The 57,671-nt window shown below is 69.3% G+C and carries 43 protein-coding genes, 1 tRNA gene and 6 pseudogenes (1 of these 50 running past the window's edge); 31 read left to right on the top strand and 19 right to left on the bottom strand.

Annotated elements, in window-relative coordinates; all coding sequences use genetic code 11:
• Positions 1 to 3,588, bottom strand: partial view of a BTAD domain-containing putative transcriptional regulator gene (locus AB0B40_RS23725; RefSeq protein WP_362265430.1) — the 5' portion only. 9 nt of this gene lie to the left of the window's left edge; 3,588 of the gene's 3,597 nt are visible here — the first part of the coding sequence; the start codon lies at positions 3,586 to 3,588; the stop codon falls past the left edge of the window.
• 544 nt (positions 3,589 to 4,132) lie between these two features.
• Positions 4,133 to 5,026, bottom strand: a complete 894-nt coding sequence (locus tag AB0B40_RS23720; protein ID WP_345053410.1) for a glycosyltransferase — start codon at positions 5,024 to 5,026, stop codon at positions 4,133 to 4,135.
• A 428-nt stretch (positions 5,027 to 5,454) separates the two neighbouring features.
• On the opposite strand from AB0B40_RS23720, the gene AB0B40_RS23715 reads away from it, so the two are divergent.
• Positions 5,455 to 8,493: an NACHT domain-containing protein gene (locus AB0B40_RS23715; protein ID WP_362265428.1), complete on the top strand. Its 3,039-nt coding sequence runs from the start codon at positions 5,455 to 5,457 to the stop codon at positions 8,491 to 8,493.
• Positions 8,494 to 9,114: 621 nt separating this feature from the next.
• Here AB0B40_RS23715 and AB0B40_RS23710 read toward each other — a convergent pair.
• The 5 genes and pseudogenes from AB0B40_RS23710 to AB0B40_RS23690 all read right to left on the bottom strand — a co-directional run bounded on the left by AB0B40_RS23710 (position 9,115) and on the right by AB0B40_RS23690 (position 11,086).
• On the bottom strand, positions 9,115 to 9,981 hold the full coding sequence (locus AB0B40_RS23710; protein WP_362265427.1) for a peptidoglycan-binding domain-containing protein: 867 nt from the start codon (positions 9,979 to 9,981) through the stop codon (positions 9,115 to 9,117).
• 162 nt (positions 9,982 to 10,143) lie between these two features.
• On the bottom strand, positions 10,144 to 10,374 hold the full coding sequence (locus AB0B40_RS23705) for a hypothetical protein (protein WP_362265425.1): 231 nt from the start codon (positions 10,372 to 10,374) through the stop codon (positions 10,144 to 10,146).
• A gap of 236 nt (positions 10,375 to 10,610) precedes the next feature.
• On the bottom strand, positions 10,611 to 10,817 hold the full coding sequence (locus AB0B40_RS23700; RefSeq protein ID WP_345053397.1) for a hypothetical protein: 207 nt from the start codon (positions 10,815 to 10,817) through the stop codon (positions 10,611 to 10,613).
• 14 nt (positions 10,818 to 10,831) lie between these two features.
• Positions 10,832 to 10,882, bottom strand: a pseudogene (locus tag AB0B40_RS23695) (hypothetical protein); the annotation flags it as partial.
• A 33-nt stretch (positions 10,883 to 10,915) separates the two neighbouring features.
• A complete protein-coding gene (locus tag AB0B40_RS23690; protein ID WP_240003682.1) occupies positions 10,916 to 11,086 on the bottom strand; it encodes a hypothetical protein in 171 nt (56 codons plus the stop codon).
• Positions 11,087 to 11,214: 128 nt separating this feature from the next.
• Between AB0B40_RS23690 and AB0B40_RS23685 the strand changes: the two genes are divergently transcribed.
• The 3 genes from AB0B40_RS23685 to AB0B40_RS23675 all read left to right on the top strand — a co-directional run bounded on the left by AB0B40_RS23685 (position 11,215) and on the right by AB0B40_RS23675 (position 13,326).
• Positions 11,215 to 11,853, top strand: coding sequence for a DUF998 domain-containing protein (locus AB0B40_RS23685; RefSeq protein ID WP_099202419.1), 639 nt, complete (start codon positions 11,215 to 11,217; stop codon positions 11,851 to 11,853).
• Positions 11,854 to 12,256: 403 nt separating this feature from the next.
• Positions 12,257 to 12,559: a transposase family protein gene (locus tag AB0B40_RS23680; RefSeq protein ID WP_362265423.1), complete on the top strand. Its 303-nt coding sequence runs from the start codon at positions 12,257 to 12,259 to the stop codon at positions 12,557 to 12,559.
• Positions 12,556 to 13,326, top strand: a complete 771-nt coding sequence (locus tag AB0B40_RS23675; RefSeq protein ID WP_362265421.1) for an ISAs1 family transposase — start codon at positions 12,556 to 12,558, stop codon at positions 13,324 to 13,326. Before AB0B40_RS23680 ends, AB0B40_RS23675 begins: the two co-directional genes overlap by 4 nt.
• Positions 13,327 to 13,467: 141 nt before the next feature.
• Here the strand turns inward: AB0B40_RS23675 and AB0B40_RS23670 are convergent.
• Positions 13,468 to 13,569 (bottom strand): annotated as a pseudogene (locus AB0B40_RS23670) (SUMF1/EgtB/PvdO family nonheme iron enzyme); the annotation flags it as partial.
• A 171-nt stretch (positions 13,570 to 13,740) separates the two neighbouring features.
• Between AB0B40_RS23670 and AB0B40_RS23665 the strand changes: the two are divergent.
• The 6 genes and pseudogenes from AB0B40_RS23665 to AB0B40_RS23640 form a co-directional block, all read left to right on the top strand.
• Positions 13,741 to 14,065: pseudogene (locus AB0B40_RS23665) on the top strand (DNA primase); the annotation flags it as partial.
• A gap of 2 nt (positions 14,066 to 14,067) precedes the next feature.
• Positions 14,068 to 14,448 (top strand): annotated as a pseudogene (locus tag AB0B40_RS23660) (ATP-binding protein); the annotation flags it as partial.
• 168 nt (positions 14,449 to 14,616) lie between these two features.
• Positions 14,617 to 15,793 (top strand): annotated as a pseudogene (locus tag AB0B40_RS23655) (tyrosine-type recombinase/integrase).
• A gap of 757 nt (positions 15,794 to 16,550) precedes the next feature.
• Complete coding sequence (locus AB0B40_RS23650; RefSeq protein ID WP_362265419.1) at positions 16,551 to 17,462, top strand: hypothetical protein; 912 nt, start codon at positions 16,551 to 16,553, stop codon at positions 17,460 to 17,462.
• Positions 17,459 to 18,691 carry a hypothetical protein gene (locus AB0B40_RS23645; protein ID WP_362265417.1) on the top strand — a complete coding sequence of 411 codons (1,233 nt, stop codon included), beginning with the start codon at positions 17,459 to 17,461 and terminating at the stop codon, positions 18,689 to 18,691. Before AB0B40_RS23650 ends, AB0B40_RS23645 begins: the two co-directional genes overlap by 4 nt.
• Positions 18,692 to 19,578: 887 nt before the next feature.
• The gene (locus tag AB0B40_RS23640; protein WP_362265415.1) at positions 19,579 to 20,793 is read left to right on the top strand and encodes an HNH endonuclease signature motif containing protein; all 1,215 of its coding nucleotides are present in this window, start codon (positions 19,579 to 19,581) and stop codon (positions 20,791 to 20,793) included.
• A gap of 336 nt (positions 20,794 to 21,129) precedes the next feature.
• On the opposite strand, the pseudogene AB0B40_RS23635 reads toward AB0B40_RS23640, so the two are convergent.
• Positions 21,130 to 21,216 (bottom strand): annotated as a pseudogene (locus AB0B40_RS23635) (glutamine synthetase); the annotation flags it as partial.
• Between the two features lie 392 nt (positions 21,217 to 21,608).
• Here AB0B40_RS23635 and AB0B40_RS23630 point away from each other — a divergent pair.
• Together AB0B40_RS23630 and AB0B40_RS23625 are read left to right on the top strand one after the other, a co-directional pair.
• A complete protein-coding gene (locus AB0B40_RS23630) occupies positions 21,609 to 22,328 on the top strand; it encodes a hypothetical protein (protein WP_362265414.1) in 720 nt (239 codons plus the stop codon).
• 46 nt (positions 22,329 to 22,374) lie between these two features.
• Positions 22,375 to 25,509, top strand: coding sequence for a DEAD/DEAH box helicase (locus AB0B40_RS23625; RefSeq protein WP_362265412.1), 3,135 nt, complete (start codon positions 22,375 to 22,377; stop codon positions 25,507 to 25,509).
• 145 nt (positions 25,510 to 25,654) lie between these two features.
• Here the strand turns inward: AB0B40_RS23625 and AB0B40_RS23620 are convergent, their stop codons facing one another.
• Positions 25,655 to 26,170, bottom strand: coding sequence for a GNAT family N-acetyltransferase (locus AB0B40_RS23620; RefSeq protein WP_362265411.1), 516 nt, complete (start codon positions 26,168 to 26,170; stop codon positions 25,655 to 25,657).
• 458 nt (positions 26,171 to 26,628) lie between these two features.
• Between AB0B40_RS23620 and AB0B40_RS23615 the strand changes: the two genes are divergently transcribed.
• Entirely contained in the window at positions 26,629 to 27,864 is a 1,236-nt protein-coding gene (locus AB0B40_RS23615) for a helix-turn-helix transcriptional regulator (protein WP_362265409.1), read from the top strand.
• Positions 27,846 to 28,424 (top strand): flavoprotein, encoded by a 579-nt coding sequence (locus AB0B40_RS23610; protein WP_362265407.1) that lies wholly within the window; start codon positions 27,846 to 27,848, stop codon positions 28,422 to 28,424. The genes AB0B40_RS23615 and AB0B40_RS23610 overlap by 19 nt, the downstream gene beginning before the upstream one ends.
• 216 nt (positions 28,425 to 28,640) lie before the next feature.
• Here AB0B40_RS23610 and AB0B40_RS23605 read toward each other — a convergent pair whose 3' ends face one another.
• Positions 28,641 to 29,036, bottom strand: a complete 396-nt coding sequence (locus tag AB0B40_RS23605; RefSeq protein ID WP_362265405.1) for a winged helix-turn-helix domain-containing protein — start codon at positions 29,034 to 29,036, stop codon at positions 28,641 to 28,643.
• Between the two features lie 798 nt (positions 29,037 to 29,834).
• On the opposite strand from AB0B40_RS23605, the gene AB0B40_RS23600 reads away from it, so the two are divergent.
• The 17 genes from AB0B40_RS23600 to AB0B40_RS23520 all read left to right on the top strand — a co-directional run bounded on the left by AB0B40_RS23600 (position 29,835) and on the right by AB0B40_RS23520 (position 43,780).
• Entirely contained in the window at positions 29,835 to 30,002 is a 168-nt protein-coding gene (locus AB0B40_RS23600; protein WP_362265404.1) for a hypothetical protein, read from the top strand.
• 129 nt (positions 30,003 to 30,131) lie between these two features.
• Positions 30,132 to 30,515 (top strand): RNase adapter RapZ, encoded by a 384-nt coding sequence (locus AB0B40_RS23595; RefSeq protein WP_362265402.1) that lies wholly within the window; start codon positions 30,132 to 30,134, stop codon positions 30,513 to 30,515.
• Between the two features lie 151 nt (positions 30,516 to 30,666).
• A complete protein-coding gene (locus AB0B40_RS23590; protein WP_362265400.1) occupies positions 30,667 to 30,960 on the top strand; it encodes a hypothetical protein in 294 nt (97 codons plus the stop codon).
• Positions 30,957 to 31,307: a hypothetical protein gene (locus tag AB0B40_RS23585; RefSeq protein ID WP_362265398.1), complete on the top strand. Its 351-nt coding sequence runs from the start codon at positions 30,957 to 30,959 to the stop codon at positions 31,305 to 31,307. Before AB0B40_RS23590 ends, AB0B40_RS23585 begins: the two co-directional genes overlap by 4 nt.
• The gene (locus tag AB0B40_RS23580; protein WP_362265397.1) at positions 31,307 to 31,675 is read left to right on the top strand and encodes an RRQRL motif-containing zinc-binding protein; all 369 of its coding nucleotides are present in this window, start codon (positions 31,307 to 31,309) and stop codon (positions 31,673 to 31,675) included. Before AB0B40_RS23585 ends, AB0B40_RS23580 begins: the two co-directional genes overlap by 1 nt.
• A 13-nt stretch (positions 31,676 to 31,688) precedes the next feature.
• Positions 31,689 to 32,699 carry a hypothetical protein gene (locus AB0B40_RS23575; protein ID WP_362265395.1) on the top strand — a complete coding sequence of 337 codons (1,011 nt, stop codon included), beginning with the start codon at positions 31,689 to 31,691 and terminating at the stop codon, positions 32,697 to 32,699.
• Positions 32,700 to 32,894: 195 nt separating this feature from the next.
• Complete coding sequence (locus AB0B40_RS23570; protein WP_362265393.1) at positions 32,895 to 33,137, top strand: hypothetical protein; 243 nt, start codon at positions 32,895 to 32,897, stop codon at positions 33,135 to 33,137.
• Positions 33,138 to 33,230: 93 nt separating this feature from the next.
• The gene (locus AB0B40_RS23565) at positions 33,231 to 34,829 is read left to right on the top strand and encodes a hypothetical protein (protein WP_362265391.1); all 1,599 of its coding nucleotides are present in this window, start codon (positions 33,231 to 33,233) and stop codon (positions 34,827 to 34,829) included.
• 1 nt (position 34,830) lies between these two features.
• Positions 34,831 to 36,927 carry a hypothetical protein gene (locus tag AB0B40_RS23560; RefSeq protein WP_362265389.1) on the top strand — a complete coding sequence of 699 codons (2,097 nt, stop codon included), beginning with the start codon at positions 34,831 to 34,833 and terminating at the stop codon, positions 36,925 to 36,927.
• A 227-nt stretch (positions 36,928 to 37,154) separates the two neighbouring features.
• Complete coding sequence (locus AB0B40_RS23555; protein ID WP_362265388.1) at positions 37,155 to 37,346, top strand: hypothetical protein; 192 nt, start codon at positions 37,155 to 37,157, stop codon at positions 37,344 to 37,346.
• Between the two features lie 20 nt (positions 37,347 to 37,366).
• A complete protein-coding gene (locus AB0B40_RS23550; protein WP_362265386.1) occupies positions 37,367 to 37,870 on the top strand; it encodes a hypothetical protein in 504 nt (167 codons plus the stop codon).
• A gap of 29 nt (positions 37,871 to 37,899) precedes the next feature.
• Positions 37,900 to 38,979 (top strand): phosphoadenosine phosphosulfate reductase family protein, encoded by a 1,080-nt coding sequence (locus AB0B40_RS23545; protein WP_362265384.1) that lies wholly within the window; start codon positions 37,900 to 37,902, stop codon positions 38,977 to 38,979.
• Positions 38,980 to 38,999: 20 nt separating this feature from the next.
• Positions 39,000 to 39,446: a single-stranded DNA-binding protein gene (gene ssb / locus AB0B40_RS23540; protein WP_362265382.1), complete on the top strand. Its 447-nt coding sequence runs from the start codon at positions 39,000 to 39,002 to the stop codon at positions 39,444 to 39,446.
• 89 nt (positions 39,447 to 39,535) lie between these two features.
• On the top strand, positions 39,536 to 40,504 hold the full coding sequence (locus AB0B40_RS23535) for a bifunctional DNA primase/polymerase (protein WP_362265381.1): 969 nt from the start codon (positions 39,536 to 39,538) through the stop codon (positions 40,502 to 40,504).
• A gap of 187 nt (positions 40,505 to 40,691) precedes the next feature.
• Entirely contained in the window at positions 40,692 to 41,948 is a 1,257-nt protein-coding gene (locus AB0B40_RS23530) for a DUF3631 domain-containing protein (RefSeq protein WP_362265379.1), read from the top strand.
• Between the two features lie 159 nt (positions 41,949 to 42,107).
• On the top strand, positions 42,108 to 42,308 hold the full coding sequence (locus AB0B40_RS23525; RefSeq protein WP_362265377.1) for a helix-turn-helix domain-containing protein: 201 nt from the start codon (positions 42,108 to 42,110) through the stop codon (positions 42,306 to 42,308).
• Between the two features lie 65 nt (positions 42,309 to 42,373).
• Positions 42,374 to 43,780: a tyrosine-type recombinase/integrase gene (locus tag AB0B40_RS23520; RefSeq protein WP_362265376.1), complete on the top strand. Its 1,407-nt coding sequence runs from the start codon at positions 42,374 to 42,376 to the stop codon at positions 43,778 to 43,780.
• A gap of 42 nt (positions 43,781 to 43,822) precedes the next feature.
• Here AB0B40_RS23520 and AB0B40_RS23515 read toward each other — a convergent pair.
• The 8 genes from AB0B40_RS23515 to AB0B40_RS23480 all read right to left on the bottom strand — a co-directional run bounded on the left by AB0B40_RS23515 (position 43,823) and on the right by AB0B40_RS23480 (position 57,493).
• Positions 43,823 to 43,899 (bottom strand) — tRNA-Thr (locus AB0B40_RS23515).
• 110 nt (positions 43,900 to 44,009) lie between these two features.
• Positions 44,010 to 45,620, bottom strand: coding sequence for an alpha/beta hydrolase (locus tag AB0B40_RS23510; RefSeq protein WP_362265374.1), 1,611 nt, complete (start codon positions 45,618 to 45,620; stop codon positions 44,010 to 44,012).
• 307 nt (positions 45,621 to 45,927) lie between these two features.
• Positions 45,928 to 47,133 carry a DNA polymerase III subunit delta' gene (locus AB0B40_RS23505; RefSeq protein WP_345053392.1) on the bottom strand — a complete coding sequence of 402 codons (1,206 nt, stop codon included), beginning with the start codon at positions 47,131 to 47,133 and terminating at the stop codon, positions 45,928 to 45,930.
• Positions 47,134 to 47,558: 425 nt separating this feature from the next.
• Entirely contained in the window at positions 47,559 to 51,044 is a 3,486-nt protein-coding gene (gene tmk, locus AB0B40_RS23500) for a dTMP kinase (RefSeq protein ID WP_362265372.1), read from the bottom strand.
• Positions 51,045 to 51,163: 119 nt separating this feature from the next.
• A complete protein-coding gene (topA, locus tag AB0B40_RS23495) occupies positions 51,164 to 54,019 on the bottom strand; it encodes a type I DNA topoisomerase (RefSeq protein ID WP_362265370.1) in 2,856 nt (951 codons plus the stop codon).
• A gap of 257 nt (positions 54,020 to 54,276) precedes the next feature.
• Complete coding sequence (locus AB0B40_RS23490; RefSeq protein WP_345053386.1) at positions 54,277 to 54,474, bottom strand: hypothetical protein; 198 nt, start codon at positions 54,472 to 54,474, stop codon at positions 54,277 to 54,279.
• A gap of 699 nt (positions 54,475 to 55,173) precedes the next feature.
• Positions 55,174 to 56,694, bottom strand: coding sequence for a class I SAM-dependent methyltransferase (locus tag AB0B40_RS23485; RefSeq protein ID WP_345053383.1), 1,521 nt, complete (start codon positions 56,692 to 56,694; stop codon positions 55,174 to 55,176).
• A 166-nt stretch (positions 56,695 to 56,860) separates the two neighbouring features.
• Positions 56,861 to 57,493, bottom strand: a complete 633-nt coding sequence (locus AB0B40_RS23480; RefSeq protein ID WP_362265367.1) for a small secreted protein — start codon at positions 57,491 to 57,493, stop codon at positions 56,861 to 56,863.
• Positions 57,494 to 57,671 lie beyond the last annotated feature (178 nt).

Genomic DNA, 57,671 nt, shown 5'->3' with positions numbered 1-57,671 from the left:
GAGAAGCTCGCGCAGCTCCGCCAGGACCGCCAGAACCGCCTGATCGTCCGTGCCGTCCAGCGCCGCCCGCGCCGCGCGCCAGGCGTCGTACGCCTCCGCCCGCCGCCCCTGCTCGCGCAGCAGGAACCCGTGCTGGTGCAGGGCCAGGCCGCCCATGTACCGGTCGGCGCGGTCGTCGGCCCGGCGCAGCAGCTCGGCACACTCGCCGGCCGCCCGCTCGTACTCCCCCAGCTGCCGCAGCGCCCGGACCAGGCCGAGCCGGGTCTGGGACTCGCCGTGCCAGTCGCCGTGGACGCCGAGGATGCGCAGGCTCTCCTCGAAGTGACGGGCGGCCGAGTCCGGTTCGCCGAGGGTGAGATGGGCGTAGCCGATGTTGCAGTGCGCCGAGTGCCGCACGATCACCGCGCCGATCGTGTCCCCGATCGCCAGCGAGCGCCGGTGCTGTTCGATGGCGGCGCGCGGATCGGTGTGCTCGTAGAGGTTGCCGAGGTGGCTGCGGGTGACGGCCTCGCCGTAGGGGTCGTTCAGCAACCGCGAGTAGGCGAGGCTCTGCCGCAGCGCCTCCCCCGACTCCTCGAACCGCCCGAGCCCCTCCAGCAGCAGCCCGCGGTTGTTCAGACAGCGCCGGATCCGGGAGGCCGTGCCCAGCCGCGCCCAGATCTCCAGGGCCCGGTCGGTGAGGGCGAGGGCGTCGTTCTGCCGGCCCGTCAGGAAGTGCAGGGCGGCGAGATCGCCCAGCGCGTACGCCTCGGCGGCCGGGTCCCCGAGCCGTCGCGCCACACCGAGCGCGGCCTGGCCCAGCACCTCCATCTCGGCCACCCGTCCGCTGCGCTGCACGAAGGGGAAGAGCAGCCGTGCGAGCACCGACAGGTGGGCGGCCGTGCGCGGATCGTCGGTGCCCGCGTTCCGCGCCACCAGGGCGACGACGTTCTCCAGCTCGACCTCGCCCCAGGCGAAGGCTTCCTCGGCCGACTCGAACGGCGCCAGCGCGGCCAGTTCCGCCGTGTGCCCGGACAGCTGCGCGGCGGTCGGCCGCCGCCGGTCGTCCTGATCGAGTCCGGGCTCCACGACCGCCGTCAACACGCGCTCGGCAACGGCGGCGTACCAGCGAAGGGCGATGAGGTCGGGGGTGCCGAGGGTCTCGGCAGCACGGGTGGTGCGGTGCGGCCCTACGGCGGGGGCGGGGGCGGGGGCGGCATCGGTGGCGTCTGTGGTGCCGGTGGGGTCTGTGGGGTCTGTGGTGGTGCTGCCACTGGTGCCACTGGTGCCGGTGGGGGCCGGACCGGCCGTGCCGCGTGTGCCGCCCGAGCCGACTGTGCCGTCCGTGCCGCCGCGCGCCTCGGTGGCGTTCGCGGGTGCGGACGGGGCGGCGGTCCGTGGGTCGGTGGCGTCCGCCAGTTCGCGGGCGAAGTCGCGGACCAGGTCGTGGGGTGCGTAGCGGCCGTACGCCGTCTCCTCCAGCAGGGCGACATCGACCAGGCGGTCCAGCGCGGCCTCGGCCCGCCGCTCGTCGGTGCCGGTGAGGCGGGCGATCAGCGGGGCGCCGTAGGTCGGCAGGTCGAGCGCGCCGATGCGGCGCAGGGCGCGGGCAGCGTCCCGGTCGGCCTCGCGCTCGGCGGCGGCCAGCGCGTCGTGGGCCACGGCCAGGGAGCGGCGCACGCTCAGGTCGTCGTACTCCAGATGGCGCAACCGTCCTCCGGTGTCGGCCAGTTGACCGGCCAGCACGTCCGGGGTGAGGGCCCGGCGGGCGGCGAGCCGCGCGGCGACCACGCGCAGCGCCAACGGGAGCCGGCCGGTCAGCTCGACCAGGGCGTGGGTGGCGTCCAGTCCCGGGCGTCCGCTCACCGCGCGGAGCAGGGCCGCGCTGTCCTCGCCGGTCAGCGGCGAGAGCGGGAAGCGGCGGGCGCCGTCGAGCGCGGTGAGCGGCGAGCGGCTGGTGACGATCACCGCGCAGCCGGGCCCGGCCGGCAGCAGGGGCCGTACATGGGCCGCGTTCGCGGCGTCGTCCAGCACCAGCAGGGTGCGGGCGGGCGCGAGCAACGACCGGAACAGCGCGGCCGCCGCATCGGGGTGTTCGGGGATGTTCCGCGGGTCCACGCCGAGGTCGCGCAGTAGCGCGGTGAGCGCCTGCGTGATGGTGAGCGGGGTCATGCCCGGGGTCGCACCGTGCAGGTTGACGTAGAGCTGACCGTCAGTGAAACGTTCCCTCAGCTCATGGGCGACGTGCAGGGCCAGAGCGCTCTTGCCTACGCCGGCCATTCCGCTGATCACCGCGACGGCGGGGGCCGGGGCGCACGGCTCGGTCAACGCCCGTCCCAGCTCGCGGCACACGTCGTCCCGCCCGGTGAAATGGGCGGGCGGTGCCGGCAGCTGAGCCGGACGCGGGGTCTGCCGCGCGGCCGGTACGGCGCCGTCCCGCGGGGTGTCGGGGGTGTCGGGGGACCCCGGAGACCCGGGAGACCCGGGGGTCGCAGCAGAGGGCTCCTGGGCGACAGGGAACGCGGAGGAGCCGGGGGACACGGGGGACCTGGAGCCCGCCGGAATCTGCGGGTCCGCCGGAGCCGTGGGGTTCGTGGGGTTCGTGGCCGTGTCGGTGGGCACCACGCCTTCCGGCTGCGGGTGTCCCGGCCGGCCGGCCGGCTGCCGGTCGCCGTACGCCCCCTGCCGCCACTGACCCCCGCCGCTCCCCCGCAGTACCTCGACGTGCGCCTCGCGGACCGCCGCGCCGGGTTCGATGCCGAGTTCCTCCACCAGGCGGCTGCGCAGGTCACGGTGGACGGCGAGGGCCTCGGCCTGGCGCCCGGTGCGGTGCAGGGCGAGCATCAGCTGACGGTGGTACGCCTCGCGCAGCGGATGCTCGGCGACCAGGGCCGCGAGTTCGGGGACGAGGGCGGCCAAGCGGGCGCCCCCGAGGGAGAGTTCGGCGTCGTAGCGCCACTCCAGCAGAAACAGCCGGGCCTGCTCCAGGCGCTGCACGAGGGCGTAACCGCCGATGTCGGCGGGCAGCCCACTGAGCGGGGTGCCGCGCCACAGCGACAGCGCGGCGGTGCAGGACCGCACCACGCCCGCCCAGTCCCGCCGGGCGTGCGCGGCCCGTGCCCCGGCGACCCGGGCGTCGAAGACGTGCACGTCCAACTCACCGTGGTCGACCCGCAGCACATAGCCGGGCGGTACGGCCCTGAGCCGCTCGGGGTCGTCCAGGAGGCGGCGCAGCCGGGTGACGTGGTTGTGCAGGGAGGCCTGCGCGGAGACGGGCGGCGCGCCGCCCCACAGGGCGTCCTTCAGCGACTCGACCGACACGACCCTGCCGGGCTCCAGCAGCAGCGCGGCGAGCAGGGCGCGGACCTTGGGACTGCCGATGGCCCGGACGTGGTTGTCGGGGTTGCCTGGATTGAGGGGGTCGGCGGGGTCAACGGGGCTGGCGGGGTTGCCGTCGGCCCTCCCGGCGGGGCTGCCGGGAGAGGCATCGCCGTAGGCCCCGGAGGACCCGGAGGACCCGGAGGGGGTGTCGTAGGAGATCCCGTAAGGCGGTCGGTCGTAGAGGACCGGCGGCCCCAGCAGTCCGAAGCGCAGCTCGCACCGGCGCATCACGCCGCTCCACAGCCTTTCCGGGCGGTCGGGGCCGCCCGTGCTCCGCGGCGGGCGTGCGCCCGCCGTTGTCTGGCGGAATCCCGCCCTGTCCACAACGGTTTCCCGCCACCTTCTGTCTGCCGGTACGGCACCGGAATCCGCCCCTCCAACGGGCCGTTGCCGTTACCTCCGGACGACTTCCAGCCAACCGGTTCGCGGCCCACCGACGAACCGTTGGCCACATGTTAGCGATCCGTTGGCGAATCCTGATGTGATCATTCCATCGGATCTGGCTCGACGGCGCGCGCGTATGTCGCGTAACTCGGGGGAGTGTCGCCGTAGGCCGGATCCGGGGACGACAAGGGCCCCGGCCGTCGGAGGTGAACGACCGGGGCCCCCGTCCCGTTTCCGCGTGCCGGCCACTCGCCCGGCGCCCTCGCCGCGCCCGGCCGCGAACCGCTTACCCGGACCCTGAGCGCCCCTGGCCGCATCCCGCCGCCGGAGTTCGGCTCACCCCGCGCTCCGCGACCGCCGGCCCCGCTCGCCGGCCCCGCTCGCCCGCTCAGATCACCGGTGGACGCCCCAGCCGGGTGAGCCGCCACACCGTCCGCCAGCGCATCGGGCGCCGTTCACCGGCCGGCTCCCGCAGCCCCTCCGCGAACCCGCCGAACCACGCCTTGAGCCCCGCCAGGGAGCGGGTGCGGGCGAGGGTGAGGAGCGTCCACACCCCGAGGTGCACCGGGACGAGCGGCAGGGGCAGCCGGCGCCGGACGAGCCAGACGCGGTTGCGGGCGTTGACCCGGTAGTAGATGGCGTGCCGGGCAGGTGAGGTCCGGGGGTGCCGGAGGAGCAGCTCGGGGGCGTAGAGGATCTTCCAGCCGGCGTCGACGGCCCGCCAGGCGAGGTCGGTCTCCTCGTGGGCGAAGAAGAACTCGGCGGGCCAGTCCCCGGTCTCCGCCAGCATCGCCGTCCGAAGGGCGTGCCCGCCACCGAGGAACCCGGTGACGTAACCGCCGCGCAGCGGGTCGGACTTGCCCACCCTGGGCACGTGCCGCTGCTGGGTGTCGCCGTGCTCGTCGGCGATGCGGAAGCCGACGATGCCGAGGCGCGGGTCGGCGGCGTACAGGTCGCGTACCCGGCGCAGCACGTCGGGATCGACGAGCAGGCCGTCGTCGTCCAGCTCCACGACGACGTCCACGTCCCCGAAGTCACGCAGCCGGGAGAGGGCGACATTCCGGCCGCCGGGACAGCCGAGGTTCTCCTCGACGTCGATGGTCGTGACCTCGCCGGGCAGGGAGAGCCGCCGGCCGAACTCGGGCAGCCGGCAGCCGTTGCCGACGATCACGATGCGCGCCGGGGCGAGGTCCTGCTTGGCCACGGACTCCAACAGGGCGTCGACCTCGGCGGGCCGGTTGCCCATCGTCACCACGGCGACGGCGATCCTCGGCTCCACCACGTCCCTCACCCCATCCGGCCGAGTGGCGGCAACGCTCCCTGACCGCGCACTGCCCACCGTTCACCAAGATGTTGCCTCAGGTCCGCTGGTTCCTCTGACGCCCATTCACTTTGCCGGGTCTTTAATCCGGTTTTATGTCCACGTTTCCCGGTCCCGCTCCGACGGACGCTTCAGCCCCCTGCCGGCTGGGACCCGGAGCCGGCCCCCCGAGACCGGAAACGCCCCTCCACGCGACCCGAACGAGCCGCCCGCCGGACCCGTGAGGGCGCCGCCCGGCCCACGCCCGGCACCGGACCGAGAGAACGCCGAAACCCCAGGTCGAATCGCCTCCGACCTGGGGTTCCCTCGTCCTGCCGAGTTACGAGGCGCCGTCCTCCGAAGGAGCCTGCCGCCGGCGCGCGTCCCGCACCGCGGTGTAGGCCCGGAGGGTGACGTCGATCAGCAGGGCCAAGGCCGTGATGGCGTCGGTCAGGGCACTCATACTTTCCACGGTCGTCGTTCCGTCCTCTCTTCGCACCTGCCAAGGCGGTCGCTGCGATCGCCGTGTGACCAATTGGCGTCGATCGGGCGTCGGGAACCCAGCGGGGTGGAAAAGTGGGGACCGGTGGGGACGGCGCGAGACGGGCGTGGACGGACCGGCGTGCACGAGGAGGGGGGGGTGGCGAAGCATGACGGAGGAGTCTCAGGTCGGTCTGCCGCCAGTGGCGGAGTTCGCGGCATGGCTCGTCGAGCTGAAGGTCCGCAGCGGTGATCCCACCCTGGACCAGCTGTCGCGGCTGACCGGCCGGGTACCGCGCGGGCACCCGGTGCCGAAGTCGACGTTGGGTAAGGCGTTCCAGGGCCGGAGCCTCCCGTCACTCGATGTGGCGGTGTCGGTCGCCCAGGCTTGCGTTCTGTACGCGGGTGGAACCACCGAGGCCATGTCCGCCACCCGCGAGGCGTGCGCGGACCGCTGGATACGGGCGAAGTCCTCCGAGCAGGTGGCGAAGATTCGCCGTAAGCCACCGGAGAAGCCGTTGGAGGAGTCCGATCTCGCGGCGATCCGGCAGAGCTCCGAGGCCGAGGAGGCGTTTCTCGCCAAGTACTACCGCTGCATGACGGCATCGCTGGACCGGATGGAACTCTTCGGTGTCACCCTGCGCCAGCAGGACTTCAGCTACCGGATGAGTACCTCGTACATCAGCCTCAACGCGGTGCGGCACGTCTCGACGCCTCCGTACCAGGCTCAGACACCGGCACCGGCCTCGTACGCGGCCGGTGACAGCGGGCCCCTGCGGGTGGAGTACGCCATCGCTCGCTCCCGGCGGGTTCTGATCCGGGGAGACGCGGGGTCGGGCAAGACGACCTTGTTGAAGTGGATCGCCGTAGGTGCCATGCACAGCACGCTGCCGGCCCCCATGGAGATGTGGAACCGGGCTGTGCCGTTCTTCGTCCCGCTGCGGCATTTCGCCAGGGAACTGCCCACGCCGGAGCAGTTCCTGGACTACGCGGCCCGGACCCTGGCCGCGGCCGCGCCGCCGGACTTCGTGCGGAACGCCCTCGACTCCGGTCACGCCATTCTGTTGATCGACGGCGTGGACGAGCTGCCCAGCGGGCGCCGGGGGGAAGTCCGGGACTGGCTTCGCGAACTCACGCACAGCTACGAGAAGTGCCGCTATGTGATCACGTCCCGGCAGGCCGCCATCGGCAGCGGGTGGCTTGCCGATACGGGCTTCCTGTCTCTGGAGCTCACTCCGATGAGCCTCTCCGACCAGAACCTTTTCATCTCGCACTGGCACTCCACCATGCAGTCGGCCGTGGGTGACGAGCAGGAACGGGACCGGCTGCGCGAACACGAGAAAGCCCTCGTGCGGAGCATGGCCGAACGCCGTGAGTTACGCCGGCTCGGAAGCAACCCCCTTCTGTGCGCCCTGCTCTGCGCTCTGCACTGGGACCGGGAGATGCACCTGCCCAACGACCGGCTGAAGCTTTTCGAGGCAGCCCTGGAGATGTTGCTGGTACGACGCGATCAGCAACGGAACATCGCCGGGGACGCCGTCCGCCTCAGCACCGGGGTCCAGGAGCTGATCCTCAGGAAGCTCGCCTACTGGATGATCCGCAACGACCTCACCGAGGTCTCCCTGGAGCAGATGTCGGAGCGGGTGGGGAGCTATCTGGGGGAGACCCTGGACGACACGCTCGACCCAGCCGCCGTGGCTCAGCACCTTCTCGTCCGTACCGGGCTGCTGCGCGCCCCTGCTGTCGGCCGCGTCGACTTCGTGCACCGTACGTTCCAGGAGTATCTGGCCGCGGACCAACTGCTCAACGACGACGACCTCAACTTCCTGATCAAGCACGCACACGAGGACCAGTGGCAGGACGTCGTCGTCATGACCTCCGGGCGGGCGCGCGACTCGGAACGCAACCATCTCGTCAAGGCCCTGCTGAAGCGAGCCCGCAGGGACAGGGCGCATCGCGTGCGGTTGATCGTGCTCGCCGTCGACTGCGCGGGCAACGCACCCTCGCTCGCTGCCGACCTGCGACGGGAGACGCAGACGCGGGCACAGGAACTGATCCCGCCCCAGGACAGGAAGCAGGCGGAGGCGCTTGCCTGTCTGGGCGAGGTGGCACTGGATCAGATGCCCATGCCGACGTCCGGGCTGGGGACACACGAGGTGGAAGCGATCCTGCACACCTGCCGGCTCGTCGGCGGCGTGGCCGCCTTACGGCTTCTGGCGCAGTACGCCAGACATTTCGATCAAGCCATCGAGCGCCAACTGATCGAAATGTGGCCCGACTTCGATCGCGGCGAGTACGCACGCGTCGTACTGTCCGCCCTGTCCGAGATCAGCTGGCTCGCCGTGGACGCGGAACTGTTTCCGTACCTGTCGTGCCTCACCAACCTCGTCCGGCTTCGGATCGACGGTCCGGTGCCGACCTACGGGCCGGTCGAGCAGCTGGAGAGCCTGCGCGAGCTGACGCTGATGGATCCCGCACCCGGACTGAGCGGGCTACGGCCTCCTGCGACGCTGCGGGCCCTCTCCATCACCGGCCGCGTCGAACGTCGCTCATTCCAGCAACTCGTCCTGCCCTTCGTCGAAACGCTGCACGCGGAGGTCCGGTGCCAGAACACCCCCCTCACCTCATGGCAGCTGCTGGGGGAAATGCCCGAGGAGACCCGCCGGTCCATCACCGCGGTGACGACGGACAGCCCCATATCCGGAATCCAGGCGGTATCCCTGCATACGAAGTTTCCCGCGCTCCAGGTACTTTCAGCCCGAGCGGACTACGCAACCGGAATCGATCAGATCGCGTCCCTCCTGAAGAACCTGAAGGCGCGGACAGGGATCACCACGCTCCGCCTTGCGGTCGCCGACGCCGAGAACCTGGGCAGTCAGGTCGCGGAATCCCTCTTCCTCCATTGGCAGACCACCACCGGCATCGATGCTCACGGCAGGTTCGAGGTCACGTTCACCAGGCGCCAGTGACCGTGACAGCCGTGCCGGTCGGACGGCCGGCCGCCATGACCGAGGTGCTCGTACCCCGTGGGACCGTACGCGGAAGGCCGAGGCCGTCACAGGTGCCGGTGCCGGTGCCGGGCAAATGGTCCTTGCGGGACTGAGACTGCGACTGAGACCAGGGCGGATCCCTCGTGTCGAGCCGGGATAGTCCACCGTCGGTCAGCCCAGCTCCACCAGACGCGCCCATCGGCACACCTCCACAGCTATCGACAGGTTCGCCGGCCGTCGTCCGGGCGCTCGGAGAGCACCAGGCCGCCAGACTCCATAGGCTGGCGGAACTCTGAACAGGCCGGGGCTCCGTTGGGCATGAGGCGCACCTTACTCAGGTTGAAGCGGCGATGTCCGGGCTGTGGTGACGGGGTGTGGCCGCGGGTAAAAGTACCGCCCGCGAGCTGGGCGCCACGCGGGGCCAGACCGGTCGTGCGGGTGGCCGGCCGTCGCGGCGGCCGGGTCAATGTCGCCGGTGCGGTGTGCTTCAAGTCCGGCCACCGGCCACGGATGTTCTTCGAGCTGCACGTCCACCGTGGCCGCAAGGGTGAGCCGAAGACCTTCGCCTGGGGTGACTACCGGGACTTCCGATTCAGGACACTAACAGCCATTCCGCTGGAGACAATCAACGACGTCTGCCTGCGCCGCGACGATCTGCTCCAGAAGACGGGCGAGTTGGAACTGCAGCTGTTTCATCGCGTCGGGGTCATTGTCATTGGCAGGCATCCTGTCCAGCAGTTCGTTGATCTTCTGCTGCAGGTCCTTGACCTTGTTTATCTCGTTCGCACATAGCTCCGCACATCGCGTGCCGCTAATCAAACCCTCGATGACGTCGACTATTTCTTGAACGGCATCACGGATCTTCTGCGACAACAATCGCATGCGATCCTTGAGACCCTTCAGCGTCTCCTTGGCTGCCCGCTGCCAGATCGGGTTAGAGGTGATGATGATGAGCAACGCCAGGATGAAGATCAGAACAATGATCAGGGGAACCACTTGCACCGCCCCGAGCAGGGCCAAGCGGATGCGGTCGACCGGGGCGATGAGGTTCGGAACCGGGTTGTCAAAGCGACTGGCGCCTGTAACGCCTTCAGCGGGAGCAAGTGCGGAGAAATCGCTGCGAATGTCATCGAAAACGGCAGCCACGTCGTCCGGCGTTCCAGGAGGCGTCGGCGCAGCCAGAATGGGGAAGCCCTGCTCCTGTGCGATCGTCGCGTAGAGACTGCTGCTGACTTCATCCAGCCGGGTGAAGGTCGGCCCTGTCGGGTCGATCCTGCCATCGACCGGGAGACCGGGATTCTGCTGCTGGAAGTCCGAGATTGCCGCGATGGTCTTGGGGCCGACCAGCCCGTCAACGTCAAGCGGAACGTCCCCTGCTGCGATCTGCAGATCGCTGAGCAGACGCTGGACCGCCATGACGTCGTCTGGACGGTTGATACCGCCTTGTCCGACAGATCCACTGATCACGGTGACCTCCCGGGTGCGGGATGCAAGGAAGTCCATTGTTGGCCGCGAAAGACCACTGGCTCGTACCTATCCGCTATCCAGATCCCGCCAGCACCGCGTCACGCCGACACGAGTTGGCGACCTTCCTTCGTGCCCAGGGAGTCGCCGAGCTCGCGACCTCCATCATTCGGGCTGCCATTGGCCAGGCGTGTCGCGCGCCGCGGCGACATCACCAGCGACCAGTGCAGTTACTACATCTCGCACCTCAGGCGGAATGCCGTGCCGGACGAACTCGTCGAGGAACCGCGGCAACGCACTTGGATCGATACTGAAGTAGCTCACCACTATCAGGGCGCACGCGAGCACCATGCCCAAACCGTAGAAATCATCCTCAAGCACGAGCGTTTCACGCATGTCGCGGGCCGGGTGCTTGAAGCCTGGCGCGGCCCACATCGCCGCGAACCGCTTCTGTTCAGAAGAGCAAGGGCACGAGATCTCCTACGCCTGAGGTGTATCGCACTGCGACAGTACCTACCAAACTCATTCTGCACTTACCCCACATCATTTGCATCTGGGGAGACGGCACCCCAACTCGATCCTGCCTGAACCCCGTGTGCGCGTCTCGGTGGAAGTTCTCAGGGCGGCTTTACTCAGGGTGAACTCGTGGAGTCCGGTGCTCCGATCGCGCCGTAGTCCATGATCAGGCCGGTCGGCGGGAGGCAGCCGTCGATCAGGTGAGGCCGGTACTGGATCTTCAAGTGCCCGAGCGACGGGCCGGCACTCCCCGGAACAGAGGGCTTGTAAAGGCGCTGCCGCGGAGTTCGTACCGCCCTGGCGCCGTCGGAGACGCGAGCCATTCCCACACGTTGCCCACCGTGTCGTAGACCCCGTACGGCGAAACACCGCTGTGATACCGAGACAGGGTCTTTAAGAAGTGATCTTGTGTCCGGGTTCGTCAGGCCAGCCCGAGGGTGGTGAGGGGCCGCTGATAGTCGCGGCCGGTGCGGCGGAAGGCTGCGGCGATGTTGGTGTGTCCGTCCTGGCGGTGGACGCCGATGGCGAGGTTGCGCAGGCTGGCCATGGTGCGGGGCAGATCACACCGGACCGCAGCCAACTCCTCAGCCATCACACCCGACCACGCACTACTAGGGTCTGCCTCACCACCCTTCCGGGGGCCTACCGGAGTGTGTGCAGGGCCGACCGCGTGGTCCGCTGTTCGCACTGATCGCGCGAACAAGAAAAGGCGGACGGTAAGTGAGGGCTCGGATCGGGTACGCCGCGTGGGTCGCGGGAGTTGTGCAGTTCTTCGTGGCCCACGGCACCGTCCAGGCGGCCTGGGCGCAGCCTTACAGCTGGGCTGCCAACAACGTCAGCGACCTCGGCAACGCGCACTGCGCCATGCAGCCCGACCCCACGCCGCGGTACATATGCTCGCCCGAACACGGGCTGATGAATGGCTCCTTCATCGCCTTGGGAACGCTTCTGCTCCTCGGCGTCGCCCTGACCGGCCGCGCCCTGTGGCGCCAGGGCCGGGCCGCTGCCGCGGCGCGGGTACTGCTGGCCGGAGCTGGGGTGGGGTTCGTTCTGGTCGGACTGGCGCCGGCAGACGTCAACGAGAACCTGCACATCCTCGGCGCCCTGCTGATCATGGGTACCGGCAACATCGGTCTGCTCCTGGCGGCATTCGGCCTGGCGGACAACGCCCCCGCGCTCCTGCGCCGGGCCGCGGGTCTGCTGTCCGTCCTCGCGGTCGCGGCCTTCGGGCTGTTCCTGTCCCACCACTACCTCGGCCTCGGCATGGGCGGCATGGAGCGGGTCGCGCTGCTGCCCCTCCTCGCCTGGTCGTTCACCGTCGGCCTCCGCGGCCTGCTGCGCCCGGCCGTCCGTGCCTGACCGCGGCTTCCCGGGCGTCAGCCCGGGAAGCCCCGGGCCAGGGCGGCGATGCCGACAGCGCCGAACGGATCGCGAAGGACAACGCGGATTTCCGTGGCGCTCTACGCGAGGCGCCCTACGAACCCTTCACCCGCCCCAGGGTCTTTGAGAAGTCTCGGGGTGGGCGGTTCGCCTGCTGAGCGATGATGTGACGACTTGTCGGCTCGTGGTGGTGACGGGTCCTGGAAGCATGCAGGCATGGCCGCCTGGTGATCATGTGGGTGTCGAATCCGTATGAGCGCCGAGCGAGTCCATGCCTGCCCGTCCATCTTCCCTCATGCCGTCCTGCCTGGAACGGTTGGGGGACACTCCTGGCCCCGTCGCACCGGAAGCCGTTACTGACCTGCGGCTATACCTGAATGACGTGCCTGACCCGCGAGCCCGTCGCGGTATCCGCCACCCTTGGACGGCCCTGCTGACCGCAGCGGCCGCAGCCGTCCTTGCCGGCGCCACCTCGATGGCCGCGGTTGGCGACTGGGTCACGGACGCGCCGCAGCGCGTCCTGGCCCGGCTCGGGTTCTACCCCGACCCGCTGACAGGCCTCATCCGCCCGCCGCACCCCACGACGATCCGCCTCGTCCTGGCCGCAGTGGACGGCGACGCCCTGGACAGGGCCATCGGCCGCTCCTGCAGAGGCGCAACGGCCCGCCCACGAGCCGACCAGTGATCGCTGTCGACGGGAAGACCCTCCGAGGCTCCCGCGCCAAGGACCAGCCGGCCACTGCACTGATCGCGGCGATGACCCACCAAGGCGACGTCCTCGCCCAGATGCACCTCGATGCCAAGAGCAACGAGATCCCGGCCTTCGCCCCGCTCCTGGACGGCATCGACCTGACGGAAGCCGTGATCACCGCGGATGCCCTGCACACCCAGCATGAGCACGCCGCCTACCTGCACGAACGCGGTGCCCACTACCTGGCCGTCATCAAGAGGAACCACCCCACGCTGCACGAGCGGGTCCGTCGACTGCCCTGGCGCGACATACGCCTGGACCACATCGAGCGCGGCCGAGCCCATCACCGCGACGAGATCCGCCGCTTGAAGACCGCCGCGTTCGCCCACCTCGACTACCCCCACGCCCGCCAGGCCCTCCAAGTCGTCCGCTGGAGGCGGGACCTGGGCTCCGGCAAGCTGACGATCGCACGGCTCCACCTGGTCACCAGCCTGCCGCCCGGCGCGGCCACCGGCGAACAACTCGCCACATGGATCCGCGGTCACTGGAAGATCGAAAACCAGCTCCACCACGTCCGCGACCGCACCTTTCGCGAGGACGCCTCAAAGATCCGCACCCGGCACCTGCCCCGCACCATGGCCAGCCTGCGCAACCTCGCCATCGGCGTCCACCGCCAGGACGGACACACCAACATCGCCGCAGCCCTCCGCCGCACCGGCCGCGACTATCAGCGGCCCCTCACCACCCTCGGGCTGGCCTGACGAACCCGGACACAAGATCACTTCTCAAAGACCCTGGATACCGAGAGACGGACGTCCTGCGCTCCACCCCGGTCTCGCGGACGTTGCATTTTGCGGCAGTCTTCTGGTCGCCCCACGGGGGGGGGGACGGCCGGATGTCCCGCGCGCCGCCTTCTCCCACTGCTCGGCTGTGGGCAGCGATTTCCCTGCCCACGCCGCGTACGCACTCGCGTCTCGCCAAGTCACGTGCACGACGGGACGGTCGTAGAGCTCACGCGGACAATGGCCGTTCTCCTAGAGCTCTGGCACCGGGTGGTGAGTGGCGGCACAGAACCGCGCGTAGTCCGCGTTGGTCGTCGGGAAGGCGTCGATGTGGAATTCGTCCACCCACACCGGTTCATCACCCTCCCCCGCCAGGAAGATCCCTTCCGGAACGTGAAGGAGCCCTCCCCGGCCCGGCCGGCGCCGCACACCCTCACCGCGTCCGCCCCCGGCCGGGGGCGGGGAGTGCCATCACCGCACCCCCACCTACCTGGAGCGTGGCGTCACCATGGCCGAGCAGCGCATCACCGAGGCCCGCGAGGCGGTCAACGCCACCGTCTACCGCATGTTCCTCGCGGTGCTGTCGACGCATGGCCGATGCGGTTGCCTCACCGAGGCTCATTTCTCGCGGCTGTTCACCGCCGCGCAGGCCAAGGGCGAATCCCCGCGGCACTGCACCGACGCGTGGGCCAACGCCCCCACTGCACTGGGGATGTAGCCGTGTCCGAGGAAGAGAAGACCCCGGCCCGCCAGATCATCACCGACTACGCACAAGCGCACTTCAGGTATTTCCGCACTGTCGACGGCACCGTCTACGCGCAGGAGAACGGCCACCCCGTCGCCCGGCCCATCCGCTCCTAGGGCACGACCGGGAGCCACCGGCAGGAACTCATGGTCGGCCTCTCCAAGGACGGGGTCGGCGTGTTCGACGGCACGGCACTCAAGGAGGCGTTGGACTTGATCGAAGCACTCGCCCTGACCGAGGACGTAGAGCCCACCCACATCCGCGTGGCACCTGGGTTCGACGGAGCGATTTGGCTGGACCTGGGCCGCGACGACGGCAAGTCCGTCCGCATCCATCCCACCGGCTGGGACATCCTCACCCCCAGTTGCCTTGAAGTACATCAAGTTGGGCCGCGCTCGGCGAATCCGGCGTGCCGACCTCGAAGCGTACGTGGCCAACCTTGCCCCGCTGCCCAACTGACCCCGAGCACATCACCGAGGCGCCCCGAGCATCCCGCTCGGGGCGCCTCCCGCCTGGAGGAGCGCATGAGCCCCCGCAAGCCCAACATGGAGTTATCCATCTACTTCGGCGCCGACGGCTGGTGGCACGGCCGCGTGACGATGGGCGTCAAGAGTGACGGCGGCCCCGACCGACGCCACCGCCGGGCCCGGACCGAGGCCGAGATCAAGCGCAAGGTGAAGGAGCTGGAGCGCCAACGGGATCAGGGTCGCGCACCCGCAGCAGGCCGCAAGCCAACCGTCGCCGCCTAGATGGAGACCTACCTGACCGACATCACGAGCCTGAAGCTCAAGCCGCGATCGCTGGACGACTACTGGTCGAAGAGCCGGAACGACATCATCCCTGGCGTCGGCAAGCACCGCCTCGACAAGTTGCAACCTGAGTACCTGGAGCGGATGTACCGGGCCATGCTCGACGCGGGCCACGCGCCCTCGCACGTTGTGAAGGTGCACCGCATTCTGTCCCGCGTCCTGAAGATCGCCCATCGCCGCCACATCGTCGGGGAGAACGTCGCCGCGCTTGTCGACCCGCCGAGGCTCGACGAGACCGAGGCCAACCCCTTCACCAAGGAAGAGGCCAAAGCCTTCCTCGAAGCCGCGTCGAAGCGCCCCACCTTCATGCGATGGATCGTTGGTGTCGGCATGGGGTTCCGACAGGGCGAGACACTCGGCCTGCGCTGGTCGTACGTAGACCTGGAAGCGGAGCTGTTCCGTCCCGAGCGGCAGCTACAGCGTCTCACCTGGCGGCACGGCTGCGACAACCCGCACGCCTGCGGAGGGCGCCTGCACCGCTTCGAGCCTTGCCCGCCGGAGAGCTGTGGCAGGAGCACGACGTCGTGTTCTCACGGCTGGACGGCCGACCACTGGATCCGCGCGCCGACTACGAGGAATTCAAGGAGCTGCTCAAGGAAGCCGGGATCGATGACCGCCGCCTGTACGACGGGAGCCGCCACACCGCCGGCACGATCCTGTGGGCGTCGACATGCCCACGATCATGGAGATCCTGCGGCACAAGCAGATCAGCCAGACCCGGCGGTACGTCAAGGGCCGGTCCCACCTGTCCAGGGACGCCATGCGGCGGATGGGCGAGTTCTTCGTGCCTCAGCCGTCGCCCCCGCCGGCCCAGAATCCGGGCCCAACTGAGACCAGGAGTGAGACCGCCGACACCCGCGCAGCACGCTCCCTGCGCCGCCGCATCCGCTGAACGAAAAAGCCCAGCTCAGACAGTGCCTAAGCTGGGCTTCAGCAGAGCCGCTTTCGGGATTCGAACCCGAGACCTACGCATTACGAGTTGTCCGATCCTGTTCTCTGGAGGTCCACGAACGTCTGGCATCACGACCGCTCCCCTAGTCAAGGGGCCTGTCGAGCCGTGGTGGACAAGAGCGGACCACCTCGGACTCGGCCGCAAACGAGACCGCAACTGAGACCGTGTTGCCGGGGGAATTGGACCCCTGAGAACACCCAAAGAGTCCTACGGGCTGCATCGCCGCGCAAGCTACACCCAACCTGGTCGCTGAAGCTGAGAGTTGGCAGGTGAGGGATCAGGCTTGGTCATGCGACGCCGGCATCACCGTCGAACTGGCGGGACCCAACAAGCCTACTCAGACATGAACCTGACGCTGTGGCACTGAGTCTCAGAATGCGATTGACGCACGACCCACTCTCGGAGTAAACCTTTGCCTGCGTCGATCCGCGTCGGCGCGGCTACACGACACTTGGACCTCCGAATCCGAGTGGCCCCAAGGGCACTGCGATCCGAACGGAAGGCACGGGCAAGGGGCCCGGATCGACCAACGGTGAAGGTTCTGTTGTCGACGGACGTGGCAGGCGCCACGGAGCACGCCGTTTCGGACGGTTCCCTTCGTGGGCGGACGACACTGTCTCTCTATTCCGGCGTCGCGCCCTTAAGCCGTCGCAGCAACTCGGCTGCAGCACGGTGGTGTCACGATGGGCAAATCCCTGTGACCGAGCATGACAAACCGCTCTTCGACGAGCCGCAGCACCCGCAGCCCCGCATCGAGCTCCCTGCCCAGCCGGAGCACGACCTGGAGGCGCTGAGCATCACCCGCCGACCCCAGTCGATGCCGGGAGTGCCGGCCACCGCTGCGCTGCGGAAGGTTGCGACGCGGCTGGAGAAGAACCCCCGCACCAACCTCGACGAGCACGCCCGAAAGGCCGCCGCGGCACTCCAGGTCGAGCCCGAGCGGGCTGCCCTGCTGGTCACCGCGCAGCCCAACGGCGTCTCACTCCTCAGCGAGGTAGCCGTCCCCGGCGGCACCTTGGACGTCATTGAGTGCCGGGCCTGGACCCGGATGCTGTTTCCCCTCTACCAGCCGCGCATCGCGGCCATGTCCCTTTCCGTGCCCGCCCCCCGGTTGTTGGACGACCAGGACGAGCACGGCCACCCTCTCGCCCAGGCTCGCTGCGAGTTCTCTTCCCCGAAGGAGCTCGCCGAGCTGGTCCGCGAGACTGTGCGCAGCACCCTGAACACGCCGAAGTCCGACTACTCGGACTCGATCATGCAGCGGGGCGTCTCCGAGCCGCTCTTGGTCATCCTCGTCCGGGTCACCTTCAACGACGGCTCGCCCTCACGGGTGCTACCCATCGTCGTGGACGGCATCTCCAGGCTTTCGTCCGCTGTGAAGACCCGCACCAACCGCACCAACGAGGGCACTGCCGATGCCGTGGTGGAGGACCTCCTCCGCGACCCGAACAGCCTTCGTCGGGCCGTCCGCGATGAGGTCATCACGTACAACGCCGCCCACCAGCGCGGGCTGACCGACCAGGTCGTTCGGGTCGGCCAGGCGGCAACCGTGCCCGTTCGCTTGGTCGTCGGCGCCCACAACGGCAACACCCTGGAGGTCGGCCAGTGACCACGCAGACGTTGGTCGGGGGCGCGAGCGCCCCGACGCCCACCTTCTCGTTCGTGACGATGGTGGAGAACCTCGTCGCCGGCGAGCACCTGGAAAAGAACCCATGGACCCAGGACGCGATGTGGCACAACATCGCCAACCAGGTCATCGACGCCCTCGTCACTCGTGGCGTACTGACCCGGGTCCAGGCCGACATCATCACCGGGGTTACCCCGCTCGCCGACCTTCCCACTCAGATCGGCTGCCCCGACGCCTCCCCCATCTGGCGCGCGGTTTACACCACCCATTGCCTCACCGCGGGTGCCGCCTTTCGCGCGACCAAGGCCGAGATCCGCAACATCATGGCCCGCCGCGCCGTCACCAACAAGCAGTTCTCCTTCATGCTCGGCGTCGTCGTCGACCGCGACGTGCGCCAGGCCAAGAGCCGCAAGGAGAAGGGCAGCCACAAGCCCTCCTCCCTGCAGACTGCCCGCAACGCCTTCGGGGACGGCGGATACCTCACGGACGCCGTGGCCGGGACCGCCTGGATGCCGATCTACAAGACTCCCACCGAGCTCTTGGAGATGGCATTGGCCGGCAACGCTGCGGCCCGAACCACGCTGATGATCGGCGGCGGCTACGCCCTGATCATGGATGGGTACCTCACCCGAGACCGTGAGTCCAAGTTCTATGAGGGCACTACGCCCTACCGCGCCTCCCCGCCGGTGATCCTCACCGACTTGGTCGGCCACGCCTACGGCCTGCGGGTGCTCGCTACCGCTTGGAGCCGGTGGAACCCCGAGATTCCGGCCCACGAGTACAACATCCCGGACATCAAGGAGGACGGGACGCCCATCATCGCGGGACAGGCCATCGAGACTGTTAAACCGCTGAGGCTGACCGAAAGCCGGCTCTTCGAGATCGCCAACCCGAGCAAGGTGCTGGCCGGCTTCCTCAAGCAGCAGGAGAACCGTAAGGCGCAGAACCGCCCCGCCAGCCCGGAGGAGCGCGACCGCGCGAACCGTGAGCGCCTTGCCTTCGCACTGGAGATCGCGCGGGAGGCCGCCGCCGAACTCCAGGCCTCCACAACCTCGCCGCCGCCTCACCCCTTCGGCAGCCACGACGAGTGGAAGAAGGGGATGGACGCGTCGCACGAGGTGTACCTGACGCTCGTGAAGAACGAGCCCGACGCCCAGGCCGGATTCATCGCCAGCGACGACCCGGACAACGACGAGGAAGACTCGTACTAGTCGTCGAAGAAACCAACACTTGCTGACCGAGGCGTCGACCGGAAACTACCGGCCGGCGCCTCGGCGCGTGGCCAGTCCGAGGTTTCTGCCTCCCCTCCCCCGCGCAAAACCTTGCGGATTGCCCCCGGATCGAGCGGCAAATGCCTCGGGTGAGACCGCAGTGTGCAGGTCGGACCGGTGACCCTCGCCTTACAAGTTCACCCCAGCGGCACACGAGCCATGGAACTGACTCGCCCGCCTGCTCAGGACGGTCCATGGCTGGTTCGTCCGGTACGGCAACGTGCACCGGCGTTGCCGTCAAGAGGCGCCGTCAGACCACGGGGCTTGGAGCTGCGGTTTCGTCGGCGGAAGAGGAGCCCCGAGGGCTCGAATGCTGGCAGCACACGAGCGGCTGATTTACAGCCCTCTCAAGATCCTGGATGTTTTCCTCGCCTGACCAGCACAAACACAGGAATGGCACTGCGGGAACGAACCAATCGTCCACGTCTTGTCCACGGAGGTCCTGCGCTTCTCCGGCAGTGTCCGCCATCCCAAGGCCATTACCTTCCTCGTAGACCTGCTTCGGGCTCATGGCCTCCGGGGCCGGTATGACTCGATGCCTCAGTCCTTGACGATCCGGGGGCTGTCGCCGACCAGGCAAAGTCGAAGCCGCGCTCTTGCTGGGGACAGGGAACACGCGTGACTTGGGCTCGTCCCCATGTTCGCTCAGACCGAGGAGACTGCGCTCACGAACGTGTTGAACCGCTGTCCTGACGTCCCCGTCACCGTCACCCCCGCTAGGTAGGAAGCGCGCTCTACGCGGAACAGCGACCAAGTGGAGCGTCGGCGAAGCTGTGATGCCCGTCGGCGCCTCCAGTGCTGTCGGTGGTGCCACCTAGGCTTCCGCCATGACTAGGGGTGCGATCAGCCGCGAAGCCGTGCTGAAGACGTTGGCCGAGTACGACGATGCGGGGCGGGACGCCTTCCTCACTGATCATGATTTCGACCGAGCGAACCAATTCTATGTACAGCACAACGAGAAGCTGTACGACGCCAAGGCCATTCTCAACGTGGCCCACAAGCTCGTACATGGGGCCCTCCCGGATCCGGTCATCAGCGGCGGACGCGACCACAGCAACCGCATGCTCGCCCGCCTGGGCTTCGTCATCGTTGACGGCCGACCGAAGTCGGTCGAAGGGGAACGCGCCTGGCGCCTCGCCGTGTGGTCGCACCTCCGAGCGACGAACCCCGACCTGAGTAGGGTCCCTGCACGTGCCCTACGCGAGTACGGCGCCTACGGCGGCGGACAAGGCGTCTGGGCGGACGTAGCCAGAACCGACACCATCCACGCCGGCGGAATTGCTGTCGGCATCCTCCACACCGGTGCCCACTACTCAGACGACTTCACCGAGGACGGGGCGCTCTACCGCTACCCGCAGACCGCCCGGCCCGGCGGGCGCGATGACGCGGAGATCAACGCGATGAAGGCCGCAGCAGACCTACGGTTGCCGATCTTCACTTCAGCCAAACCAACGCCGCGATCCGAGTGGCGTATCGCACGCCTTGCTTGGGTAGAGGGATGGGACGACCCGAGCAGTACGTTCCTGCTCTCGTACGAAGAGGCGCCCCCCGAGCAGGTACTCAGCGAGGATCACTCAGACGACGCGCCTTTTGTCCTCACGGGGAGCGGAACTAGGCGAAACCGGCGAGACGTAACGGAGCGCCTCGGCCAGCCGCGCTTCAAGCTACGTGTCTTCCAGCGCTACTCGCCGCGTTGCCCTCTGACCGGCATCACTGTTCGGGAGATGCTCGATGCCGCCCACCTCCGTCCGGTCAGCGAGGACGGCACAAACGATCCCCGCAACGGCATCCCTCTGAATGCCGCACTGCACCGTGCCTACGACGCGTATCTCTTCGCCTTCCACCCAGACACGCTCGACGTCGTAACCGTGCCAGGCGGTCCCACCCTTGACGATTTGCGCATCACGAAGTCTCATCTGCGGGATCTGCCAAAGCGCCCCCACGCCGATGCTCTGCACTGGCGTTATGAGGAGTGGCTGAGGAGGTCTGGGCTGGCAGTTCTGCCGTCTCCACAGTCGGCAGAACCGATTCCAACCACCTGATCCGTAGGCGTGTTCACCTCGGATAAGCCAGCCGCCAACCAGCCTCTCAGCGCTGCCAGCCCACGATGTTCGGCTCCCGTCGCTCTGCCGGCTGGGTGGGCAGGATGCATACGTCAGAAATGCACGTGTCCCAACGCGGACGGCGACTTCTATCCGCTCGCCGAGCGCGCCACTGCCTGGGCGGACCAGGCGCCGGCGCCGCTCGTCGGCGACGTCCGGGCGTACACCGGCGGCCGGCTGGACGACGACATGGCCATGGTCGTCCTCCAGCGCGACCGCACGGCGTCCTGACAGCGTCCCGACGAGCGCGGAACCCCGGACCCGCGGCCACCCGGGCTACAGCACCGGCAGGTTCTTCCACAGCTCGAACGCGGTGACCTCGCTGCGGTACTCCCCTCACTCCTGGCGCTTGTTGCGCAGGAAGTGGCACAGCCCAGAAGCGACCTCACGCGATCGACGTCGGCGCAGCGTTGGCCGGTAGCCGCGCGGTCGTCAGTGGTCGTTGTTGGTCGCCTTGGGCCGCCCTTCGACGGCCCACAGACGGCCCGACGACCTCCTCGTCCCGAACGCGATCAGGGACGCAAAGGCGTCAACGCGTCACGAAGGAGTGACGCACTGTGGACATTGGCAAACCCGGCCGGGAGAATCTTGACTCGTGTGGGGGACAAGGCGGCTCTCCGAGCGGTAGCCGCCGCATGAGACGCACAGGGGGGAGCTGCGTCATGGCAGTAGGGCAGTCGCCCATGTCGCGAATCTGCGACGGCGAGTCAGTCTTTCAAGGCGCTCAGGGGGACGTTTCCTGGTCGGGTGTCCGCTTGACGGCTGACGTGATGGCAGACCTTGCCGACGGGCCATGGGCTGAGAGAGTAGGCGACTTAGAGTCGAGCGCCGCCGTCATCGAGGAACTACGCGCTTTGGCCACCACAGAGATGGCAGTGGAGACGGTCGGGGCCCTCCTCGCGAGTGAAGCTGAGCCGCTGCCCTGGGAGGTAGGAGAAGCGCTGGCTGAGGTGCTCCTTGAGCACTGGCACTCCGTTGTGTGGGTATGGAATAACGCCCGGGACAGACGGACCCGGAAGGCAAGCCTCCCTGGCGCCGACCTTGTTGGGCTGAGCGTGATCGAAGGTGCGGCAACCTTGTTGTTTGGGGAAGTCAAGTCCTCTTCAGACGCGTCGGCACCGCCGAACGTCGTGTATGGGCGATCTGGCCTGATCCAGCAACTGGAACGGCTGACTGACAAGAACGCTGACCACTGGACTCTGATCAAGTGGTTGCGGGCTCGCTGCTCTACACAGGAGCATCGAGAGCTGTACAAAGCTGCTGCGTCCCGGTACGTCCAGTCGCAGGGGCGGGACATACGTCTCGTAGGCTGTCTCATTCGAGATACGAGCCCGAATGAGAGGGATGTCAGCGTGCGTGGAGTGGCCCTCGCCCGTACTGTCGTAGAGCCGATGAAGGCTCTGCTGACGGCGTGGTACCTCCCGGTCACCATGGCTAGTTGGCCGGCGCACGTGGGGCTTGAGAACAGTGCCTGATCTCTCGTGGCTCGATGGATCACTTGACGCGACCCTCGTCGAGAGGGTGAGCGAGCGTGCGCAGCGTAGCCTCATCACGTCCGCATTGAGGCCGGTACTTGCACAAGGGTTCTCGCTTGACTCTGAGTCTTCAGAAGGCGCAGAAGAGGAAGTCAAGTTCACGGCACAGTCTCTGGATCTCCTGGCCTGGGATGCGCTTATGGACGATCCAAAGAGTGTTGAAGCCCGAAAACTATGCGGCCAAGCTTTTTCTATCGCGCGCACACAGGTTGATGCTGGTCCATCAGAAGAATCCCGGATGTTCCTCCTCCGAACTGCCTGCCTTGGCTGGCTATCGGATGAAACGCCGCTTGCCGCTCGGCTTCTTTCCGAGATGGAGCTTCCGCGGACTATTCCAGATGACGCCGACTGGGAAGAGCGGGTAGTTAATGGGCTAGTGGATGTCTGGTTGCTCCTGCTACGTAAACGCGGCTGGGGCGATCTCGATGCGTTGAGTTCTGTGATTGCTGCACTTCGACGTGACCAACAACGGTTCGAAGGAGCTTTCCTGGAGGCGGAGGGTCAAGACGCAAGGCCCGCCGCTTGGGAACTGGTTTGCTACTACCACGCTATTCGTGCAGGCGAGCTGATTGCCGAGTTCCTCGAAACGGGATCGGTGCTGACAGATGTTCGGGCAGAGCGCAGATTTGACGTCCGGGAGAGGTTCGAAACACACTGCGATCGAGCCCTAGATGCGGCAATCAATTCAGGAAACGTTGATCTGGAAGAGCTAGTTCGCCTGCTCTCGGTGACTGGAAGTCAAATCGTCGATAACAGCTTGTGGACGGTTTCTAGGGCCGTGAGCCCTGAAGTCACAAGGTTTGTCGAGCATCTGGTCTCCCGTGGTGCAGAGAGGCCGCTATTCGAGGCGCTACCGCCGCAGCGCGCAGCCCTGGCAGAGGAAGGCCTCATCCATTCCTCATTCCGCAGCGTGGTTGTAAGCCTACCAACAAGTGCTGGCAAGACGTTGATTGCTCAGTTCCGTATCCTGCAAGCCCTAAGCACTTACCGGCAACAGGGTGGATGGGTTGCATACGTTGCACCAAATCGCGCCCTTGTTAACCAGGTAACGCGACGCTTGCGCCGAGATTTGGGCGCATTGAATATCAATGTTGAGCGCGTCAGTCCCGCTCTTGAAGTCGATGGCCTTGAGGCCGAAATGCTAAACGAGCGCAGGGAGTCTCGATTCGACGTCCTAGTCTCGACTCCGGAGAAACTGGATCTGCTGCTGCGATCGGGTTGGCAAGAGGAAATCGGACGACCACTGTGCCTAGTCGTTGTTGATGAGGCACATAACATTGCGGATCCCAAACGCGGAATCAAGCTGGAACTGTTGCTCGCTAGCGTAAACCGCGAAGCGCGTGACGCAGCTTTCCTTCTTCTCACGCCGTTCATCGATAACGGCGAGACGGTCGCAAAGTGGCTTGATAGCACAAGCCAGAGGGCCGTTAAGATGTCGCTCGACTGGACACCTAACGACAGAGTGATTGCTCTGGCGCGTCATCAGGCTGGGTCAAGGGGAAGTTACAGTATCGCACTCGAAACTCTTGTGACCTCCAAGAATACGTTGAGCATAGATGCGAGTCTTCCTATCGGCGGTAACCGCCCCCTGGGGTTTTCCAGCTCGGCCGCGAAGACGCAGGGAAGGCTTGCTGCCGCTACTGCGTCGGTTCTGGCGCCACGCGGGCAGACCATTACACTGGCGCAGAGGCCAGACTTTGCATGGACCATTGCTCAACAGATCAGTGACGGACGGACCGATCTTGTCGAGCCTAGCGATGACCTCCAGGCCGCTGCCAGAATTGTTGGCGAGGAATTTGGCCCCCAATTCCCACTGGTTGGCTTGCTGAAGCGAGGGGTCGGGGTCCACCATGCCGGCCTACCAGATGAAGTCCGGGTAGTAACCGAGTACCTGATGGAATCAGGAGATCTTGAGCACCTGGTATCGACGACAACTATTGCCCAAGGAGTCAACTTTCCTGTCGCCAACGTAGTGATGGCCTCTCACCAGTTCCCCTACGGCGAGGACATGCCAGCACAGGACTTCTGGAACCTGGCCGGCCGGGCTGGAAGAATGGAGCAAGGGCAAGTCGGATTGGTTGTGCTCGCTGCCTCAGATGCCGACAAAGCTCAGAAGCTGCGATCGTTCGTTGATCGCAAGGTGTCAGACCTGAACTCCACGCTAATCGAAATGGTGCGAACCGCCATTTCGCAGTATGGAGAACTGAACTTGCATCAACTTTCTTATCAGCCCACCTGGTCATCGTTTGTTCAGTTCCTGGCCCACACGTACCGGCAAATCGGAGATCACACAGAGTTCGCCAATGAAGTCGAGCAAATCCTCCGAGGGACCCTCGGATTCCAGGATTTGCGAAGCAAGGCGCCGTCCTGGGCTGCTGAACTAACGCGCAGCGTTCGAGAATACTCCGAAAGAATCACGGGCAAACCTCTCAGCTTGGTGGACAGTACAGGTTTCTCTTGGGAGAGCGTATCGAGCGCGCTGCGCCGCCTGAGCGATGCCAGAATTAGTGAGAATGTTTGGGAAGAGCCTCTTTATACCGGCAGTCCCCGAACGCTCGCTGGATTGGTGGGCATCATGCTGGAGGTCCCGGAATTGCGAGAAAACTTGATTCCGGTGATTGAGGATCATCAAGAGCGGTCAGGTGATTTCATCTCGCGTGTAATCCAAGACTGGGTTAACGGTGCTTCGATCCCCGCTCTTGCCGCTGAATACTTCAAGCGAGATCGGGATACCGATCTTGCGGCGATCACCAAATGTTGCCAACGTCTGTTTAGTAAAATGGCTCCCACCGTGGCCTGGGGACTTTCGGCTCTGCAGTCGATGACCATAAGCGAAGATTTTGAAGGCATGGATGAGTCACGGAAGAGGGAGTTGCGTAACCTCCCTTCCTATGCTTTCTACGGCGTCGCTAACGAGCGGGAAATTTCAATGCGACTCCTTGGCGTTCCGCGATCTGCTGCTCCGAAGATGGCCAACGCCATCTACGGGCGCGGTAGTGCGTCAATCCGGGACGCTCGATCGCTCTTGGTATCCGGCGGCGAGGAAGTCTGGCGTTCGACTCTTGGCCCTTCGGGGAGTGCCTATTATCGCGTGTGGAGAATCCTGGATGGAGTCAATTAAGTTTCCGCGTTGCGCATCGGCGAGCGCTCGGTACCGTCGAAGTCCGTTCCTGCCTTCAGCAGCTCTTCGGCGAGCGTGCGCGCAGCTTGTCTTCGCCGGCCAGTCGTAGCAGTCCATCGCGAAGGCCTCCATGCAGGTAGCTGGCCTAGGTCAAGACCCGCACCACGAGCTGCTCGGCACCGACAGGGTAGATGGCGACCCTTCCCTGTGGATCAAGGCGAAGCGGAGCACCCGCACCGAGAGCCTCGAACCCAAGCCGGCCGTACCAGCGCGCGAGGGCCGGTTTGCCGACGTCCACCTGGGCGTACAGCACCTCATAGTCAGCGGCGCTGTACTCGCCGACGAAGGCTCTCACCAGCGCCTCACCGATTCCGTCGCCACGTCTGTCAGGCGCAACGGCGACGGCCTTGAGTTTCGCAATGGAACGAGCCACGTCGCCGACCACAGACCGAGGAGCTTCCGCCGCCTGTAACCGTCGCAACAGACTCGCGGGCGGCAGGGCGAGGAGTGCCCCAACAAGCCCGGCACCTCCCTCCGCCTCGGCGACTAGGGCCCGACGTAGACCCGCTCCTGACGTGGCATAGGTCCCCGCATCGATGTGCTGCACCGCATAGTCGAGATCGTCGTATTCCGTGTCGATTGTCGACAGCAGCTCCAGCACTCGCTGCCCCTCCCCCCGACGCGCCTGCCTGATCAGGACGCCTTCAATTCCGCAGACGTACGCAGATCCAGGTACCTCAGCAGCGCTGCCCCGCAAACGGCGCGGCTTGTTCTTCTTAGGCCTCCCCATGCCCAGCCACGGTAGGGACATCGACAACCCGGCGCCAGGGTGCCCAAGCCCAGCCGTCACGTTTGATCGTCCGCGTATAACTGGTTCGAAATGCGGAACGGCACCTGCGGCTCGTGACGGTCGCAGCACAGCCAATGCCACAGGCATCTGTCGCGTAATCAGCCCGAGCCTCGCGCAGGAGGGGACCCGGACATTTCGTCCGGGTCCCCTCCTGCGCGAGCCCTCATGCTCATACCACCTCGTAGGGCTCGTAAGGCCAACTACCGCGCCCCACAGCCAGCTCTGTACCGTGAACTCAGCCCCTCACAAGCAGTAGGAGGCAGCACGCAATGCGTGGTCTCGGAGATCACCTCAGCATCGGCGAGCGGATCGCGTTCTACCGCAAGCGCCGCGGCTACACGCAAGAGGTTTTGGCCGGCTTGGTCGGCCGGAGCACCGATTGGTTGGCGAAGATCGAAACGGGGCGTCGGAAGCCACCGCGTATCGACATGCTCGCCGAGTTGTCGCGCATCCTGCGCGTGCCCCTCGGGGATCTGCTTGGCCAGACCGTTCTTGTGGAGGACGAGCGGAAGCAGGACGACGTCCCTGCCGTGCGCGATGCGCTCATGAGCCCGCGGCGACTATCCCGCTTGCTCTTCGGCCCCGAGGCCGATACGCAGCTGCCGACGCCGGCCCCTGTGGCCATGCGCGTGGAACAAGCCTGGAACGACTATCAAGGCGGGCGACTGGGCAGCGTCATCGCGGCTCTCCCGGCGCTCTTGCAGACCGCCCAGGAACTTGAGGAACGAGCAGCACGCCGCGGCGATGACCGTAGCGACTGCTGGGCGGTGTCTGCCCGCACACACCACCTCGCCGCCACGACGCTCGCAAAGATCGGGGAATCAGACATCTCATGGCTTGCGGCCGAGCGCGCGATGCGGGCCGCTGACGAGTCGGACGACCCCCTCGTACTGGCATCGGCTGCACGTTCGGGCACACACGCCCTGCTGGCGAACGGTCGGTATGACGACGCGCTGGAGTTGGGCAACACAGCCGCAGCATGGCTGTCATCGCAGGTCACCGAGAGCGACCCCGCGGCTCTAAGTCTGCTGGGCATGATCCACCTGCGCGCCGCCGTAGCGGCAGCGCGTCACCAAGACCGACCCACCGCGACGGGTCTGCTGAACCGAGCCGAAGAACTCGCGGACGATCTAGGTTCAGACGAGAACTACTGGCAGACCGGCTTCGGACCGACGAACGTGCTGCTTCACCGTCTGTCTGTTGAGCTGGACCTCGACAACGTGTCGTACGTGGTGGAACACGGACAGATCAACGTCGACCACATGCCGCAGGAACGCAGCGTCTCGCACCGAATCGACTACGCCCGCGCTCTGTCGCTCGCTGGTCAGGGCGATGCGGCGTTTGTGGAGCTTCGTACGGCTGAACACACCTCGCCACAGCTCGTGCGCAACAATCCCAGGGTGCGCGAGACGCTACGGGACCTGATCAAACAGTCCCCGGTCACTGGTGGCTCGCGCTCATCCGAAGTGTTCGTGATGGCTCAACGATGCAGGGCGGTGCAGTGACTTCAATCAAGCGCGGGGTGCTCGGGGTCGTCGGATCTGCGGCTGGAGGCGTAGAAGCCCTGCGTACAGGCCTAGTGGCGCCTGCCATGGAACGCGGCTGGCAGGTAGCCGTCACGCTCACGCCGACCGCGGCTCAGTGGCTACGGCTCAACGGCGAGGCGGAGCAGCTGGCGAAACTGACCGGCCTACCCGTTCGCGATGAGCCTCGGTTGCCCGGTGAAGCTCGCCCGCACCCACCCGTTGACTGCTACGTCGTCGCTCCCGCGTCGGCCAACACGGTCGCCAAGCTCGCGACCGGCCTGATGGACAACCAGGCTCTTACACAGGTGGGCGAGGCCATCGGCACCCTAGACCTGCCGGTCATCGTCTTCCCCCGGGTGAACGCGGCGCACGCACGCCATCCGGCGTGGCAGCACCACATCGACACCCTCCAGGCTGGGGGCGTGCATGTCGTGTACGGCCCGGATGTATGGCCGCTGTACGAACCTCGGGAGGCGCCGGCGGGTCGCCCGCTTCCTTGGTCGGCGGTGCTCGACACAGTGGATGCGGCCGCCCGATGACAGCTCGTCAACGCGCTTGACCTGCAAGGAAAGAGGACCCGGACAGTCTGTCCGGGTCCTCTGCCGTTCTGGGCGACACCCTCATTGGCATGTCAGGGATCAATGAGCAAAGCGGCGAGCTGGAAAGCATGACTCCCGCCGAACTCGCTTTGATCAAAGCGAGTTTGAGAGAGGCCCGCGCCAAGGCCGAACGACTGTTGAGGCGCGCGGACAAACTCACGGTGACGGTGGAGTCTCGCTACCGACAAGCCGCTCAAGACGATCAAGTCGCTCATCAAGTTGGTGCAGGGCATCGTGAATCGTGCTGAGTTCCGCAGCGAGGGCAGTGAACGCAGGGCTACTGCCCGGCTCGCTACCGAGAGGCACAGCAGGATCGCGGACGAACGTCCCACGGCCCTGCTGCGTGAGAACCAACCCCTCGTCACGGAGCTGACCGAACGCGCTCTGAACAGTCATGAGCTGCACGCCGAGTTCCTTAGCCAGCTTGCGAGCAGCCGGCAACTGATCGCCCGGCTCGTACTCGCGGTCGGGGCCCGTGATCTTCTCGCGGAACTGCGCCGCAATCTCCTTGGCCGTGGGCGTCTGCTTGGGCGCTTCGGGGCTCTGGTCCATGACATCGAGAGTAGCCGGACCTAGGTCAATCTCTGATCCTTCACCGGACCTACTTGACACTCGGATTGACCTAGGTCAATCTGTAGCAAGCCGCAGAACGAAGCTCGGAAGGGCTTCATCAGCCGTGCGTACAAGTGCTTGACCTGCAAAAACGCACCACGAAGCACCCGCCGGACTCGCTTACACGCGGTCCGGGCGGCATGGGAGACGTAGAAGTCCGTCGTCTTCACGGATCGATCGGTGTCATCGGCTAAGCCGCTGGTCTGACCCTCGGGCGCAGTCCCAGGGACCGGATCGGTGGGGATCCCGGTGGTTGGGCTGCACCCGGTCCATGACAGGTAGCCATTCCAGGGAGATCGACTCAGCGAGTGACGACTGAGTGACGCGGTGACCGCGCGCCGACCAAACGAAGGGAGCAAGGCGCGTAAGGAGCCGCGGAAGACAGTGACGGGCTTTCCCGTCACTCGTCATGCGGGCAGGACGCCGGCCGTCATGTGGGTGGCCTGCCCGTTTGATGAGAAATCAGAGCGGCCCCCGGGGTGCGACCCGGGGACCGCGTACAGGCACCTGATGTGGAGGCACCTGTGATCACCAGTCTGACAGACGCGGAGCGGGCCGAACTGGCCCGGAAGAACGCCGCCGCGAACAAGCAGAGCCAGGACAACGCCCGTGCCCGGGGCGGCCGTTGATGGCCGGTTCAGAGCACGAGAAGACGAAGGACCCGTTGCCGCCGCGTGGGCCGCACCCCTACCCGGCTGGTCACACGGCCGCGTGGATCGCGTACGCGGGGGTGTGCTGATGGCGACCGACCCGACGGCCTGGCACATGGAAGCCCGCGCAGACGCCTGGGCGGCCGACCTCGGCCGGCAGGACCCTGCACCGGCCCCGGCTGAGCGGGCCTGGCAGCAGCAGGAAATCCGCGCCGCCTACGAGGACGCGGCTCACCTGACCGAGCAGCCCCGGTAACACCACCCGTCGCGGCGCCTCACGCTGCGGCCGGCTGCCTCTCCCGCCCGTCCGGTCGCGTTGACCGCGCGGCCGCACGGGCGGGGTTACAGGGAGCCGGAACACCCCTTCATCAGTCTGGGAGTACCCATGGCCGTCGCTGTTGAGATCGTTTCGTTCGGCTACCTGCACGATGCGCCCCCGGCGGCGCATCTCACCATCGACCTGCGCCACCACTTCCGCGACCCGCACGTCAGCCCGGAACTGCGATACATGACCGCCGACGACGAGCCCGTACGGGCCGTCGTGATGGCCACCCCAGGCATCGCCGCCCTGGTCGAGGCCACCGCGGCGGCGGTCGCCGCATTCGCCGCCGGCCCCAGCGCCGGAACCGTGACCGTCGCCGACGGATGCGCCGGCGGACGTCACCGGGCACCCACCTTCGCCCGCGCCCTGGCCGACCGGCTGACCGATGCCGGCCACACGGTGAACGTCCGGCACCGCGACATGGGCAAGGACGTCGTCCAGCGCTGACCTGCTCTAACCGCCCCGATGGTCGCAAGGCTGGGTTCGACTCCCGGCCGGGGCACTGTGGCCCACCGCGCTCGCGGTGGCGGCCGCCTACGCCGGACCGCCTGTTCTGCGGTCCCCGGCCTCTTCCTTCCCCTTTGAGCTGGGAGTTCCCATGCATTCTTTCGTGTCTGGCCGTCGGGCCGACAGTCCACAGGATTTCATCGAACTCGCCCTCGGCACGCCCGTCGAACTCTGGCTCGGAGTCGAGGGCGAGAGCGAGATGGAACGTGCGGCGCGTCTGGACGCGGCCCGCGACATCCTGACCGACCCCGAGTTCGCGAGCGGGCCGGACGAAGTGATCCGGCTGGCCGCGCAGGTGGTCGAGGACCACCCGGAGCTGTTCAACGTGGTCCCGCTGCCCCGCCCCGCCCGCCGCCGTCCGGCACGCCGGGGGGCCGCGGCATGAGCCAGGACCTGGCGTTGGACGGCCTGGCCGTGCCACTGCGGGTGCTGCGCCTGCTCGCCGCGGACTTCGGACACTTGCCCGCGCCGGACGTTGATGTGTCGCCTGTGTTCCCGGGCCTGTTGCGACTGAGGTTCCATGACGACCTGGCCGGCTTCGAGGCGTGGCGGGACGCGCTGGGCATCGTTCCGGACGACGTCGTCTACAGCGAGCAGAGCGGGGGCCGCACGCGGGTGTTGAAGGCGTCCGTCGACTACGCGGGCGCCGCGTTGGAGCTGACCGGCTTCGGCGACGTACCCGCACCCGCGCCGGTCGGGTCCGCACCCGCGCCGGTCGGGTCCGCGGTCTGATGGCCGCGTGGGGCAAGTGCTTCGACCCGAACGGCGCCCGGTTCGGCATTCCCACCTACCCCTGGCGCTTCGCCCCGGACGGGCTGGCGACCCGGCGGCAGTTACGGGCCCGCGGGCTGCGCCCCGGCGGGCAGCCGGTTGTCGGGCAGATCCTGCGCCCGCGCTACCGGCGTGGGCCGCTGGTCGCCTACCTCTACCGGCTCGACAAGGCCCTGCCGGTCCGTCCGATGACCCCGGCCAAGCGCCGGGCGCTGGAGTGCGCGATGCGCGCCCGCCGGACCTGCCCGAAGTGCCGCAACGACGCCGGATACGTCATCCCCGCCTCCCTCGGGGTGTGCGTCCCGTGCGCCTATCCCGACGATCAATGAACGGAGTGAGTACATGAAAGCCAAGTACGTGGCGCGGAAGGCGGCTCATTGGAGTCTGCCGGTTGCGCTGACCGGCATGTCGCTGGGGTGGACCGTCTACGCCGTGGGGGAGATCCTCTCCCGCCAGGCGCCCGCACCGCTCGCTTACACCGTGGCCGGGATCTACGACGCGGTGTGGCTGTACGCGCTGGCCATGGAGACCGCGCACCGCCGCCAGGGCTCGAAGGGAACCCTGCCCGCAGTTCTCGGCTGGGTGTTCCTCGTGACCTCGGTCGGCGTGCTCTTCACCCACGGCCTGATGTACGCCACCCCGGCCGTCGCGGTCATCGGTGCGGTGGTCCCGGCCGCCGCGAAGGCCACGCTCATCATGGCCGTGGAACGGGAGTCCACCCGGATCTCCTCCGGAGCGCAGCAGCAGATCGACGCGGTCCGCAGCGCGACCCGGGACCAGGTCGCTATCGGCCGGGCCGTCACCCGCGCCAAGGTCGATCGGCACAAGACCGCGGCCGTGCTGGAACGCGAGGAGCGCAAGGCACGGGGGACGGCGCAGAAGGTACGCCACGAGGCAGCCGAGGAACTCGCGCAGCTCACCGCCGAACACCCCGTCGATGACGACGTGCCGGAAGTCCCGGCGCTGTTCTCGGACGACGACCTGGCGCAGGTGTTGGGGCAGTGGTCGGGTGAGGGTGTGTCCCCGGGTGTGTCCCCCGTGTCCCCGCAGGTCGGTGCCGTGTCCCCGATCGGCGAACTGACCGGCCCGCAGGGTCCGGGACACGCCCCGGTCGACCTGTCCGGGCTCGCCGAAGTGGCGGCCGTGGCCGGTGTCGCTACGCCGGCGCCGGGCGAGCCGCTGAGCGAGGAGCAGCTCACGGTCGTGCTGCGGTGGCTGCGTCACTCGGAAAACCCGCCGCTGTCCTACCGCAAGGCCCTGGCCGCCTACCGCGCGGCGGGCTTCTCGGCAAAGGAGGAGCGGGTGCGCAAGGCGTACGCCGCGCTGATCGACGCGGAGGACGCACAGCCGTAAACGAGCCTCCGGCACACATCAATGAGGACCAGCCCAGTGGAGGTGGGCTGGCCCTCGTTGCGACTGCCGGAAGCAGTCGACCGCACCAGTGAAGCAGACCCGGTGAGCCACGGCGAGCGGCACTCTCGCAGACCCGGCGCGCAGACCCGGCAAGCGGCACCACCCACCTCTGACCGAGACGCAGGAGCCGAGATCGTGACCACACAGAGCGCCCCCGCCGCCGACAACATCCCGCAGGCGCAGGGCACGCACCACTGGATCCTCACCCTGGAGAAGCCGGGCCGGTTCTCGATGACGCAGGAGGGCACCTTCACGCCCCCGCCCGGCAGCACCCGCCAGGACGTCTACCACTTCATCTACCAGGCCGTCACCGAGCAGGACGCCAACCTCCGCAGCGCCTCGGTCGGCTACTTCGAGCTGGCACCGAACCAGCTCTGACCCGTGCTTTCCGCACCGCAAAGGCCCGGACGCGCGCTCTGGACGGCAGAGCGTCCGGGCCTTCGCTCTACTCCGCAAAGGAGTGCTCACAGCATGACGGAACTCAGCACCGAGCCGGTAGCCGTCGAGGCTGCCCCGACCACTCCATCCCCGCCGCCCGAGACCGCGCCCGCCCCGGCGCAGGGCAGCAAGGAGGTGGAGCACACGCCCGGCGGCTGGCCGGTCGTCCCGCTCGCCCTGTCCGGGGCGAACAGCACCATCGGCGCAGTCGCCGCCGCCTCCCTGGCAGGCGGGCCGATCGCCGCGGCCGTCGCAGCAACCGGGCTGGTCGTTCTCGGCACGGTCGCCGCCACCCGCGCCCGCATCCCCAACTCCCGCCGCGCCGCCCGCCGGAACGCGGCCCGCACCGCCGGCCGTACCGCGGCCCGCAGCACGGGCCAGCGCCACGGCAGCACCGGCGGAACGAGCCGGACCGGGTCCACCAGCTCCCGCGCCAGTCGCGCACGTGGCGGGTCGGGCAGCGCGCCCGGTCGGCACCGCCGCGGCAGCAGCCAGGCTGCCGGACACAACAGCACCGGCACCGCCGCGGGTGGGAAGACCCGGACCACGACCAACCGCAGCGCTGCCCCGCGTGCGGGCGGTGGCGCGAACGGCAAGGCAGCGGGCCGGATCCGGCAGATACGGGCGCTACGCGCCGCGCAGCAGCAGGCAGCCGGCTCGCGCGCCGGGCGGCGCGCGCAGACCACCGCGGCACGCCGCGCGGTCGCCGACGCCCGCCGCACCACCAACACCCCCGCCAGCAAATCTCGCTCGGGCAAGCGGCCCGGTCTGACCGGCCGCCTGACGGGCAGCACGGCCCGTAAGGCCCGAGCCGCACGGGATGCGGCCGTCACCAAGCAGCGCGCGAAACGCGACGCCAAGAACCGCGGGACGGTTGACGCGCAGCGTGCCCAGATCCGCAAGGCCCCTGCTCGCAAGGCCGCGCGTCGGGCGTTGCGCAGGTCCGCGGCCCGGTTCCACCGGCGGCGCTTGCTCGCCGCCCTGCTCGCCCTGCCGACCGGCCTGCTCGGGATGCTCACCACCCCGATCGGCCGGAAGTTCGACATCCCGGCCCTGATGTATCCCGGCCGCCGCCTCTACTGGCGGATGACCCGGGCAGCGGCCGAGCAGCGTGCGGAGCGCGACGAAGCCATCCGCCAGCACCTGCGGGAGCAGGAGGACGCCGCCGACGCGCAGGCCGACCACGACGGCACAGAGGGCATCGCGGACCGTGTCGAGCGGCCCGCCGCCAGGGTCCCCGCCCAAACCCCCGCCCCCAGCACGGTCCAGGTCAGTGGAGGAGAGCACGTGACCGGTTTCCGGTTCGAAGAGGCCGCTTCCGAGATGGAGGAGGCCGCCAACGCCTACCAGCCCGACGACTGCATGGAGATCCTCGCCATGGTCGAAGGGCTCCCGGCCGCCCTGGCCAGCGTGGCCAACGTGATGAAAATCCTCGCGGAGCGCTCCGACAACGAGTTCCCGCTGGAGAAGGAAGTCGCCAACGGCTTCAGCGACATCTACGGCGCGCTGATGAGCGCCGTCGCGGTCGCCGAGGACATGGGCCCGCTGTTCCGGAAGGTCCACGCGCAGGACATCGCCCGCCACGAAGACCCCCGTAACGGCACCGAGGCAGAGAAGGGCTGGAACGTCTGAGATGAGCAGCACCGCCACCGCCAAGAAGCAGCAGAGCAGTGGCCCGGTGCTGGACTGGGCGGCCGGTCACGGACCCGTGACCGGCGCCCTGTCCGCGACCACCGGAGCCTTCGCCGTCGCCACCACAGGCGCCGCCACCGCCATGCCCCCCGGATGGGCGCTCGCCGTCGGCGCCGCCGGAGCCCTCGGCCACACCGTCATCGGCCTGCGCGTGCGCAACGCCGGCCGCACCCTGGCCACCCGCGCCGCATCCTGGCTCGTGGGCGCCGGATGGACCACCTGGGCCATGACCCACGGCCCCCTCACCTGGGCAGCCCTCGGCTCCCTGGCCACCCTCGGCGTCGGCATCGGCGCCGCCGCCCACTCCAGCGCACTGTTCGAGGAAGCCCGCGAAGACGAGGCGATCGCCGCGCAGGAGCGGCAGATCGCTGCGGAACTCTCCGCGGAGCGCCGGGCCATCGCCGCGGAATGGGTCGACCGCATCCAGCGGGTGTGCTCGCTGACCGTGCGCGTCCTCGGGGTGGAGATGTGGCCCACCGGGACGGGCTTTTCCATCGACGCGGAACTCCCGCCCGGCGGCGCCACCTACGCCAAAATCGCCTCCGAGTCGGCCCGCCTGTCCGCGGACGCCCGCCTCCCCCACGGCTGCACCGCCGTCGCCACGCCGGGCATCCACCAGGGCCGGGTCATCATCGACGTGACCACGGTCAACGTCCTGGAGGAAGAGCGCACCTACCCCACCGACTACGCCCCGCTGTCCGTGCACACGGGCATCCCGTGGGGCTACCGGACCAACGCGGAGAACATCCTCGCCTACCTGCGCGAACAGTGCGCACTGGTCGTCGGCCCCACCGGATCGGGCAAGACCAACATGGTCCACGCGATCCTGGCCGGCTTCGCCCGCGCAGAGGACGTCCTGACGTGGGTGATCGACCTGAACGCCGGGTCGGCCGGTCTGCCCTGGGTCCTGCCCGCGCTCAACGGGGAGATCGGCGCCGGGGACGGCAAGCCGGTACGGCCGGGCGTCGACTGGCTTGCCGGGACGTTCGATGAGGCCGTGCTGATGCTGGAGACCGCCGTCAGGGTCGCCAAGCAGCGCAAGATGGGCTATCAGGACCTGCTGTCCAAGGCCAACACTGACCTTCTGCCGATCAGTGCGCAGATTCCGCAGATCATGCTGGTGATTGATGAGGGTGCGGAGATCCTGGCCAGCCCGGACCGGCAGATGCGCAAGCTCGCGGAGAAGATCCTCGAAGTCATCCGGATCGCCCGCGCCATGGGCCTGCGCACCGTCTTGACCGCGTTGGGGGCGACCGGCAGTGTGCTGGGCAACCTGATGATCCGCCGGGAAGCCAAGGTCCGCGTCGCGCTCACCGGGGGTGAGACCGAGGGCATGGACCTGAGCAAGATGTTCCCCGGCACCCGCGGGCTGCGCGTCGACCAGGCCCCCTACAAGGGCGCCGGGTTCATGGCCACCCCGGAATCGGCGGCCGGGCTGTTCAAGACGTGGCGGATCCTGCCCAACCAGATCCGCGACATCATCGCCGCCACCTCCGACCGGCACCCCGTCATGGACGACATCTCGGCGAAGGCCGCCGGATCCGCCTACGCCCGACGGTGGGACGCGGAGCGCACCGCATGGATGCGCGACCACGCCCCCACCGACAACAGCACGGCTGTGGAGTACGGGCCCGCGTCGGGACTGGCACTGTCTGCCCTGGACAGCCGCGGGGCCGCGCGGGTCTCGCCGGAAGACGAGATGCTGGCCCGCTTCCGCGCGGAGATCGACGCACAGTTCGCGACCGCACCCGACCCGCACACCGCGACCGAGCAGCCCTCGCCGCCGGGGCTGAATCTGTCGGCGCTGCGGGGCGAGCAGGACAGTCCCGCGCAACAGGCCGCGCTCGCCCTGCTGCTCGCCGCCGGCACCGAGGGCACCGGTGCGTCCGCGATCGCCCGCGCGCTCGCGGAGGAGTACGGCACGACCCGTCAGACGGTCGTCGGCTGGCTCAAGGCATGGGTGAGCGACGGCACCGCCGTCCGCGTCGGGGAGGGCACCAAAGCCCGCTACGTCCACCACCGCCACGCCCCCGGATAACCCCCCGAGCAGTGATCACTTGTCGCCTGTGGCCCCGCCGAAAACACATGCCGCCACCGCCGCCCCAGGGGCGCGAAAACGGCTTGTGACCTGGGAGGCGACAAGCGACAAGACAAGACAAGCGACAAGCCGCACGACAAGCACAGACGACAAGCAACGCGACAAGCCACCACGCGGGCAGCACCCGGCAAGAGGGTGCTGCCCGCCCTGTTTCCGGGAGACCACTCGTGATCGTTTCCCTGTCCGCCGTCGCCCTCTTCGGGGTGCTGGCCATCGTCCTGCTGCGCGGCCGCTACCTCGGACCGTTCAGCGCGCTCGTGCTCTTCCTGTTCGGGTTCTTCACCGCCGGAACCGGCGCCGCCGGACCCGTCCGCGCCATGTGCCTCGCGCTCGCCGAGGCCGCCCGCCACCTCACCTGACCCTGCCGGGAGATCCCGTCATGCCCGAGTACGACCACAGTGCGGCCTGGCAGCCGCGGATGACCGACGCCGAAGCCACCGCGGAAGCCCGCCGGGTCATCGCCGACGCCTACCGGCCCACCCCCCAAATGCCGGCCTTCTACCGCGACACCAGCCCCCTGCCCGCCTACGGCCCTACCCCGCCCGTCCCGCAGCCGGACCACCGGATCGTCCCGGCCTGGGCCGCGGGCACCGCCGTGGCCGGCATCGGCGTCGGCGCCACCTGCGTGGGGATCGGGTGCGGGATCTGGCTCGCCTGCCAGGGCTTCGCCGCGGTCACCCTTACCTCGGTTCTGTTCGTCACCCTGCCCATCGCCGGCGTGGCCGCGGTCGTCGCCGCCGTCGGATCGGCCCTGCGCTCCCTGCGGGGTGTCCGTACGGAAACCCACCACCACTACGCCGGGCCCGTGCGGCAGGAGACCAACACGATCACCGCGCCCGCGTACGGGTTGATCGCCCGCAACCGCAACGAACTGCACCGCTGACCTCGATCCGCATCGAAGGTGAGGCCTGCATGACCAGCCGCAACGCCAAGCGGCAGTTAGCCGGGGACATGTTCCCCGGCATGCCCTCCCTGCTCCCCAAGAAGCCACCTAAGGCAGACGCCGACCCCGAGGCCATGACCTTGGACGACGCCATAGCTCGCTCCCACGCCATCCTCGATCGGGTGCTGGCCGCTTTCCCTGTGGTCGCCACGATCGGGCTGTTCTCTGGCGGCAACGACTCCGTCATCGTCAACCACCTGTTCCGCCACCGCGTGGGCGCGATCGCCCACGTCAACACCGGAACCGGCATTCCCGAGACCACCCAGCACGTCCGCGACGTGGTCACCGCCTGGGGCCTGCCCCTGCATGAGCTGCACCCCCGGCACTCTTACCGGGATCTCGTGCTCGGCAAGGTGCTGTCCACGCGAGGCAAGAACATCGGCCGGCAGGTATGGAAGGACTTCCCTGGCCCGGCCGGGCACTCTGTGATGTACCGCAGGTTGAAGGATGAGCCGCTGCAACGGCTGCGTGGGCAGATCATCGGCCGCCACGGACGCACCCGCAATGTCGTCTACCTGGGCGGCATGCGGTGGGCCGAGACAGACCGGCGGTTCCGCAACGCCGAAGAGGTCGACCGCGAAGGCGCCCTGATCTGGGTCTCTCCGATCGTGCACTGGACCGATGCCCACATGCGCGAATACCGCGCCCGCCACCGGTGCACACTCCCGCACCAGCACGCCGACCACATGCTGTGCACCCCGAACGCGCTGCCGCTGAACGAAGTCACCGTTCATCTGCACATGTCCGGGGAGTGCCTGTGCGGGGCGTTCGCCAAGCCCGGCGAACTCGATGAGATCGAGTTCTTCTACCCCCACGCCACCAAGCCCCTGCGGGAGTTGGAGCAGGAGGCCGAGGCTGCCGGACTGCCCGCCTGCAAGTGGGGGCAGCGTCCGCCCGGCGAGCGCACCCGACGCCGCCCGGCCGGCCGGTTGTGCGCCAAGTGCACCGTCCTCGACGGACAAGCCGATCTGCTCGCCGAATGGCGCGACACCGGCCTGATCACTCCCAACCAGTACGCCACGTTCGCCCGCCCGGCAGAAGCCGCCTAACCCCTGACTCAGGAGACAGCATGTCGTTTGGAGAAACCCCCATCACCCTGGTCGGCAACCTGACCGACGACCCCGAGCTGAAGTTCACCGAAGGCGGCGCCGCCCTCGCCAAGTTCACCATCGCCGTCACCCCGCGCAGCTTCGACCGCACGTCGAACCAGTGGAAGGACGGCACCACCGCCTTCTACCGCTGCGCCGCCTGGCGCACCCTCGCCGAACACGTCGCCGAATCCATGAGCAAGGGCTCGCGGGTCGTGGCCACCGGCCGGATGCGCCAGCACGACTGGACCACCGACCAGAACGAGAAGCGGTCCATGCTCGCCGTCGAAATCGACGACATCGGCGCGTCCGTCCGCTTCACCACCGTCACCGTCAACGCCAAGCGCGCCAACAGCGCCGCCCCGGCCGGCGACCCGTGGAACACCCCGGGCAGCACCGCCGCCGCGGACGCCGAACCGCCGTTCTAGCCGTGCCCGGGGCGGTCGCCCGATCTCGCCAAAGACACGCGACCGCCCCGGCCAACCAGTCCACAACAGACCTGTTGGAGGAATCCAGCATGACCCAACCCGCCGCCATCCCGCGAGCAGACGACCGGAGCACGGGCCAGCCGGTGACCGTGGCCCTGGAAAGCCTGCACCTGCTGGCCGCCGCGCTGCTGTGCGCAGAGCGCGGCTGGCCCGTCATCCCCCTGCACCCGGGCGCCAAACGGCCGTCGGGCCACCCGGAACGCGACTGCCCGCGCACCGGCCGGTGTGCGGGCGGGCACCGCACACCGGAGCAGCGTGCCACCACCGACCCCGACCTGATCCACACCGCGTGGGCCAACCACCCGTACAACGTGGGGATCGCGACCGGCCCGGCCGGTCTGCTCGTCGTCGACCTGGACGTGCCGAAACCGGAAGAGCAGGAAGGAGCGCCTGACGGCGCCACTTCTTTCAACGCGCTCTGCGAGCGCGCCAGCGAGCCCTTCCCGCTCACCTACCGGGTGCGGACTCCCAGCGGGGGCCAACACCTGTACTTCACCGCCCCGCCCGGCGCCCGGCTGAAGTGCACGGTGAAGAAGCTCGGTCCCCACATCGACACCCGGGCCTGGGGCGGCTACGTCGTCGCCGCAGGCAGCACTACCCCCCAGGGCACCTACGAAGTCGCCGAAGCGGCCGAGGTGGCGCCGCTGCCCGAATGGCTGGGCACCCAGCTCACCGAACCCGCGAAACCGGCGCAGCCGCCCGCCCTGACCCGGGTGTGGGACGGCACGAAGGCCGCCCGTACCGCGCTGGAACGCGAATGCGCGGTCGTGGCTGCGGCTGGCAAGGGCGGGCCCGGCGGGCGCAACAACACGCTGTACCGCAGTGCCTGCAAGGTGGCCCGGTTCGTGGCCTGGGGACACATCCCCCGGCACACGGTCGAAGAGGCAATCCAGGCGGCGGGGGAGTCGACGGGCCTGTCGGCTGCCGAGTGCCGCACGACGATCCGCAGCGCCATGGAATGGATCACCGCCCACGCCACCCCACGGGACGCCGCATGACCACCTCACACTCCCCCCACCTGGATTGCCTGCCCCTGCCCCCGTACGGGCCGCAGGACGCCCCGCCCGCGTACGGCGGCATCGTGGGCGGCCGAGAGAAGGTCGCCCGAAGGGCGTCCTTTCAGCTCTTCCTCTCGGCTCACCGCACCCTGTGCCCGTCCCGTCACTTCGAAGGGAGGAACGCCGCATGACCAAGCCCAACGCCCCCATCGACGGCGCCGCGCTACTGGATGAGGTGGAAGCCTTCCACCGCCGCTTCAACGTCTTCCCCACCGAACACGCCTACGTCGCTGTCACCTTGTGGGACGCGCACGCCCACCTGATCGACGCCTACGACGGCACCGCCCGCCTCGCCTTCCTCTCCCCGGAACCCGGATCGGGCAAGTCCCGCGCCCTGGAGATCGTGGAGACCCTCACCCCGCGCGCGGCCACCACCGTCAACGCGTCCGCCAACGCCCTGTTCCGCCTCGTGGAAGCCGACGGCGGAACGCCCACCCTGCTCTTCGATGAGATCGACACCGTGTTCGGCCCCAAGGCCGGCGGCAACGAGGAAGTCCGCGGGTTCCTCAACTCCGGCTACCGGCGCGGCGCCAAGTCCCTGCGCTGCGTCGGGGACGGCTCCAACCAGAGCACGGAGTGGTTCTCCTCGTTCTGTGCGGTCGCGATGGCCGGACTCGGCTCGCTCCCGGACACGATCCTGACCCGCTCCGTCATCATCCGCATGCGCAAGAAAGCCCCGAACGAGAAGGTCGAACCGTACCGTCGGCGCGTCCACGAGAAGCAGGGGCACGCGCTGCGGGACCGGCTCGCGGACTGGGCCACCACCGTGCACGACGAGATCGCAGGCGCCTGGCCCGAGATGCCCGAGGGCGTCTCCGACCGGCCCGCGGACGTGTGGGAACCCCTGCTCGCGGTGGCGGATGCGGCCGGCGGGCACTGGCCCGACCGGGCCCGCGCCGCCTGCGTCGCGCTCATCAAGGCCGCCACGCAGGGAGACGAAGCGTCCCTCGGGGTACGCCTGCTGACCGACTTGCGTGACCGGGTGTTTTGCGGTGCCGACCGGATGCCCACGGCCGCCATCCTCGAAGTCCTGCTCGCGCTGGACGACGCTCCGTGGGCCGACCTGAGCGAGGACGGACAGAGCGTCAAGCCGCTCACCGCGCGCGCCCTGTCCAAGCTCCTGAGCCAGTACGTGCGCCCCGACAACACCCCCATCAAGCCCCGTGGCATCCGGGTCGGCAGCGGCACCCCCAAGGGCTACTACGCGGACGATCTCAGCGACGCGTGGATGCGCTACTGCCCCCCTCCCCCTGAGAAGTCCGCAACATCCGCAACGTCCGCAACATCGCAGGTCAACGGGGGTGAATCTGTGGCGGAAGTCCCTTCCGAGAGCCGCCACATGTTCGCGGAAACCGACACATGCACCCTCCGCAGCGTCGGCTGACCAGTCGCATACCGAAGCGCCGCCGCGTGCCCCGCGCGGCGGCACCTATCCGCAACAGAAACGGCATCCGCCACAGATTCGAGCCGCTGACCAGCAATGTTGCGGCGTGGCGGATGTTGCGGATCCCCAGAACCCAGAGCGCCCGAGGAGTACGCCCCGATGAGTACCCCCGCACTCGCCCACACCCAGTTGCTCTACACCCCGGAGGAAGCCGCCAAGGTTCTCCGCTTCGGCCGTTCCACCGTCTACGAGCTGATGGCCGCCGGCGAGCTCAAGTACGTCAAGCGCGGACGTTCCCGCCGCATCCGCTGGGACGTCCTTGAGGACTACGCGAACAGCCTCGAACTGCTCCCCAACTGAACCGGCCCACCCGCGAAGCCGTCCCGGACACCTGCTCCGGGGCGGCTTCCTGCATGGAGGAGTGCATGAGCACCCGCAATCGGAACTTGGAGTCGTCCATCTACAAGGGCAGCGACGGCTGGTGGCACGGACGCGTCACCATGGGCGTCAAAGACGACGGCAGTCCCGACCGGCGCCACCGTCGCGCCCGGACGGAAGCCGAAGTCAGGCGCAAGGTCCGCGAACTGGAAGACCAGCGTGACAAGGGACGCGCGCCCAAGGCCGGCCGCAAGCCGACCGTAGAGCAGTGGATGACCGCCTACCTCACCGACATCGCGTCCCTGAAGCTCAAGCCGCGTTCGCTGGACGACTACTGGTCCAAGACCAGGAACGACATCATCCCTGGCATCGGAAAACACCGGCTCGACAAGCTCCAGCCGGAGCATCTGGAGCGGATGTACCGCGTCATGCTCAACGAGGGACACGCCCCCTCGCACGTGCTCAAAGTGCACCGCATCCTGTCGCGCGCGCTGAAAATCGCCCACCGCCGCCGTCTGATCGTTGAGAACGTCGCCACCCTCGTGGATCCCCCGACGGTCGACGAGACCGAGGCGAACCCGTTCACGACTGAAGAGGCGAAGGCGTTCCTGGAAGCCGCCGCCAAGCGCCCCACGTTCATGCGATGGTGCGTCGGCGTCGGAATGGGCTTCCGGCAGGGTGAAACCCTTGGCTTGAGGTGGCCGTACGTCGACTTCGACAACGAGCTGTTCCGTCCTCAGTGGCAGCTTCAGCGCCTCACCTGGCGGCACGGCTGCAAGTCCCCCCACGCGTGCGGTGCCAAATTCCACCGGTTCGAGCCGTGCCCGGACGGCTGCACCACCCACAAGGGATACAAGCGCGGCTGCCCGAAGCCATGCCCGAAGGGCTGCACGAGGCACGCCCGCGCCTGCCCCGAGCGGAAGGACGGCGGCCTGGTCTTCACCCGGCCCAAGACCAAGAAGAGCAGGAACGCCGTACCGATTCCGCCGCCGTTCATCCCGTACCTGCGCGAGCACCAGGCACAGCAGGAGGAGGCTCGCGCCGAAGCAGGCGACGCGTGGGAGGAGCACAAGCTGGTCTTCAGCCGGCCGGACGGCCGCCCGCTCGATCCCCGACAGGACTGGGAGGAATTCAAGGAACTGTTGGCGGAAGCCGGAATCGACGACCGTCGCCTTTACGACGGCAGCCGCCACACCGCCGGCACCATCCTGAACGAACTCGGGGTCGACATGCCCACGATCATGGAGATCCTGCGGCATACCCAGATCAGTCAGACCCGGCGGTACGTGCAGGGTCGGTCACACCTCTCGAAGGATGCGATGCGTCGCATGGGGGACCACTTCATGCCCCGCCCGGCCAGCGCGGACCCCGCGCCGGAACCCCCAACTGAGACCAGAACTGAGACCGGCGGTAGCCGCGCGGCCCGCGCCCAGCGTCGCCGTCGCATCCGCTGAACGAGAAAACCCAGCTCAGACACCGTCTGAGCTGGGTTCCAGTGGAGCCGCTTTCGGGATTCGAACCCGAGACCTACGCATTACGAGTGCGTTGCTCTGGCCATCTGAGCTAAAGCGGCGCGCGCTGCCCGCACTATGGTGCGATCAGCAACGTCGGTAAGTCTACACAGTTTCCGTGGGTGCTCAGTACCCGCCCCGGGGCGGGTGGCTCCGGGGCGGGTTACAGGGGCTATGAGCAGCGCTTTCCGGCAGTCGGCGGGGTGCCCCGCAGGAGGTAGGTGTCGATCGCCGTGTCGATGCAGGCGCTGCCCCGGCCGTACGCCGTATGGCCATCGCCGTCGTAGGTCAGCAGGCGGGCCGAGGAGAGCTGGCCGGCCAGGGAACGGGCCCAGCGGTACGGTGTCGCCGGGTCGCGGACCGTGCCGACCACCACGATCGGCGCCGCCCCCTTGGCCTCGATGCGGTGCGCCTCACCCGTGGCCCGCACCGGCCAGTACGTGCAGTTCAGTGAGGCCCAGGCCAGCCCCGGGCCGAAGACCGGGGACGCCTTCTCGAACGCCGGCAGGTTCTTCTCCAGGTCCTCGGGCCCGCTGAAGGCCGGCGGCAGGTCCAGGCAGTTCACGGCGGCGTTGGCCATCATCAGGTTGCTGAAGTGACCGCTCGCGTCCCGCTCGTAGTAACTGTCGGAGAGGGCCAGCAGGCCGGCGCCGTCCTGCTCCTTCATCGCCGAGTTCAGCGCCGCGCGCAGTTCACCCCAGGATCCCTGGTCGTACATCGCCGCGATCACCCCGTTGGTGGCCAGCGCCTCTCCGAGCTCGCGGCCGTCCGCGTCGGCGGGCGGGACGGGATGGGCGTCCAGCCGGCGGAAGAACGCCTGGAGGTGGTCGCCGACCTGCGTGGGCGTCGTACCCTTCCCGCCGAGCGGGCAGTCGGTGTGCCGTACGCAGTCCTTCGCGAACGCCTGGAACGCCGTTTCGAACCCCGCCGCCTGGTCCAGGTTCAGCCTGAGTGCGTCCACGGACGGGTCCATCGCACCGTCCAGCACCATCCGGCCGACCCGCCCGGGGAACAGGCCTGCGTACGTCGCCCCGAGGAACGTGCCGTACGACGCCCCGACGTAGTTCAGTTTCCGGTCCCCGAGCACTGCGCGCAGGATGTCCATGTCCCGTGCCGCCTCCACGGTGGAGACGTGCCGCAGCAGTCGCGCCGAGTGGGTCCCGCAGCTCTCCGCGAACTTCCGGTACGCCGCGACCAGCGCGTCCCGCTCCCGCTGGTCGTCGGGCGTCTGGTCCGTCTGCGCGTACGCGTCCATCTGCCGCCCGTCGAGGCATTCGACGGGCTCGCTGCGGGCGACTCCCCGCGGGTCCATGGCCACAATGTCGTAGCGGGCGCGGACCTGTTCCGGGTAGCCGAGGCCCGCGTACTGCTGGAGGTAATCGATGGCCGAACCGCCCGGACCACCGGGGTTGACCAGCAGCGAGCCGAGCGGCTTGCCGTTGCCGGTGGCCTTCTTCCTGGCGACGGCCAGCCGGACGGTGCCCGCGCCGGGATCGGCGTAGTCCAGCGGGGCCCGCATCGTCGTGCACTGGAACCCGGCGACACCGCAGTCGCGCCAGCGCAGCCGCTGCTCGTAGTACGGCGTCAGCGCCGACGGCGTCGAACGCGGCAGCGCGGCGAGCGCCGCCTCCACCGTCCCGCCGGCCGATGTGGTCGGGCTTCCCGCGGAGCACGCGGACGCGAACAGTGCCGTGGCCGTGAGGAGGGTGGCTGCGAGACGGGCCGTCGTCCGGGTGCGGGGGCCCCCGGTCCGGCGGAAGCGGGGAGATCGCCTGGTGTGCATCTGGCGAGAGTAACGTTGCGGGATCGCTCGGGCGCGGTGAGTGGACATGGGTGCCTCCTACGAGGGACACGGCCACATCCTCGTCCCAGGTCCGGCCCGTCGCCACACGAGCCGGCCCGGCTCATCGCCACGGTTCCGGCCCTCGCCCGTCGTCGCCGCACGAGCCGACCCCGGCCCATGGCCCGATCCCGGCCCGTCGCCCGCTCCCGTCGCCCGTCGCCCGTCGCCCGTCACCCGTCACCCGTCACCCGTCGTCATACGAGCCGACCCGGGCCCATCGCGTTGTCGGGGGCCGGCGCGGGAAGGGTCAACCCGCTCTCAAAGCCATCGTCATCGCCTCCACCGCCAGGAGCGGTGCCACATTGCGGTCCAGGGCGTCCCGGCACGCGGAGACCGCCTCGATGCGGCGGAGTGTGGACTCAGGGGTGCTGCCGCGGGCCAGCCGGTCCAGGGCATCCCCCGCATCGGCGTTGGCGATCGCCACGCGCGTGCCCAGCTGCAGGGCGAGGACGTCACGGTAGAAGGCGGTGAGGTCGCCGAGGGCGACATCCAGGCTGTCGCGCTGCGTGCGGGTCTTGCGGCGTTTCTGCATGTCCTCCAGGTCCTTCATCACCCCCGCGGTGCCGCGCGGCATCCGGCCGCCCTGGCCGGCGCCGAGCGCCGTCCTCAGCTCCTCGGTCTCTCTGCCGTCCATTTCCTCGGCGAGCTGCTTGGCGTCCTCCGCGGCCGCGTCGACCAGCTCCTGCGCGGCCCTGAGGCAGGCGCCGACCTCGTCGAGGCGCAGCGGCAGCTTCAGGACGGCGGCCCGGCGTTCGCGGGCGGCCGGGTCGGTGGCCAGCCGGCGGGCCCGGTCGACGTGGCCCTGGGTGGCGCGCGCGACGGACGCGGCGACCTCGGGCTCGATGCCGTCGCGCCGTACGAGCATGTCGGCCACCGCCTCGACGGACGGCGTGCGCAGGTTCAGGTGGCGGCAGCGGGAGCGGATGGTCGGCAGGACGTCCTCGACGGAGGGCGCGCACAGCAGCCACACCGTGCGCGGGGCGGGCTCCTCGACGGCCTTGAGGACCGCGTTGGCCGACTTCTCGTTCAGCCGCTCGGCGTCCTCGACCAGGATGATCTGCCAGCGGCCGGTCGCCGGGGCGGTGAACGACTTGCGGACCGTGTCGCGCATGTCCTTGACCAGGATTTCGGAGCCGACCGCGGCGACCGTCGTGACGTCCGCGTGGGTGCCGAGCAGCGCGGTGTGGCAGCCGTCGCAGAAGCCGCAGCCGGGTGCGCCGCCGAGCGCGCGGTCGGGGCTCACGCACTGCAGTGCCGCGGCGAAGGCCCGCGCCGCCTGGTTGCGGCCCGCGCCGGGCGGCCCCGTGAACAGCCAGGCATGGGTCATCTTCGACGCCTCGGGCACCGGCTCGTCCGCCCTGACGGCCGTGACGAGGGCGTCGGCGTCCCGCGCGGCGGCGTCGAGCACCGCGCTCACCTTCTCCTGCCCGACGAGGTCGTCCCACACGGTCATGGGTCACGCCGCCCTTCCGTCACACTCCGCTTGCCGTCATCCATTGTGCGGGTGGCCACTGACAACGAAGCCCACGGTCCACGCGGCCCTGGCGGTGCCGAGGCCCACCGGCGGGGTCGGCTCTCGCGGTGCCGGCCCCGTCGGCGGGCCTCCTCGCGGCGTGCCGACCCTCGCCGGTGGCCCTTCGTCGCCGTGGCCCGGCAGTCCAGGCCGGAATCCGGTGGCCCGGCAGCCACGGCGGCCAACGTCGACAGGAGGCGCCCGCCGTGCGCGCCCACCGTGCCGCCCACCGGTGCGCGCCCCCGATCCGGGCGGCGACGGCGGCCCGGCGTCGGCCTGCGCGCGCAGATGGAAGAAGGCGTCCACCGGCACCGGCCCTCGCCGGTACCCGTGGACGCCTCCCCTTCCGGAGAAACGGCTGCCGGTCAGCCGCGTCGGCCGCGGCCCCTGCGGCCCTGCTGCTCCTCGCCGCCACCCTGGTCGCCGCCCTGGTCGCCGCGCTCCGGCTCGTCGTACGAGCCCAGCAGTTCGTCGGCCAGCGTCGGCAGGTCGTCCAGCGGGGTCTCCTCGGCCCAGTCGGAGCGCGGGCGGCGGCGGGGCGTGCCGTCGGCGTCGACCTGGGGCATCTCACGGGTGCGCGGCTCGGAGCCGTCGGGGCCCGCGGCGGGCCGCTCGTCCCGGAAGTAGCCGGACGGCACCCGGTCCGCCGGATCACCGTCCCGTACCGGCGGCAGCACGGCCGTCTCGTCCGCCGCGCCCACAGGCACCCGCGGCGCCTCGGCCGTACCGCCGGCGGACACCTGCGGCAGCACGGCCGTCTCGTCCGCCGCGCCCGCAGGCACCCGCGGCAGCACCGCCGTCTCCTCCGCCGGTCCGGTGGCCACCGGCGGCTGCGGCAGTTCGGTGGTCACCTCGGGGTCCGGGTGGAAGCCCTCGGGGTCCGAACGGAAACCCTGCGCGTCGGGGGCGAAGCCGCCGCGCTCCTCGCGTACCGGCCGCAGCACCGTCGTGTCGTCCGTGCTCCGAGTGTTCCGCGGCTCCGTCGTCCGCCCGTCCGGGCGGTGCCCCGCAGCGCCCGGGGCCTGGGCGTCCGGCGACACCACCGGCGTCGCGACGGTCTCGTCGGCGCCCCGGGCCGCAGCCGGGGACACGACCGGTGTGGGCGCCGTGGCGGCGTCGGGAGCCACGCCAGGTGCCGACGGCCGGGGCGCGCTGGGCCTGCGGGCGGCCGCGTCGGCCGCCGCCGCGGCCTCGGCCGCCTGCCGACGGGCCTCCTCGGCGCGCAGCAGCGCTTCTTCCGCCTTGCGCTGCGCCTCCAGGCGCCGGGCGTCCTCCTCCGCACGCAACCGGGCCTGCCGGGCCTCTTCCTCCGCGCGCAACCGGGCCTGCCGGGCTTCCTCCTCGGCTCGCAGCCGAGCTTCCTCCTCGGCCTGCCTGCGCCGCCGCTCCTCCTCGGCCTTGCGGCGGGCCTCCTCCTCGGCGCGCGCCTTCTCCTCGGCGAGCAGCCGCTGCCGCTCCTCCTCCGCACGCCTGGCCGCTTCCTCGGCCCGCAGCCGGGCCTCCTCCGCCTGCCGTTCGGCCTCGCGCCGCTGCGCCTCCTCCAGCTCGCGCCGCTTGCGCTCCTCCTCTTCGGCGCGCAGCTTGGCGAGCTGCTCCTGGCGTTCGCGTTCCAGGCGCTCCTCCTCGGCCTTGCGGGCGGCCTCTTCCTCGGCCTTGCGGCGGGCCTCCTCCTCGGCCTTGCGCCGGGCCTCCTCCTGAGCCTTGATCTCGGCCTCGGACAGCGGCAGCACGGTGTCCAGGCGGTGCCGGATCACGGTGGTGACGGACTCGGGTTCCTGCCCCGCGTCCACGACCAGGTAGCGGCCGGGGTCGGAGGCCGCCAGCGTGAGGAAACCGGACCGCACGCGCGTGTGGAACTCCGCCGGCTCCGACTCCAGCCGGTCCGGCGCCTCGGTGAACCGCTCGCGGGCGGTCTCCGGGGAGACGTCCAGCAGGACGGTGAGGTGCGGGACGAGCCCGTCGGTGGCCCAGCGGTTGATGCGGGCGATCTCGGTCGGGGACAGGTCGCGGCCGGCCCCCTGGTAGGCGACGGAGGAGTCGATGTAGCGGTCGGAGATGACCACCGCGCCGCGCTCCAGGGCGGGGCGTACGACCGTGTCGACGTGTTCCGCGCGGTCGGCGGCGTACAGCAGCGCCTCCGCGCGGTGCGACAGGCCCGCCGAGGACACGTCCAGCAGGATCGAGCGCAGCCGCTTGCCGACCGGGGTGGCCCCCGGCTCGCGGGTGAGCACGACCTCGTGGCCCTTGGCGCGGATCCACTCGGCGAGGGCCTCGGCCTGGGTGGACTTGCCGGCGCCGTCACCGCCCTCCAGGGCGATGAAGAAGCCGTTCGCCGCCGGGGCGGTCACCGGGTCGTCGCCGCCGAGCAGCGCGTCCTTGAGGTCCTGGCGCAGCGGCACACCGGAGCGGTCGTCGACCTTGGCGAGCACCAGCGCGGCCACCGGCAGCAGCAGCGCACCGACCAGCATCAGCGTGAAGGCGGCGCCGCCGTGCGCGAAGACGAACTTGCCGTTCTCCAGCCGGTGCGGGCCGATCAGCGCCGCGACCAGGGGCGCGATCAGGGCGCCGAGCGCTATGAAGACGCGCACCACGGCGTGCAGGTGCTCGGTGGTGCGCGCCCGGCGGTATTCCTCGGTCTCCTGGTCGAGCAGGGTGTGCCCGGTGTTGGCGGCCACGCCCGCGGCGGCACCGGCCAGGGTGACGATCAGCAGGACCGTGGTGACGTCCGGGACCAGGCCGGCGGCCAGCAGAGCGATGCCGGTGACGGCGATGGCCAGGGCGAGCAGGCGGCGGCGGGAGAGCGAGGGCAGCAGCCCGGGGGCGGTGCGGATGCCGATGGCGACTCCGCCGGTCAGGCCGAGCACCAGCAGGCCGTAGAGCACCGGGCCGCCGCCCAGGTCCTTGGCGTGCAGCACACACACCGCGACGGCAGCCGCGATCGCCCCGGCGACCCCGGCACAGGCCGGGACCAGCAGCGGGATGACGCCCGTGCGGCCCTTGTCGACGCCGGCGCCGGTGCGCGGGCGGCGCAGGCCCTCCAGCGGGGACCGGGGGCGCGGGGTGCGGGTGTCGGGCAGTTCCAGGAACGTCAGCACGGACAGGGCGCCGGCGAACAGCCCCGCCGCCACGTACGACGCGAGGGCCGCCTGGTGCTGGTCGAACCAGGCGATGCCGGTGCCCAGCAGATTGTTCAGCAGGGCGGCGACGACCAGAGCGGCGGCGGCCAGCGGGACCGCGAGGAAGCCGGTGCGCAGCGTGAGGCGGCGCAGGGCGTCCATGTGGTCCGGCAGCGGCCGTACGGTCGCGCCCTCCGGCGGCGGGCCGGGCAGCAGGGCGGGGGCGGCGCTCTCCCGGCACACGCTCCACAGCCGCTCGGCGACGCCGGTGACGAAGGCGGTGACCAGCAGGACGGCGAGGGCGTCGCCCGGGGTCCAGTCGATCCACAGGGGCGCGACGATCAGCAGCGCGGCGCGCACGCCGTCGGCACCGACCATGGTCCACCGGCGGTCGAGCGGGCCCTCCTGGGCGGTGAGCGAGGTCAGCGGGCCGAGGAGAACGGCGCCGAAGAGCAGCGTGGCGAGGATGCGCGCGCCGAAGACCGTCGCCACTGCGAACGCCACGCCTCGGTAGCCACCGCCGAAAGCCCCCTCGGCTACCGCCGCCTGGAGGACCAGGACGACCAGCACGAGGAGGGACAGGGCGTCGCCGACACCACTCACCAGCTGCGCGCTCCACAAGCGCCTCAGCTGCGGTCGGCGCAGCAGAGAACGCACGGCGCGCTCGCGGGAGTCCGCCACCAGGGCGTCGTCCGGGGCTGTGGGGTGGGCCGTTGGCTGCTCGGCTCGCGTCATGCGTTCAGCCTATCCGCAGGCGCTGACACCACACCTCACCCGTCTGGCATGCGCAAGCCCCGACATCAAAGTGATGCCGGGGCGTGCGCCTCGCGCAGCGGGAGCGCGAACCGACGGGGTCAGTCCTCCGTGCCGGAAGCCGCCGTCTTCGAAGCCGTCGCCTTCTTCGCGGTGGTCTTCGTGGCGGTCGCCTTCTTCGCCGCGGCCGTGGTCTTCTTCGCGGCCGTCTTCTTGGCGGCGGTCTTCTTCGCCGGGGCGGTCTTCTTGGCCGCCGCCTTCTTCGCGGTCTTCTTCGCCGGGCCCTTCGCGCGCTTCTCCGCGAGCAGCTCGAAACCACGCTCAGGAGTGATCGCCTCGACGCTGTCGCCGGAGCGGAGGGTGGCGTTCGTCTCGCCGTCGGTGACGTACGGGCCGAAGCGGCCGTCCTTGACCACGACCGGCTTGCCGGAGACGGGGTCCTCGCCCAGCTCCTTCAGCGGCGGCTTGGCGGCGGCCCGACCGCGCTGCTTGGGCTGGGCGTAGATCGCCAGCGCCTCCTCCAGCGTGATCGTGAAGAGCTGGTCCTCGGTCTGCAGCGAACGCGAGTCCGTGCCCTTCTTCAGATACGGGCCGTAGCGGCCGTTCTGTGCGGTGATCTCCTGGCCTTCGGCGTCGGTGCCGACGACGCGCGGCAGCGACATCAGCCTCAGTGCGTCGTCGAGCGTCACCGTGTCGAGCGCCATCGACTTGAAGAGGGAGGCGGTGCGCGGCTTGACCGCGTTCTTGCCGGTCTTCGGGGTGCCCTCGGGAAGCACCTCGGTGACGTACGGGCCGTAGCGGCCGTCCTTGGCGACGATCGTGTGACCCGTGGCCGGGTCGGTGCCCAGCTCGAAGTCGCCGCTGGGCTTGGCCAGCAGCTCCTCTGCCAGCTCGACGCTCAGCTCGTCGGGCGCCATGTCGTCCGGGATGTCGGCGCGCTGGTGCTGCTCGGTGTCCTTCTCGCCGCGCTCGATGTACGGGCCGTAGCGGCCGACACGGAGCACGATGTCGTTGCCCACCGGGAAGGAGGACACCTCGCGCGCGTCGATCGCGCCCAGGTCCGTCACCAGCTCCTTGAGGCCGCCGAGGTGGTCCCCGTCGCCGTTGCCGGCGTCGGCCGCGCCGCTCGTGGCACCCGCGGCGAAGCCGCTGTTCGGCACCGACTCGCCGAAGTAGAAGCGCTTCAGCCACGGCACGGCCTGCGCCTCACCGGCGGCGATGCGGTCGAGGTCGTCCTCCATCCTGGCGGTGAAGTCGTAGTCGACGAGCCGCCCGAAGTGCTTCTCCAGGAGGTTCACCACGGCGAAGGACAGGAAGGACGGCACCAGGGCCGTGCCCTTCTTGAACACGTAGCCGCGGTCGAGGATCGTGCCGATGATCGACGCGTACGTCGAGGGCCGGCCGATCTCGCGCTCTTCCAGCTCCTTGACCAGGGACGCCTCGGTGTAGCGGGCCGGAGGCTTGGTGGCGTGGCCGTCGACCGTGATCTCCTCGGCGGACAGCGCGTCGCCCTCGGAGACCTGCGGCAGCCGGCGCTCGCGGTCGTCCAGCTCGGCGTTCGGGTCGTCGGCACCCTCGACGTACGCCTTCAGGAAGCCGTGGAAGGTGATCGTCTTGCCCGAGGCGCTGAACTCGACGTCCCGGCCGTCGGCGGCGGTGCCACCGATCTTCACGGTCACGCTGTTACCGGTCGCATCCTTCATCTGCGAGGCGACGGTCCGCTTCCAGATCAGCTCGTAGAGCTTGAACTGGTCACCGGTCAGGCCGGTCTCCGCGGGCGTGCGGAAACGATCACCCGAGGGACGGATCGCCTCGTGCGCCTCCTGAGCGTTCTTCACCTTGGCGGCGTAGGTCCGCGGCTGCGGCGGCAGGTAGTCGGCGCCGTACAGCTGCGTGACCTGGGCGCGGGCCGCGGCGATCGCCGTCTCGCTCAGCGTCGTGGAGTCCGTACGCATGTACGTGATGTAGCCGTTCTCGTACAGCTTCTGCGCGACCTGCATGGTCGCCTTCGCGCCGAAGCCGAGCTTGCGGCTGGCCTCCTGCTGCAGCGTCGTCGTACGGAACGGGGCGTACGGCGAGCGGCGGTACGGCTTGGACTCGACGGAACGCACGGAGAAGCGGGTGTCCTCCAGGGCGGCGGCGAGGGCGCGGGCGGTCGCCTCGTCGAGGGGGAGGGTGTTCGCGCTCTTGAGTTGTCCCAGGGAGTCGAAGTCACGGCCCTGCGCGACCCGCCTGCCGTCGACGGTCTGGAGGCGGGCGACCAGCGACGACGGGTCCGACGAGTCCCCCGCGCGGCCGGTGGCGAAGGTGCCCGTCAGGTCCCAGTACTCAGCGGAACGAAACGCGATGCGCTCGCGTTCCCGCTCCACCACGAGTCGGGTGGCGACGGACTGCACGCGGCCGGCCGACAGCCGGGGCATGACCTTCTTCCACAGCACCGGGGAGACCTCGTAGCCGTAGAGGCGGTCGAGGATGCGGCGGGTCTCCTGGGCGTCGACCAGCTTCTGGTTGAGCTGGCGCGGGTTGGCGACGGCCTCGCGGATCGCGTCCTTGGTGATCTCGTGGAACACCATGCGCTTGACCGGGATCTTCGGCTTCAGGACCTCCTGGAGGTGCCAGGCGATCGCCTCGCCCTCCCGGTCCTCATCGGTGGCGAGGAACAGCTCGTCGGAGTCCTTCAACAGGTCCTTGAGCTTCTTGACCTGGGCCTTCTTGTCGGCGTTGACCACATAGATCGGCTGGAAGTCGTGTTCGACGTCCACACCGAGGCGGCGAACCTCGCCCGTGTACTTCTCCGGCACCTCCGCGGCGCCGTTGGGAAGGTCGCGGATGTGCCCGACACTCGCCTCGACGGTGTAGCCGGGGCCGAGATAGCCCTTGATCGTCTTCGCCTTGGCAGGCGACTCGACGATGACGAGTCGGCGACCGCCGTGTGCGGTCTCGCTGGTCGGGGACAACTTCGCTCTTCTCTCCGGTCGACGCTGGGGGCCTCCCCAGGCCATGGTCCCGGGGTCGCGGCGTACTGCTGGCTCGTGTGACGCTGCGGAGTGTGACGCTACATCCCGCCCCCGTGTCAAACGGGAAAAGCCCACAACGGCCACTCGAACGGTAACCCGACTACCGGCATTCCTGCCGCCCGGACTGCCCGCCCCGCCCTTCACCCCTGTCCGGAGCGTGGCGCTCCCCTTACTCCGCGGACACGGCGTCGCCGGTCTCAGAGCCGGGTCAGGCAGTACGCCCCGAGGGCCAGCGCGGCCGTTCCGGCGACGCCGGCGGCGGTGGCCGATGCGACCCTGCTCACACCGAGGGCTACCGGTTCCCGGCGCCTGAGACGCGTCCCGGTCCAGGTCAGCAGACCGGCCCCGAACAGGGCGAACACCACTCCCGCGAAGATCGCCGGTCCGCTCTCCACCGCCCGGCCACCCCTTCCCTGTCTCCGGCTGTGCCCAGCGCCCGGAGGGTGGCACGCACGGGAGACGGGCGGGCGACATCGGGGTGAACGGGAGGTCGACACGTAATCGAACTCACGCACGAACGGGCGGGCTCCGGATTCGTCGGCCATATTTTTCCGGCCGTTTTCGGGAAACGGGCCACGTCGGCCTCCGGCGGACGTCCACGACGGCATGGACGCCCGGCGTACGGGCACGGCACCCGACGGCACGCCTGGCCTCCGAGCCGCTCGATTCCGGCTACCGCGCCACGCCCGGCCCCGGCCTCCAGGCCCCGGCTCCCGGCTCCCGGCTCCCGGCTCCCGGCTCCCGGCTCCCGGCTCCCGGGCAACGACACCCGTGCCCTGCCACGCCCGCCGCGCCACGCCCGGACCGTGCCCCGGCCCACGCCCGCCCGGTGTGTGCGCTCAGGGTGCCGCCGAGGGTGCCCGCCGAGCGCACCGGCTCAGGCTCCGATTCAGCGCACGGACCCTGCGCACGGACCCTGCGCACGGACCCTGCGCACGGACCCAGCGCACGGACCCAGCGCACGGGCCGACGGGCACGGACCCGGCACACCGGACGGCCGACGGGCACGGACCCGGCACACCGGACGGACTCAGCACACGAGCCCGGCGCACGCGCCAAGGGCACGAACCGCACACGGGCCCAGCCCCCCGGGCTCAGCGCACCGGCTCCAGGAAGCCCTGTTCCACCAGCAGCCGGATCTGCGCGGGGGTGCGGTCGCGGAGCAGTACCGGGTCCTCGCCGACGAGCTGCGCGATGGCGTCCAGGATGCGGCCCGCGCTCAGCGTGCCGTCACACACGCCCGCGAACCCGGCACCGACCGTGTCCACCTTCGTGGCCCGGCGCATGCCGCGGTGCTGGCGCAGCACCACATGCTCCGGGTCCTCGGCTCCGGGCAGCCCGACCTGCTCCTGGACCACTTCGACGCCGAGCTTGAAGTGGCTGTCCAGCAGCGCCGCGTCGTCGTGCTCCCGGAGATAGTCGAGGCGGTCGAAGTGCGCCCGGATCGTCTCACCGAGCGGCTGCTCGACCGGGTGGGGCCACTCCTCCACGGTGACGACGGGCTCAGCGGACCCGGTCCGGCGCAGGGTGATCCAGCCGAAGCCGACCGCCTTCACCTTGCGCGCCTCGAACTCGTCGAGCCAGGCGTCGTACCGCGCCTGGTACTCCGCCGGGTCACCGCGGTGGTCACCGGCGTCCCTCAGCCACAGCTCGGCGTACTGCGTGACGTCCTGCACCTCGCGCTGCACGATCCAGGCATCGCACCCGCGCGGCACCCACGACCTGAGTCTGTCCTGCCAGTCCTCCCCCGCCACGTGCTGCCAGTTCGCGAGGAACTGTGCGAAACCGCCCTCGTTCAGCCGTTCCCCCGCCTGCTGAACGAGCGAGCGGCACAGATCGTCCCCGCCCATGCCACCGTCCCGGTACGTCAGCCGGGCACGCGGGGAGATCACGAACGGCGGGTTGGACACGATCAGGTCGAACGTCTCGTCGGCCCGGACCGGCTCGAACAGCGAACCCTCGCGCAGGTCGGCGGCGGGCGCGCCGGAGAGTGCCAGCGTGAGCGCCGTGATGTGCAGCGCGCGCGGGTTGAGATCGGTCGCCGTCACGCGTGTGGCGTGCTGGGCGGCGTGCAGCGCCTGGATACCGGAGCCGGTGCCGAGGTCGAGGGCGGAGGAGACGGGGGTGCGGACGGTGATGCCCGCGAGGGTCGTGGAGGCGCCGCCGACGCCCAGGACGACGCCCTCGTCACGCTGTCCGATGCCGCCGGCACCGCCGACCGCGCAGCCGAGGTCGGAGACGATGAACCAGTCCTCGCCGCCCGGACCGCCGTACGGCCGCACGTCCACGGTCGCGGCCACCTCGTCGCCGCCCACGCGCGCGAGCCAGCCGGCCGCCAGCGCCTCCTCGACCGGCAGAACGGACGCCACGCGCGCGTGGGGCACCGGTTGCTGGAGCAGGAACAGCCGTACGAGCGTCTCCAGCGGCGTGTCGCCGCGGGTGGCCCGGAGGGCGGGCACGGTCTCGCTGCGGGCCAGCGCCGCGTACGCGGCGGCGCCGAGCAGGTCGAGCAGCCCGTCGGCGGTGAAGGAGGCGGCCAGCAGCGCGTCCCTCAGGCGCGCGGCGGTGTCGGGCCGGTCGGAAGCGGGCAGGGGAGCGAGTCCGGAGTCAGTCACGACCCCATTGTGGCCCGGGGCGGCTGCCCGGGGCCGACTCCGCGCGAGCCCTTCACCGACGCCGATGCCGGCCGCTGCCGATGCCGCCGGCGCCGATGCCGATGCCGGCCAGTGCCGATGCCGACCGACGCCGATGCCGACCGGTACCGGCCCATGCCGGCCGATGTCAGCCGGAGGTCGCCTGCCCTGTGGGCTGTGCCGTCGCGGATGCGGCGACCTTGCAGCTGGTCGCCTCGCCCATCGCCTCCTTGACCTTGCCCTGCTCGAGCCGCTTCAGCGCCTGCGTGCCGTTGTCGCCCTGCTTGCCGACTTCCTTCGTCTGGCTGGCGACCTCCTTGAGGCCCTTGGCGAACTTGCCCTGATCCTTGGTGTCGAGCCCCTCGACCTTCTTCTTCAGGTCGGCGTACGACGTGGAGAGGCCGGCGAGGTTCTTGGCGGCGTCCTGCTGCAGCTTGGCGCCACCGTCGACGCCGGGCGGCGCTCCGGCACCGTCGAGGGCGTCCGCGAGCGACTTGTAGCCGTCGGCCAGGTTCTGGAAGGCCTCCACGTACGTCTTCTGCGCGCTCTTGGGCGGGAGGTTGCTGTCCGTGGCGATGGCCGCGATCGACGCGTTGGCCGTCCTGATCTTCGTGTTCTGCGCGGGCACCGCGTCGCACACCGTCTTGGCCCAGGACACCAGCTTGGGGTCGGGCCCCTTGTCACCGCTGCTGCTGCTGCATCCCGACAGCGTCGCCACCAGTACCGCACCGCCGGACAGCGCGGCCGCGAGCTTCTTGTTCACCGGATCGGTCCCTTCCATGGCTCTCGGCCCCCGGAATTTACACGGCCGACGGACCGCCTCTCCGTGCCGAGCGAGGCATCAGTAGGTTTTTGTGACCTTTTGCACCATGAGAGAGAAGGGTCACGACGTGGGTGATCACACACACGGGAGCGGGGGGGGGGGGGGCGGGGCGGCGGGGCGCGCCCCCCCCCCCCCA

The sequence above is a fragment of the Streptomyces sp. NPDC042638 genome (assembly GCF_040647235.1).
GTDB classification, from domain to species: domain Bacteria; phylum Actinomycetota; class Actinomycetes; order Streptomycetales; family Streptomycetaceae; genus Streptomyces; species Streptomyces rameus.
This window is presented reverse-complemented; position numbering and strand designations above follow the sequence as displayed.

Bases quoted from the DNA above. Each gene is read 5' to 3' on its own strand.
- AB0B40_RS23705 (WP_362265425.1), bottom strand. From the start codon at position 10,374: ATGCGTGAAACGCTCGTGCTTGAGGATGATTTCTACGGTTTGGGCATG.
- AB0B40_RS23700 (WP_345053397.1), bottom strand. From the start codon at position 10,817: ATGGCTCGCGTCTCCGACGGCGCCAGGGCGGTACGAACTCCGCGGCAG.
- AB0B40_RS23690 (WP_240003682.1), bottom strand. From the start codon at position 11,086: ATGGCTGAGGAGTTGGCTGCGGTCCGGTGTGATCTGCCCCGCACCATG.
- AB0B40_RS23640 (WP_362265415.1), top strand. From the start codon at position 19,579: ATGACTAGGGGTGCGATCAGCCGCGAAGCCGTGCTGAAGACGTTGGCC.
- AB0B40_RS23615 (WP_362265409.1), top strand. From the start codon at position 26,629: ATGCGTGGTCTCGGAGATCACCTCAGCATCGGCGAGCGGATCGCGTTC.
- AB0B40_RS23610 (WP_362265407.1), top strand. From the start codon at position 27,846: ATGCAGGGCGGTGCAGTGACTTCAATCAAGCGCGGGGTGCTCGGGGTC.
- AB0B40_RS23605 (WP_362265405.1), bottom strand. From the start codon at position 29,036: ATGGACCAGAGCCCCGAAGCGCCCAAGCAGACGCCCACGGCCAAGGAG.
- AB0B40_RS23600 (WP_362265404.1), top strand. From the start codon at position 29,835: ATGGCGACCGACCCGACGGCCTGGCACATGGAAGCCCGCGCAGACGCC.
- AB0B40_RS23595 (WP_362265402.1), top strand. From the start codon at position 30,132: ATGGCCGTCGCTGTTGAGATCGTTTCGTTCGGCTACCTGCACGATGCG.
- AB0B40_RS23590 (WP_362265400.1), top strand. From the start codon at position 30,667: ATGCATTCTTTCGTGTCTGGCCGTCGGGCCGACAGTCCACAGGATTTC.
- AB0B40_RS23585 (WP_362265398.1), top strand. From the start codon at position 30,957: ATGAGCCAGGACCTGGCGTTGGACGGCCTGGCCGTGCCACTGCGGGTG.
- AB0B40_RS23580 (WP_362265397.1), top strand. From the start codon at position 31,307: ATGGCCGCGTGGGGCAAGTGCTTCGACCCGAACGGCGCCCGGTTCGGC.
- AB0B40_RS23575 (WP_362265395.1), top strand. From the start codon at position 31,689: ATGAAAGCCAAGTACGTGGCGCGGAAGGCGGCTCATTGGAGTCTGCCG.
- AB0B40_RS23565 (WP_362265391.1), top strand. From the start codon at position 33,231: ATGACGGAACTCAGCACCGAGCCGGTAGCCGTCGAGGCTGCCCCGACC.
- AB0B40_RS23560 (WP_362265389.1), top strand. From the start codon at position 34,831: ATGAGCAGCACCGCCACCGCCAAGAAGCAGCAGAGCAGTGGCCCGGTG.
- AB0B40_RS23550 (WP_362265386.1), top strand. From the start codon at position 37,367: ATGCCCGAGTACGACCACAGTGCGGCCTGGCAGCCGCGGATGACCGAC.
- AB0B40_RS23545 (WP_362265384.1), top strand. From the start codon at position 37,900: ATGACCAGCCGCAACGCCAAGCGGCAGTTAGCCGGGGACATGTTCCCC.
- ssb (WP_362265382.1), top strand. From the start codon at position 39,000: ATGTCGTTTGGAGAAACCCCCATCACCCTGGTCGGCAACCTGACCGAC.
- AB0B40_RS23535 (WP_362265381.1), top strand. From the start codon at position 39,536: ATGACCCAACCCGCCGCCATCCCGCGAGCAGACGACCGGAGCACGGGC.
- AB0B40_RS23530 (WP_362265379.1), top strand. From the start codon at position 40,692: ATGACCAAGCCCAACGCCCCCATCGACGGCGCCGCGCTACTGGATGAG.
- AB0B40_RS23525 (WP_362265377.1), top strand. From the start codon at position 42,108: ATGAGTACCCCCGCACTCGCCCACACCCAGTTGCTCTACACCCCGGAG.
- AB0B40_RS23520 (WP_362265376.1), top strand. From the start codon at position 42,374: ATGAGCACCCGCAATCGGAACTTGGAGTCGTCCATCTACAAGGGCAGC.
- AB0B40_RS23510 (WP_362265374.1), bottom strand. From the start codon at position 45,620: ATGCACACCAGGCGATCTCCCCGCTTCCGCCGGACCGGGGGCCCCCGC.
- AB0B40_RS23505 (WP_345053392.1), bottom strand. From the start codon at position 47,133: ATGACCGTGTGGGACGACCTCGTCGGGCAGGAGAAGGTGAGCGCGGTG.
- tmk (WP_362265372.1), bottom strand. From the start codon at position 51,044: ATGACGCGAGCCGAGCAGCCAACGGCCCACCCCACAGCCCCGGACGAC.
- AB0B40_RS23480 (WP_362265367.1), bottom strand. From the start codon at position 57,493: ATGGAAGGGACCGATCCGGTGAACAAGAAGCTCGCGGCCGCGCTGTCC.